The following is a 56,666-nucleotide window of genomic DNA, read 5'->3' as shown; positions in this document are numbered from 1 at the left end:
GGCTGCGCGTGGGCGGACCCCGCTCCGGGCCGGCGCCATCGCAACGAGTACTGCGAGAACGGCGCCAAGCACATCAACGACGACGCCACGACGCGCCGGATCACCGCCGACTTCTTCCGCGAGCACAGCGTGTCCGATCTGGCCGCCCGCTCCGACATGTGGCTCAACCAGCAGGGCCGGCTCACCGAGCCGATGATCAAACGGCCCGGGTCGGACCACTACGAGCCCATTGGCTGGAACGACGCCCTGGGCGTCCTGGCGCAGGAACTGAAGGGGCTGGACTCGCCCGACGAGGCGGTCTTCTACACCTCCGGCCGGGCCAGCAACGAGGCCGCCTTCGTCTTCCAGCTCTTCGCCCGCGCCTACGGCACCAACAACCTGCCCGACTGCAGCAACATGTGCCACGAGTCCAGCGGCTTCGCCCTGAACGAGACACTGGGCGTCGGCAAGGGCACCGTGAGTCTCGAGGATCTCCACCACGCGGACCTGATCTTCCTGGTGGGGCAGAACCCGGGCAGCAATCACCCGCGGCAGCTTTCGGCCCTGGAGGAGGCCAAGCGCAACGGCGGCCGCATCGTGGCGGTGAACCCGTTGCCCGAGGCGGGGCTGCGACGCTTCAAGAACCCGCAGAAGCCGCGTGGGGTCGTGGGACGGGGTACCCAGATCGCCGACCGCTTCCTGCACATCAAGCCGGGCGGGGACCTCGCCCTGTTCCAGGCGCTGAACCGGCTGTTGCTGGAGGCGGAGGACGCGCGTCCCGGCACCGTCCTGGACCACGACTTCATCGACGCCCACACCTCCGGCTTCGAGGAGTTCGCCCGGCACGCCCGCACCGTGGACTGGGACGACGTGCACGCGGCGACGGGACTGACCCGCGAGGAGATCGAGAAGGTCCGCGACGAGGTCTTGCGGAGCGAACGCGTCATCGTGTGCTGGGCGATGGGCATCACCCAGCACAAGCACGGCGTACCCACCATCCGGGAGATCGTCAACTTCCTGATGCTGCGCGGCAATCTGGGGCGCGCCGGCACGGGCGCCTGCCCGGTGCGCGGCCACAGCAATGTCCAGGGCGACCGCACCATGGGCATCTGGGAGCAGATGCCGGACACATTCCTCGACGCCCTTCAGAAGGAGTTCGGCTTCGATCCGCCGCGCCCGCACGGCTTGGACTCGGTGAACTCGATCAAGGCGATGCTGGAGGGCCGCGTCAAGGTCTTCCTCGCCCTGGCCGGGAACTTCGTACGCGCGGCGCCTGACAGCGAGGTCACCGAGAAGGCGATGCGTTCGTGCCGGCTGACCGCCCACATCTCCACCAAGCTCAACCGCTCGCACACCGTCTGCGGCGACACCGCCCTGATCCTGCCGACGCTGGGGCGGACCGAGCGTGATGTCCAGGCCGACGGCGAGCAGTTCGTCACCGTCGAGAACTCCATGAGTCAGGTGCACACCTCCCAGGGACGACTCGAACCGGCCTCGCGCATGCTGCTGAGCGAGGTCGCCATCCTGTGCCGGCTCGCCCGGCTGAGCCTCGGCGGCGAGGGGGACATCCCCTGGGCCAAGTTCGAGGGCGACTACAACGCCATCCGCGACGCCATCTCCCGGATCGTGCCGGGCTTCCACGACTTCAACGCCCGCGTGAGCCGTCCGGGAGGCTTCCAGCTGCCCAACCCGGTCAACGAGGGGGTGTTCAGGACCGAGACCGGCAAGGCCCGGTTCACCTGCAACGAGCGGGTGGTCCCCCGGGCCCCCGAGGGTCACCTGCTGCTGCAGACCCTGCGCTCGCACGACCAGTGGAACACCGTCCCGTACACCAACAACGACCGCTACCGCGGCATCCACGGCAGCCGCCACGTGGTCCTCGTCAACCCGGCCGACCTCTCCCGACTCGGCCTCGCGCAGGGCGATCGCGTGGACCTGGTGAGCGTCTGGGAGGACGGCACCGAGCGCCGGGCCGAGAACTTCGAGGTCGTGTCCTACCCGGCGGCCAAGGGTTCGGCCGCCGCCTACTACCCGGAGACGAACGTCCTGGTGCCGCTCGACAGCGTCGCCGACGTAAGCAACCAGCCCACGTCGAAGGGTATCGTCGTCCGCCTCGAACCCACGGGCGACCGATCCCGGCCGGCAACCGTCTGACCGAAACGGATGACGGACGTCCGCTGCAGCGGACCGTCGGGGAGCCCCGCCTGCCCGACGGTCCTACTGCGGCGCCCGCTGCCTTCCGTTGGTCATTCCGGTGTCGTCGCGGGGATCTGGATGCCGACGAGGCAGGTGTCGTCGTCCGTGTCCGACTTGCTGTAGGTGAGCAGCCGGTCGAGGCGCTGCCCGAGGGCGCCGGCGGGGGTCTCGGCGGTGCGCAGCAGATGGGTCAGGGAGTCCTCCACCGCGGTGTCGCGGCGCTCGACGAGGCCGTCGGTGTACATGAGCAGGGTGTCACCGGGCTGTAGTTGAGTCTGGTCCTCCTGGTAGCGCGCGTCTGCCAGGGCGCCGAGCAACAGGCCCCCGGTCAGGGGCAGGGTGTCCGCCTGATCGCCGCGGACGAGGACCGGGGGGAGGTGGCCGGCTCTGGCCCAGCGCATGATGCGGGTGGCCGGGTCGTACAGCGCGCACACCGCGGTCGCGGTGAGGTGGTCGGTCAGGTGGTGGACGACGTTGTTGAGCCAGGACATCAGCTGGGCGGGGCCGGCGCCGGTCATGGCCAGTCCGCGCAGTGCGTTGCGCAGGACGACCATGCCGGTGGCGGCCTTGATGCCGTGCCCGGCGACGTCGCCCACGCTCAGCAGGACCTGGCCGGTGGGCAGGACGAGGGCGTCGTACCAGTCGCCGCCGACCATGGCTTCGGATTCGGCGGGCCGGTAGCGCACGGCGACCTCGAGGCCGGAGACCTCGAGCGGGCCGTGGGCGGGGGGCATGATGGCGTGCTGCAACTGCAGGGCGAGGCGGTTGCGTTCGGCGGACTCCTGCTCGGTGTGGGCGAGCTGGTCGCGCGTGGCGGCCAGGGCCACTTCCGTCCAGTGCTGGGAGGAGATGTCCTGGTAGGCGCCTCGAAGGGCGGCAAGCCGGCCGTCGGAGGAGGTGACGGGTTCCGCCACGACCCGGATGTGCCGGGTGACGCCGTCGGACCGCTGCAGCCGGAAGGCGACGCTGGCGGAGCGGCCGTGGTGCACGACAGCGCGCAGGAAGCGGCCGATGGCGACGGCGTCGTCCGGGTGGGCGTGGGCGGCCAGCTCGTGCAGGGACAGCGGTCCGGCGGCGGGCGGCCGCCCGTACAGGGCGAACAGCTCACCGTTCCAGGTGATGTCACCGGTGAGCAGGTCTTCCTCGAAGCCGCCGATCCGGCCGAGGCGCTGTGCGTGCTGCAGGATGCTGGCCAAGCGGGCGGTTTCGTCCTCGATGCGCCAGATCATCAGCAGGCTGTCGCCGTGACGGCTGACGCTGATGTCGGCGACCGTGCTCAGGGAGACCTGGTCGATGAGGGTGGGCAGCGTCATGCGCCGGGCCCTGAAGGGTTCCCCGGTGGCGTAGACCCTCTCCAGCTGTCCGAAGAGGTCGCTCGAGCCGACGGCCAGGGGGTAGATCTGCAGGAGCAGTGCGCCGGTGAGGGCGCTGCGCGGCCGGCCGGAGGGGTCCTGGAAGTGGCTGTTGGTGTGGTGGATGCGGAAGTCGGCGAGCCGGCCCTCGGTGTCCAGATGGGGGGTCAGGACCAGGGCTGGATCGTGCAGCCCGTCGGCGAGGTGAATGAGTTCCGTGGCGGCCCCGTCGGGTGCGGAGGCGCCCGGCGGGTGGCTGTCGCCGGCGGGGCGGGTCTCCAGGGTGTGGGCGCACAGGTCGGCCAGCGCCTCGAGCTGGCGGTGGATGGCGGGGGGCTGCTCGGTCAGCGGCTGGGGCCAGCAGATCTCCAGCACTCCGCTGATGCGGCCGCCGGTGCCCGCGCACAGGGCGATGCGCCCGCCGTCCGGGAAGTCGAGGTAGCCGATGGAGGGCGCGTGCCCGCTCATGGAGGCGATGTGCACGAGGCCGCGGTCGGTCAGGGCGCGCCGGGCCACGGTGGCGACGCCGGGGGGCACATGGCGCCAGCGTTCGGCTTCGTCGTCGCTGAACCCGGCGTGGCCGCGCAGGGTGAGCGAGCCGTCCGGGCTCGCGCTCCACACGGCGACGGCTGCGGCGCCCAGCGGGGTCAGGGCGTGCTGCAGCAGGGACTCGGCGACGGCCTGGGTGTCGCCGGCGGCCAGGGCGCCGCTCTCCGCGGCCCGTAGCCGCACCGCCAGGGACGCGCGGTCGTCCTCGCCGGTGCCGTTGCCGCTGAGCTGGAGGAATTCCAGCGCGATCTGGGCCACCTGGTCGCGGGCGGCCTGGTTGATGATGTCGGCGGCCAGTTCGAGGTCGGACACACCGGACTGTTCGGCGAGCTCCGCGAGTTGCCGTGCGGCCTGGACGGGCCCGCAGTGCAGCCGCTCGATCAGGATGCCCTTGGCCAGTTCGATCAGTGCGCGGCCATCCGCGGCGGCCCGGGCGGCCTGCACCTCCTCGTTCAGCCGTGCCACCGTCGCGGCCAGGCGGCCCACCACGACCTGGCCGGCTGCCTGCGCGGCCGGCTCCCCCTCCACGCCCGCCAGCTCCGCCCGCTCCGGCTGGGCCGGGACCAGGACCGCACCCCGCGACGAGGCCGCGGTGCCGGGCACGCGCTCATGTGGGAGTGGCCTCTGCCGTGAGCCGTCGGCGAACGCGGCTTCCGCGGAGCCCTCGGCATACTCGGGTGCGCTCATCGTGCCGACGACTCCTCGTATGACCAGGCCCGTGCCACCGGCCGGCCGACGCGGCGACGGCCGGCGGGCACGGATGCGCGGCGGGAGACGGGAAAGACCAGCATGGTGCTCACTGCTCCTTGAGCCAGCGCCGGATGCACGCCACGAGATCGTTGGCGTCCACGGGCTTGGTGACGTAGTCGCTGGCGCCGGAGGCAAGGCTCTTGTCCCGGTCTCCCGGCATGGCCTTCGCGGTCACCGCGATGACCGGCAGGTCCACGTACTCGGGCATCTGCCGGATCTGGGCGGTCGCGGTATAGCCGTCCATCTCCGGCATCATCACATCCATCAGGATCAGATCGATCTCGGGATGCGCCTTCAGGCACTCGATCCCCTTACGGCCGTCCTCGGCGTGCAGAACACGCATTCCGTGCAGTTCCAGGATCCCGGTGATGGCGTAGAGGTTGCGGGCGTCGTCGTCGACGACCAGCACGGTGCAGCCCTGCAACTGCTCGTCGAGGCTGTCGAGCCTGGGCTGCCGGCTCTCCTCGCCGCGTACCAGCGCCACCACGTCTCCCGGCTGCTCGGCCGACAGATGCAGGGCGATGCGCTCGCGCAGTTCGTCCAGGCTGCCCAGGACTTCCAGTGGACGACCGGCCGCCCGAGCCTGAAGAGCCTGCTCCCCGTCCGCGCCCAGCTGACGGTTGCTGTGCGCGAGCACGGGCACGTGCCGCAGCGCCTCATCACCGTCCATCGCGTCGAGGAAGGCCCCTGCCTGGCCCTCGGCCATGTCCAGCTCCAGCACGACGCAGTGGAAGGGCTCGGCCGCCAGTGCGGCGGCGGCTTCCTGGGCTCCGACCGTCGTGATCACCTCGACGTTGCCATGGCGATCCGACGCTCCAGGGCTTCCCTCAAGTCCGACCGCGCTTTCGGCGACCAGCGACAGCAGACCGCGCTGGCGCTCTTCGATCACCAGCAGCCGACGCGGCTGCGCCTGCCCCGGAGCCTGTTCCGCGGGGGCGGACAGCTCCCGATTCCCTGACAGCGCACCGGTCACCTCCCCGAGGGCCGGCATGCCCTGCTGGTCGGCCGTGGTCTGGTCGAGCAGGTCGGCGCGTGCGGCCGGCAGGTACAGCGTGAAGGTGCTGCCCCGGCCGGGGGTGCTCCGGGCGGTGAGAGCGCCGCCCAGGAGATGGGCGATCTCGCGGCTGATGGACAGCCCGAGCCCGGTGCCCCCGTATTTGCGGCTGGTGGTCCCGTCCGCCTGCTGGAACGCGCCGAAGATCGTCTCCAGGTGCTGGGCGGCGATGCCGATCCCGGTGTCCTTGACCCGGAAGGCCACCACCGGCCCGTCCCGGTGCACACCGGCGGGTACCTCGTCCTCGCCGGCCGGCTCTATGCACAGCTCGATACCCCCGCGCTCGGTGAACTTGATCGCGTTCGAGAGCAGGTTGCGCAGCACCTGACGCAGCCGGGCATCGTCGGTGACCAGGTCCGAGGGCACCCGGGAGGCGGAGGCGACGGCGAAGGACAGGCCCTTCTGCGTGGTCATCGGGCGGAACGTCGCCTCGATGTAGTCCAGCAGCCCGCGCAGCGGGACCTGCTCGAGGTTGATGTCCATCTTCCCGGCCTCGACCTTGGACAGGTCCAGGATGTCGTTGATCAGCTGGAGCAGATCGGAGCCGGCCGAGTGGATGATGCCCGCGTACTCCACCTGCTTCGGCGTCAGGTTGCGCGAGGGGTTCTGGGCGAGCAGCTGGGCCAGGATGAGCAGGCTGTTGAGCGGGGTGCGCAGCTCGTGGCTCATGTTGGCCAGGAACTCCGACTTGTACTTCGACGCCAAGGACAGCTGCTGGGCGCGGTCCTCCAGCTCCTGGCGGGCCTGCTCGATCTGCAGATTCTTGCCTTCGATGTCGCGGTTCTGGGAGGCCAGAAGCTTGGCCTTGTCCTCCAGCTCCGCGTTGGAGCGCTGCAGTTCCTCCTGCTGCACCTGCAGTTCCTCGGAGCGGGCCTGGAGTTCCCCGGTCAGCCGCTGGGATTCCTCGAGCAGTTCATCGGTGCGGGCGTTGGCGAGGATGGTGTTGACGTTCACGCCGAGCGCTTCCGCGAGCCGCTCGAGGAAGTCGCGGTGGATGGAGGTGAAGGGCGTGAAGGACGCCAGTTCGATCACTCCGAGCACCTGGTCCTCCACCGCGATGGGCAGCACGATCAGGCCGCCCGGAGTGGCCTTGCCCAGTCCGCTGGAGATGCCGATGTACTCGCCGGGCACCCCCTCGGCGGTGATGACGCGGCGGCTGCGGGCCGCCTGGCCCACCAGCGACTCACCCAGCGTGAACCGGTCGTGGCCGTCGATGCCGGCGGGCCGGCCGTAGGAGCCCACGAGCCTGAGTTCCGTACCGCCCGGGGTGTCCTCGGCCAGGTAGAACGCGCCGTACTGCGCCGACACCAGCGGGGTGAGGTCCTCCATGACCAGCTCGGCCACCACCGACAGGTCGCGGTGGCCCTGCATCAGGCCGGAGATGTGCGCCAGGCTGGACTTGAGCCAGTCCTGTTCCTGGTTGGCCTGAGTCGTTTCCCTGAGGGACCCGACCATGGCGTTGATGTTGTCCTTGAGTTCGGCGACCTCGCCGGAGGCTTCCACGGTGATCGAGCGGGTCAGGTCGCCCTCGGCGACCGCGCTGGCCACCTCCGCGATCGCCCGCACCTGGCTGGTCAGGTTCCCGGCGAGTTCGTTGACGTTCTCCGTCAGCCGCTTCCACGTGCCCGAGACGCCCTCGACCTCCGCCTGACCGCCGAGGCGGCCCTCGCTGCCCACTTCACGTGCCACACGGGTGACCTCGGCGGCGAACGAGGAGAGCTGATCCACCATCGTGTTGATGGTGGTCTTCAGTTCCAGGATCTCGCCGCGCGCATCGACGTCGATCTTCTTGGACAGGTCGCCGTTGGCGACGGCGGTCGTCACCTGGGCGATGTTGCGGACCTGGCCGGTGAGGTTGTTCGCCATCGAGTTGACGTTGTCGGTCAGGTTCTTCCAGGTCCCCGCGACGTGCGGAACCCTGGCCTGGCCGCCGAGCCGGCCCTCGGTGCCGACCTCACGCGCCACCCGGGTGACCTCGTCGGCGAACGCGGAGAGCGTGTCGACCATGGTGTTGATGACGTCGGCGAGGGCCGCGACCTCGCCCTTGGCCTCGACGGTGATCTTCTGGGACAGGTCGCCCTTGGCCACGGCGGTGGCGACCTGGGCGATGGAGCGGACCTGCCCGGTCAGGTTGGAGGCCATGACGTTGACGTTGTCGGTCAGGTCCTTCCAGGTACCCGAGACGCCACGTACGGTCGCCTGCCCCCCGAGGTTTCCTTCGGTGCCCACTTCGCGGGCCACGCGGGTGACCTCGTCGGCGAACGCCGACAGCTGGTCCACCATCGTGTTGATGGTCTCCTTCAGCTGCAGAATCTCACCCCGGGCATCCACCCGGATCTTCTGCGACAGATCTCCCTGGGCGACCGCGGTGGTGACGTCGGCGATGGAACGGACCTGTGCCGTCAGGTTGTCGGCCATGACGTTGACGGACTCGGTGAGGTCCTTCCACGTACCCGAGACGCCCTTGACGTCCGCCTGGCCGCCGAGGCGCCCCTCGGTGCCGACCTCGCGGGCCACGCGGGTGACCTCGTCGGCGAACGCCGACAGCTGGTCCACCATCGTGTTGATGGTGTCCTTCAGCTGCAGGATCTCGCCCTTGGCCTCGACAGTGATCTTCTGGGACAGGTCGCCCTTGGCCACGGCGGTGGCCACCTGGGCGATGGAGCGGACCTGGTTGGTGAGGTTGCCGGCCATGAAGTTGACCGAGTCGGTCAGATCCCGCCAGGTTCCCGAGACGCCCTTGACGTCCGCCTGGCCGCCGAGTCGGCCCTCGGTGCCGACCTCGCGGGCCACGCGGGTGACCTCGTCGGCGAACGCCGACAGCTGGTCCACCATCGTGTTGATGGTGTCCTTCAGCTGCAGGATCTCGCCCCGGGCATCCACGGTGATCTTCTGCGAGAGGTCGCCCTTGGCGACGGCGGTGGTCACCTGCGCGATGTTGCGGACCTGGTCGGTGAGGTTGCCCGCCATGAAGTTCACCGAGTCGGTCAGATCCCGCCACACGCCACCCACGCCCGGCACCTGGGCCTGCCCGCCCAGCCGGCCCTCGCTGCCCACCTCGCGGGCCACCCGGGTGACCTCGTCGGCGAACGAGGAGAGCTGGTCGACCATCGTGTTGACGGTCTCCTTCAGCTCCAGGATCTCCCCGCGCGCATCGACATCGATCTTCTGCGACAGATCCCCCTGGGCGACCGCGGTGGCCACCTGTGCGATGTCCCGCACCTGGGTCGCGAGGTTGCCCGCCATCGCGTTGACCGAGTCGGTCAGGTCCGCCCAGGTGCCCGAGACGCCCGGAACCTCGGCCTGGCCGCCCAGGGTGCCCTCGGTGCCCACCTCGCGGGCCACCCGGGTGACCTCGGAGGTGAACAGGGACAGCTGATCGACCATGCCGTTGAAGACGGTGGCGATCTCCCCCATGAGACCGTCGGCCTCATCGGGCAGCCGGGTGCCGAAGTCACCGTCGCGCACCGCCGTCAGCCCCGCCAGCAACTGGCGCAGCTCCGGCTCCGCGACCTTCCCACCAGCCCGCGCCGGCCTGGAGCGGGGCACGGGGCGCGACGCCTCAACCGACGCCTCAGGCATGATCCATCCTCATTCCACCTGGCAGCAGGACGCCGGAGCGACCCGTCAGACGACCGGCCCCGCAGTCTCTTCACTGCCGGGCCCCACATCCCCGAGAACCTTTTACATGGGGAAAGTATTTAGTACGGCATCCAGAGCCCGTGCGGCAAGTGGACCCAGACCCAGACAGCGACCGTGCCTCGTACACCTAAGGGGCGAGCCGCTTCTGATCTTGGGCAAACCGGGCATAAGCTCTCCGGGCTTCCTCAGAAGGTGACCAGGCACACAAGTGGACGTCGGCAGCAGTGCTCCTGTCATCCCGGTCGCAGGCGCGGCGCAGGTCCCCGAGCTGCAGGGGGCGGTGAGCAGCGCTGCGGCCCGGGACGCACCAGCCCCCCGTGACGGTGCAGCTCTGCGCAGATCTTCGAGTGCGCGGCATTCGAGACCGTCACCTTTTCCACTCTCTCGCAAGTGATCTTACCCAGGACCATGAGCAGCGATCACTTGAAGCTCGCGGCGGCAGTGTCCGTCCCGTGACGCAGAAGCAGGTCATGTTATCGGCGGAGGGCGTGTGGTTGACTGGCGGGGCCAAAGGGGCTGTGCGGGCGCGTCACTGACGGTTCCGTCCGACCGAATGAGCCCCGCGCGCCGGGGCACGGGTGCGGGGAGCGGCGGGCGACGGTTGCTGATCATTTCTGCCCGCCCAGCTCAGCAGGATCTGATTTCGGAGTTACAGAGCATGGACGAGATGGCATCCCGGCCGCACACCTCGCACGACGTCCATACGCTGCGTACGGCTCTGGAGCGCCTCGAAGCGCAATGGGAGCGGCAGCAGCGCTCCACGCCCCTCGTCTCCTCCTCGCAACTGCGCCTCCTGTACGCGCTCGAAACCGCGGCGGGAAGCAACCTGCGTGAGCTGTGCGCGGCGCTCGGCTCCGCGGCTCCCGCTCTCAGTCGCCTGTGTGCCCGGCTGGAGGCGATGGGCTTGGTCAGGCGGGCCTACAGCGCCAGGAGCCGCAGGGAGATCGAGTTGTATCTGACCGGCCGCGCCACGGCCTATCTCCGGGAGCTGCGGGAGGAAAGAGAGCAGTTCCTGGCGACCGTGCTCGATTCGATGCCAGAGGGCGAACGCGCCGCGCTGGTCGAAGGGATGGATGGCCTGCGCCGCGCACTGGACCCACCTGGACCGGGTTATACGGAGAATCCCGTGATCTGCTCAGCGTGAGCAAAGGCGGCGGGAATGCCCGCCGGGCGGTGTGGTTGAACAGGCAATCCTTTTGCGGCAGTCCCGGCCGGGACTGCCGCTTTTTCAGTCCCGAATGCCGAGCGCCGTGCCCGGTCGGCAGTGAACGCAAGCCGGACCTCTGGCCATACGGGTAGGGATGGTCAACTGCAGGTCATCTTCGGCGAAATCGCTTGTCGATGGATGTGTCGCGGGCACACTGGTGCACAGGGGAGGGGAGAACCCTGAGGCCGGAAAACGGTTCAGGGCTCAGTGCTGCCCGCGCAGCGGGACGGGCGCGCGGCCGAGCAGGGGGAAGCACGTGACGCAACCGTGGTCCGGGCAACGGGACCGGAGGGCTCCGCTCGCCGCGAAGGGCGGGCGGTCGCCGGTGGTGGTGATCGGCGCCGGCCCCTACGGGCTGTCGGTGGCCGCCCATCTGCGTGCCCAGGGGGTGGGGGTGCGGGTGTTCGGGGAGGTGATGGGGAGTTGGCGGCATGCGATGGCCACCGGGATGTTCCTGAAATCGACTCCGGACGCGACCGATCTGTCGGCGCCGGTGGCGGGCGCAAGGCTGGCGGACTACTGCCGTGCCCAGGGCCAGGACGAGCTGACCGAGCTGACGCCGATCCCGTGCACCATCTTCGTGGCCTACGGGCAGTGGTTCGCCGACCGCTACGTCGGTGAGGTGGAGCAGTCGCGGATCACCTCGGTGGAGCGCGGCCCCGCCGGCTTCGTCGTGCATGTGGAGGGCGGGGAAGAGTTGGCCGCTCAGGCGGTGGTGGTGGCCACCGGGCTGTCGGGACTGGCCCACGTACCGGAACAGTTCCGTGCGGTGACACCGGCCGGCCCGCATCCGGACGGTCTGGTGTCGCACACCAGCCAGCACCAGGACCTGGCGCGGTACGCCGGGCAGCGGGTGGCGGTGATCGGCGGTGGCCAGTCGGCACTGGAAAGTGCTGCGCTGCTGCACGAAGCCCGCGCGATTCCCACCGTCCTGGTTCGCGAGAGTCGGGTCCTGTGGGGCGAACTGCCGAGACTGGAAAGGCCGTTGCCCCATCGAGTGGTGTGGCCGTCGGCGGCGCTGGGAACGGGCTGGAGTCTGCTGGCGGTCAGCCGGGCGCCGGGGGCGGTGCGCAGGCTTCCGGCAGCCGCCCGCATGTATCTGTTCCGGCGCGCGCTCGGCCCCTCAGGCGGCTGGTGGCTCCGTGAGCGGGTCGAGGGCATCGTGCCGGTGCGTACCGGCTGCTCGGTCGAGGGGGTGGAGGCCGACCGGAGTGGCGGCGCCCTGCTGCGACTGTCCGGTCCGGGACCGGATGTGCTGAGCGTGGATCATGTGCTGGCCGCCACCGGCTACCGGCTCGATCTGGAACGGCTTCCCTTCCTCGCGGCGTCCTTGCGGCGAGAGGTGCGGCGGGCCGGAGGCAGCGCGGCCCCGTACCTGTCCGCCTCCTTCGAGTCCAGCGTGCCTCGTCTGTACTTCACCGGCTCGCTGACCGCGCCCTGTTTCGGCCCGGTGATGCGGTTCGTGGCCGGCACCGCCTTCGCCGCCACCCGCATCAGCCGGCATCTCAGCCGCGGCGCCCTGCGTCCTTGACCGCGGCGTTCCGGGGCCACGCACCTCAGACGCCGGGCGCTCCGCGCAGCGCCCGGCGCACGGCGTATACGACAGCGCCCGCGGCCACGACGGAGGCGCCCGCGATCACTGAGCCGGCGGGCAGGGCGAACGCGAGCACGAGGCACCCCAGCAGCCCCGCGGCGGGAATGATCCGTGCCGGGCGTCCCTCCTGCGGAGCGAGGGTGAGCGCGGACGCGTTGGCGACGGCGTAGTAGACCAGCACGCCGAACGAGGAGAAGCCGATCGCGCCGCGCACGTCCGTGAACGCGACCAGGACGACGACGACCGTCCCCACCAGCAACTCGGCCCGGTGCGGCACCCCGAACCGCGGATGCACGGCGGACAATCGGCGCGGCAGGTGACCGTCACGGGCCATCGCCAGCGTGGTCCGGGACACCCCCAGGATCAGGGCCAGCAGCGAGCCGAGCGCCGCCACGGCGGCTCCCAGCCGCACCACCGGTACCAGCCAGTCGGCTCCCGCCTCTCGCACGACGTCCGACAGCGGGGCGACGGTCGTCCCCAGCCGGTCGGGACCGAGCACCAGCAGCCCGCTGACCGCCACCAGGGCGTAGACGACGAGCGTGATCGCCAGAGCGACCGGGATCGCGCGCGGGATGGTGCACGCCGGGTCCCGCACCTCGTCGCCCAGCGTGGCGATCCGGGCGTACCCCGCGAACGCGAAGAAGAGCAGACCGCCGGCCTGCAGCACCCCGTTCCACGACGCGTCGGCCCCGACGTCCAGACGGGTCGCGTCCACCGCCCCCGACGCCAACGACGTGGTCACGATCGCTGTGAGCACCACCAGCACGATCGCGACGATGACGCGCGTCAGCCATGCGGATTTCCGCATCCCGGCGTAGTTCACCGCCGTCAGCGTCACCACCGCCGCGATCGCCACCGTATGCGCCTGCCCCGGCCACACGTAAGCGCCGACAGTGAGCGCCATCGCCGCGCACGAGGCCGTCTTGCCGACGACGAAGCACCAGCCGGCCAGGTATCCCCAGAACTCACCGAGGCGCTCGCGTCCGTAGACGTAAGTGCCGCCCGACACCGGATAACGGGCTGCGAGGCGGGCCGACGACGTCGCGTTGCAGTAGGCGACCACTGCCGCGAGCGCCAGGCCGACCAGCAGTGCCGAACCAGCCGCCCGTGCCGCGGGAGCCAGGGCCGCGAACACTCCGGCGCCGATCATCGATCCCAGGCCGACAACCACCGCATCGCGCACACCCAGGCTCCGGACCAGCTCGTCCGGCGCCGCAGTCGGTCGTGGTCTCGCCCTCACGGCCATGCCTCTCCATACGAATATCCGCCCCGACATCGAAGCACGATGGCAAGGGCGGACACAGCACGAGAAGGACACCGCCTCGTGAACAGATGGCTGGGCGTGTCTGTCGCCGGCTGGCAGACGTGCACTCTCGGATGTCGGGCCGCAGGCTGGAGGAATGACCAGCACTCGCGTGATCGTGGGCCCCCCGGACCCTGAGACCGGCCGCAAGGTGCAGATCGGCGATCGGGTCGTCGGGCACGCGTTCGCCGTACGGGACGTGGCCGCCTTCATGCAGGAGGCGGGGCTCCAGGACTGGGACGAGCTGGACGTGGTCCGGTCGGAGCTGATCGAGTGGCGCGGGGGCGGACCAGAACACTGGTAGTCGGGAGGCCACCTGCCGGAGATCGCCCAAGGCGAGCCGCTCTTCTCGGGGGCAGGACCGATGCCGCGGGGACCCCCGCACACCGACAGCCCGCCGCGAACCGCCTACTCGTCCGCAGGCGTGATGCGGCGGCCGGTCGGACTCGTCGGGTGGACGGACATCCGCATGTCGCGCTCCCCGCCGCCCAGGGCGTCGAGCGGCCGTGGCGGGCGAGCCTTCGCATGACGTCGGTGTCCGTCACCAGGCTCGCCGGGCCGACGGCCAGACCGCTCCAGCCTTGGCGTCCGGGCCGGGGAAGACGGGGGTCACTTCGCCCGTGTCCGACCAGCGCACGTCGTAGGTGGGCGTGCCGTCGGCGTGGCGGAGCCCGACTGTCTCGCCCTCGCGCCTGGCGGCGCCGGTCGACGGGCTTTCGATGAGGACGTGGTCGCCGCGTTGCGCTCGCATGGCCGCCGTCCTCTCCTCAGAATGGTGCTGTATCCGACCTGCCACGCGGGAGGAATCGCCGCTTGGCCGAAGGACCCCGGAGGCTGCGGGGCGGGCGGCCCGTCCACGGGAGGCACCATGCAGCATCGGACGATCGATGACCTCATGACCCGTAACGTCGTCCGCGCACGACGTGACACGCCGTTCAAGGAGCTCGTCAGGCTCCTGACGGAGAACGACGTCACCGCCATCCCCGTGGTGGACCAGCTGGAGCATCCCGTCGGGGTGGTGTCCGAAGCCGACCTGCTGCGCAAGAGCTCGGACCAGGCCGACCCGTCCGGTCTGGTCCCGGTGCCGCACCTGGAGGCATGGGAGCGCGCCAAGGCCGAGGGCGCCCGGGCCGAGGAACTGATGTCCGCTCCGGCGGTCTGCGCCCGTCCCGAGTGGTCCGTGGTCGAAGCCGCGCGTCTGATGGAGACGCATGACGTCAAGCGCTGCCCGTGGTGGACGAGGCGGACCGGCTGGTGGGCATCGTCAGCCGCGGCGACCTCCTCCGGGTCTTCCTGCGCCGCGACGAGGCGATCCGTGAGGAGATCACCCGGGACGTACTGCGGGACACGCTGGGCCTCGCCCGCACGGACGTCACCGTCGACGTGCGGGACGGAGCGGTCGTTCTCCGCGGCACCGTGGAGCACCGGGGCCTCGTCCCGGTCGTGGAGCAGTTGTGCCGGGGCGTCGACGGTGTCGTGTCCGTGACCGGCGACATCGCCTTCCGCCAGGACGACACCCGCCCCGCCCCCGCCGGCTGAACACCCCCGCAGGAGAGGTGAGACGCATGGACAGGGAAGTCACCGAGCCGCGGGTCGTGGTCGGCGTCGACGGGTCGCCGTCCTCGTACGCGGCCCTGCGCTGGGCGGTACGGTACGCGGCTCTCCTCGGCGGAGTCGTGGAAGCCGTCGCCGTGTGGGAGCTGCCCGGTCTGTACGGCTGGTCGGCGCCCGCCGTCGATCTGGACCTGGACGTGGAGGAGGCGGAACGGCGGATGCGGCAGGAGCTGACCGAAGTGCTGGGCGTGGAGGACGCCGACTCGGTGCGCCGCCATCTGGTGCACGGCAACGCCGCCGACGTTCTGTTGCGAGCAGCGCAGGGAGCCGAGGCGCTGGTCGTCGGCAGCCGGGGGAGGGGCGGATTCGCCCGTGCCCTGCTCGGGTCCGTCAGCCAGCACGTGTCGCAGCACGCCACCTGTCCCCTCGTGATCGTACGTCCCGACACGCAGTGATCCGGAGCCCGCGGCGCTGCGCCTGCGGGCGACTTCCGGTCGTTCCGGGTCGTGACGACGGACTCGGTCGTTCGTCCCATGAGCGGGCGGATCAAACGATTTCAAGGAATTCGGCAACCGGTCGCCGGGGGCTCGGACGACCCTCCGGGCCCCAGCCGAGCCGCACGATCATCTGCACGTTGGCCATGGCCGACAGAGGATCGCGTGCCACCCACCGAAGTTCCGGCCACTCCAGCGGCTGCGACATCAGAGAAGCCACCAGCCCGAGCTCCGTTGCGACAAGCAGGACACGTTCCAGCGCCTGACCGGCGCGCAGCCAGTCCTCCCGCCCGTCCCGGACCGTACCCAGGAGGGCGAGATGGGGGTCCTCCTCGAAGGTGGCCCACTCACGACCGGGGACCGCGCGTCCGTCGGCGAAGTCGCGGACCGGTGAGGCGGCGCGTCGCCCGCGGGGGCCGAGGGCCTCGGCCGGGATTCCGTCCCTGAACCGCGCCGTGTCGGCCGGCTCCACCCGGGCCCAGCGTTCGGTCTCACCACGTATACCGGGATCGGCCTCCTCCCAGCCCTCGGCGTCCTCCACCAGCCGCAGGAGCGAACGAACGTGCCAGGTGCCGGGGAACAGCAACTGCGCTCCCTCCGCCTCGGCGGCCTCGGCGAGCAGACTCCGCCAGGCCTCCGGGATGTCCTCCTCGAGGAACGGGTGCCGGCTGGAGTGACGTCGGCGAACGGCCGGACCCAGCAGGGCGAGAGCCATGTCGGGCGGGGCGGGCTCCCACAGGCGCACCTCGGCGAGCAGGTCGGCGTCGGCCGGATGCGGCAGTAGCCGCACATCCGGCGCCAGGCCGGCCGCCGCGGCGGTCACACGCAGATTGAGCAGCGCTGCCCCGCACCCCATGTGCAGGCCACGGGCGTCCGGATCGGTCCGTGGCAGAGCGCGGCTCCGGTCGGCGTACAGGAGCAGGATTCCCGCGTCCGACAGGTACCGGAAGGCCCAGGGCTGGGTGTTGTGCAGTGATGGCGCGGCCGAGGCTTCCGACACGAGGGCGGAGACGGTGGCCGTGTCCTGAGAGCGTATCGACATGGGGACATTCCTTCGTGACGGCTTGCGAGCCATTCCCGCCCCCTTCCAGTGTGTGCTCCCGGACCCCGACCCGGCAGGGCCGACCGGACCCGGTGCTGGGCGCGCGGATCCTGCGTGGACGCGGTACGCGGGCGACCATGGTGCTGACGGAGGCATTGCCTTGCCACGAATGATCGGAGGACGCCGTGACTGTTCATTCCGGTGAAGGGCCTCGGATTGTCGTCGGAGTGGACGGCTCGGAGTCGTCCAAGCAGGCCCTGCGCTGGGCTCTGCGGCAGGCGGAGGTGACCGGCAGCGTGCTCGAGGCGGTCACCGCCTGGGAGTATCCGCAGCTCTACGGCTCCCTCGGCTGGATGCCGCCGCTGAGCGAGGAGGAAGTGGACTTCGAGCGGATCGCGCACCAGGTCCTGCTGGACGCCGTCAAGGAGGTGGCGGGGCCGGAGCCGTCCGTGGAGATGCGGACCACCGTCGCCTTCGGACCGCCGACGAGTGTGCTGCTCGAAGCGTCCAAGGGTGCCTCGCTGCTGGTGCTCGGCAGCCGGGGGCACGGCGGTTTCACGGAGGCGTTGCTGGGATCGGTCGGCCAGCACTGCACGCATCACGCCACCTGTCCGGTGGTCATCATCCGGGGAGCGCCCGAGACGGTGTGACGCCGGCGCGGACGACCGGCCCTTCTCCCGTTGGTCCGGATGGCCCCGTGTCGAGGTCCCGGTGGCCACTGGGTGCGGGCGTTCGCGTGCGGCAGAGTCGGAGGTGTCACCCGGAGGAGGTGCCACCGATGATGACCACGCGTCGGTTGTGGCGTTGGCGGAGCAATCCGCTGAAGCGGCGCGAGGACGTCGTGGAGGCGTGGATCGTGCTCCTCGCCTGGGTCGTGGCCGTGGTGGGCGGAGCCGCGGCGGGAGCGCTGACCGCCCAGGCCACCGCCGGGCTGCTGGCACAGCAGCGGGCCCACCGCCACGCCGTCCACGCCCTGCTCCTCACCGACGCGCGGCCTTCCGCCACGGGCCCCTGGTCGGGGCGGGTCCTGGTCGAGACCCCGGTGCGCTGGCGATCGCCGAACGGTGAGCCCAGGACCGACCGTGCATTGGTCAAGAGCGGTCTGCGTGCCGGGGCCCGTGTCGTGGTCTGGCAGGACGACTGGGGCAAACTCGTTTCCGTCAAGCCGGCGAACTCCACCGAGAGCGGGCTCGAGGCGGGCTTCTTCGGTCTGGGCGCGGCCCTGGCGGCCGGTGCGGCGGGGTACGGTGCGGGCGCACTGGGACGTCTGTGGCTGGACCGGCGGCGCATGGCTCGCTGGGATCGCGAGTGGGGTCTGGTGGAGCCCCGGTGGGCCCGCAGGCCCGGCTGAGCCGGGCCCGGGTACGGGTTCAGCCGTCCCAGACCCACTCGGCCACCTCGGGCATGTCGGCCCCGTGCGCCCGGATCCACGCCGCGTGGCGGGTGCGCTCGTCGGCCATCGCCTGGCGTACGGCGGCGGCACGGACCGCGAGTCCCGGTACCCGGTCGATGACGTCCATGACGAGGCGGTAACGGTCGAGGTCGTTCCGGACGACCATGTCGAACGGCGTGGTCGTGGTGCCCGACTCCTTGTAGCCCCGCACATGCAGGTGGGCGTGGCCGGTGCGCCGGTAGGCGAGACGGTGCACGAGCCACGGGTAGCCGTGGTAGGCGAAGATCACCGGCTTGTCCGTCGTGAACAGACCGTCGTACTCGAAGTCCGTCATGCCGTGCGGGTGCTCCTCGTGGGGGAGCAGCCTGGTCATGTCGACCACGTTCACCACCCGCACCCGCAGCTCGGGCAGATGACGGCGCAACAGCTGGGCGGCGGCCAGCACTTCGAGGGTGGGCACGTCACCGGCGCAGGCCAGCACCACGTCCGGCTCGCCCCCGTTCTCGGAGCCGGCCCATTCCCAGATGCCCGCGCCGCGGGCGCAGTGGACGCGCGCCTCGTCCATGCTCAGCCAGTCGAAGCAGGGCTGCTTGCCCGCCACGACGACGTTCACGTAGTCCCGGCTGCGCAGGACGTGATCGGTCACCGACAACAGGGTGTTGGCATCCGGCGGAAGGTAGACGCGGACCACGGCGGGGCTCTTGTTGAGCACATGGTCGACGAAACCGGGGTCCTGGTGGGAGAAGCCGTTGTGGTCCTGGCGCCAGACATGCGATGTCAGCAGGTAGTTGAGCGAAGGGATGGGGGCGCGCCACGGCAGACCGCGGGCGGTCTTGAGCCACTTGATGTGCTGGCTGACCATCGAGTCGACGATGTGCACGAAGGCTTCGTAGCAGGAGAACAGGCCGTGCCGACCGGTGAGCACATAGCCCTCCAGCCAGCCCTGGCAGAGGTGTTCGGAGAGCACCTCCATGACCCGGCCGTGCCGCTCCAGATGCTCGTCGACCGGCAGAATCGCCGCCTGCCACGCCTTGCCGCTGACGTCGTAGACGGCCTTGAGCCGGTTGGACGCGGTCTCGTCGGGGCCCACGAGCCGGAAGTTCCGGTGGGTCCGGGTGTCCTTCATGACCTGCTTCAGCAGGGTGCCGACGACACGGGTGGGCTCGTGCAGGGTGACACCTGGCTTGTCGACGGGTACGGCGATCGCGTCCAGGTCGGGCAGGGGCAGTTCGCGGGTCAGCAGACCGCCGTTCGCGTGCGGAGTGGCGCCCAGGCGCCTTTCGTCCGCCGGTACGCAGGACAGGACCTCCGGCGCGGGACGACCGTCGGCACCGAACAGTTCCTCGGGCCGGTACGAGCGCATCCAGCGCTCCAACTGGGCCAGGTGCCCGGGGTTGTCCCGTACCCCGGCGAGCGGCACCTGATGGGACCGCCAGGTGCCCTCGACCGGGAGACCGTCGACCTCGGCCGGACCGGTCCAGCCCTTGGGAGTGCGCAGCACGATCACCGGCCAGTGCGCGCGCTCGGTGACGCCCTGACTGCGCGCGGACTCCTGGACGAGGGAGATGCGGTCCAGCGCATCGTCCATGGCCGCCGCCATGGCGCGGTGCACCTCGGCCGGATCGTCGCCGCTCACGTGAATGGGCTCGTACCCGTACCCGCGGAGCAGCGCGTCGAGCTCCGGCTCGGGCAGGCGGGACAGCAGGGTCGGGTTGGCGATCTTGTACCCGTTGAGGTGCAGGACGGGCAGGACCGCGCCGTCGTGCACCGGGTCGAGGAACTTGTCGGAATGCCAGGACGTGGCGAGCGGTCCCGTCTCCGCCTCGCCGTCCCCGATGACGCAGGCGACCACGAGCTCCGGGTTGTCGAAGGCGGCGCCGTAGGCGTGGGCCAGGGAGTAGCCGAGCTCGCCGCCCTCGTGGATCGAGCCGGGCGTCTCCGGAGCCACATGGCTGGGTACGCCACCGGGGAAGGAGAACTGCCGGAACAGCCGCGCCATGCCCTCCGCGTCCCGTGGCACGTCGGGGTACGTCTCGCTGTAACTGCCGTCCAGCCAGGAGCCGGCCAGGACGGCCGGCCCTCCGTGCCCCGGCCCCCAGACGCACAGTGCGTCCAGACCGCGGTTCCTGATCACCCGGTTCAGGTGCGTGTACACCAGGTTGAGTCCCGGAGACGTGCCCCAGTGGCCGAGCAGCCGCGGCTTGATGTGCTCCGGCCGCAGCGGCTCGGTGAGCAGGGGGTTGTCCATCAGGTAGATCTGGCCCACGGCCAGGTAGTTGGCGGCGCGCCAGTGCGCGTCCAGACCGCGCAGCTCCGCGTCGGTGAGAGTGGTCGCGGCGGTGTGGTCGTCCTTCGGCATCGCATCTCCGGATTCGTCATCCATGAACGGACAGTGTGCCGGGAAGGTCAGGAAAGTTCCGGTATGACGGCCACCGGGCACGCGGCACGGTGCAGCCGGGGCCGCGGCGGGGTGACGGAGACGCTGCTCGTCTCGACGAAACCTCGCGCCACGACGGCTTCCCGTGGTTCGACGGCCTCGTCGGCGGCCCAGTCCACGGCCCGCAGTGCGGACTCGGAGCCGTCGACTCCGACGACGGCCGGACAGTGGGTACCGGTCGCGACATCGCTGGTTCGGCGCATGTGGTCCACCTCCTCGGGGCGGGAGTTCGTCATCAGTCTGCCGACGCCCCGCTCGCCCGGACAGGGGCCGCAGGTCCCGGTGCCGGTGGCGAACGGCCCTCATGCCACGTCGTTCGGCACTGTGATCGCCCGCGTCCGCCCGGGCGCGATGGTCACCGTGCGACCGGGCAGTTCGATGCGGACCGGGGAGTGCTCCGAGTCCGGCACCGAGATCTCCAGCGTGTCCCCTCGCCGTCGTATGCCGAGTCCCCAGTGCCCGCGGTAGAACACCGTGAAGCCGTACTCGGACAGTGCGGGGAGCGGCGCCGGGTCCAGCCACAGTGCGCCGTCCCGTGTCTCCAGTCCCGTCAGGCCGCGCTGCACCAGGTCGAGCGTCCCGGCCATGGCTCCCAGGTGTATGCCCTCACCGGTGGTACCGCCCTGGATGTCGGCGATGTCCGCCTGCAGTGCCTCATGGACGTACTTCCACGCCTCGGCCCGCCTCGCCCGCACGAGAACCACGCCGTGCACCAGTTCGCTGAGGGTCGAACCGTGGCTGGTGCGCCGCAGGTAGTAGTCCACCGTCCGGCGCCAGGTGTCCTCGTCCATGCCGTATCCGAGACGTCCCAAGAGCGACCGGAGTTCGGCGGGCGAGAACAGGTAGCCGAGCATCAGGACGTCGGCCTGTTTGGATGCTTTGTACCGGTTGACCGAGTCGCCCTCGGCCTCCAGGATGCGGTCGAGCCGCCTGATGGAGTCGTAGCGGGCGCGGTAGCCGTCCCAGTCCAGCTCGGCGAGGCCGTCGTAGCCCTCGAACTGACTGATCACCCCCTGATGGAACGGCACCCGCAGGCGGCGGGAGACCTCCTGCCAGACCGGGAGCTCGTCGGCGTCCATCCGGAGCCGGTGGAACAACTCCCCACGCCGCCACGAGGGCAGCCCGCGGACGAGTTCCAGGGCCCGGGTCAGCACCCAGGCGGCGGTGACGTTCGTATAGGCGTTGTCGTCGAGACCGGGCCGCGCGGCGTCCGGGTAGGCGTCGTGATACTCGTCGGGACCGACCACCCCGCGGATGCGGTAGCGGTCGGTCCGCGGATCGTAGACGGCGAGACCGGCCCAGAAGCGGGCGATCTGGAGCAGCATCTCCGCGCCCCTGGTGTGCAGGTACTCCACGTCGCCCGTGGCCTCGCAGTACTGCCAGATGTTGTAGGCGATCGCGGAACCCACATGGCGCTGGAGCCGCGAGTGGTCCGGGAGCCAACTGCCCGAGACGGGATTGAGATGCCACTCCTGTGACTCCTCCCGCCCGTTGCTGCCGCTCTGCCATGGATACATCGCGCCCGTCATGCCGTCCACGGCCGCCGCCCGGCAGGCCTGGGGGAGCCGCCGGTACCGGTAGTTGAGCAGGGCCCGGGAGACGTCCGGGAAGTGCAGGTTGAGAAAGGGCACGACGAACAGTTCGTCCCAGAAGACATGGCCCCGGTAGGCCTCCCCGTGCCATCCGCGGGCCGGCACGCCGACATCGAGGTCGGCGGTGTGCGGCGACAGGGTCTGAAGGACATGGAACAGGTGCAGGCGCAGGACACGGCCGGCCTCGCCGGGCACCCGGACGTCCGCGCGGCGCCACAGCCGCTCCCAGGCAGCGGCGTGGGAGTCCAGCAGACCCGGGAAGTCGGGCGCGCCGGACGCCCGGTCGATCGCCTCGCCGAGCGGCTCACTGATCGCCGTGTCCCGCGAGGTGAACAGCGCCACGGTCTTGTCCACGGTGACCGGTCTGCCGGGGCCGAGCGGGACGACCGTGCGGTGAACGGCACGGTGCCGCGTCCGGCTGAGCGGCGACCCAGGCCACTGGCCGCCGGTGATCGTCGTCCTCGCCGCCATGGCGACGGTCACGTCCGAAGCGCTGGTACGACAGCCCAGCCACACCGTGCCGGGCTCCTGCACCCCGGTGCTCAGATGCCCCAAGTGGCTCTGCCCCAGCGCCCGGTAGCGATGGACGTTCCCGTTGAACACCTCGCCGTCCAGCGCGCTCTCGATCTCGACCTCGCCGTTCCCTTCCTCCGGCGAGAGGACAGTGCGCAGCGCGGCCAGGTGCGGGTCCTCCATGTGCACCAGGCGGATCTGCTCCACTCCCACCGTCATGGGCCCGTGCCGGAAGCGGAAGGACCGCGTGAGCGTGCCGCGCCGCAGGTCCAGCACATGCCGGTGCCCCTCCGGAGCATGCGTGTCGGGTGAGCACCAGGGCCCCCACTCCCGGCCGGGACCTCGCATGCGGAAACGCAGGGGCAGCCAGTTCGGGAGGTTGACGAGGTCCTCGTTGACCACATGGCGGCCCGCCACCGCCGACTCCAGGCGGTTGTAGCAGCCGGCCACATAGGTGCCGGGGTAATGGACCAACCCGGCCCGGCACTCCGGAAGAGCGCCCCGCGTGGCGAAGTACCCGTTCCCCAGCGTGCAGAGGGCCTCCCGCAACCGCTCGCCCGCCGGATCGTGGCCCGACCACTCCCAGGTCCACTCGGACATCCCGCCCTCCGCCACTACCCCATGGTGCGGGCGGGGGCGAGGTCGAACTCCACATCCACGACGCCGTCCACGGCCCTGGCCAGCCCCGCCGCGACGGGCACGAGCGAGGTGTCCCGGACCTGGCCGACGAATGTCACCACACCGTCGTTCACCTCCACATGGACGGTGGACGCGGGCGGCCGGAAGAGGTGCGAGACCACCTCGTGCCGTACCTCTTCCGCTATGTCCGCGTCGCTGCGGAGGAAGACCTTGAGCAGGTCCGTCCGGCTGACGACACCCGCCAGCAGACCGTCGTCCCCCACGACGGGCAGCCGCCGGACGCCGTTCTGCGCCATGGTGCGTGCCGCTTGGGCGAGAGGTGCCTCGGCATGGACCGTCACGGCGGGAGACGACATCAGCTCCGCCGCGGTGAGCGCCTCGGCCTTGGCCGCGTCACGCCGCCCGAGCAGTGCGGTTCCGCCGGGTCCGGGAGCGTCCCACACCTCCTCCTTCGGCAGCAGGTCCGCCTCCGAGACCACGCCGACCACGCGGCCCTCGCCCTCGATCACCGGCAGGGCACTCACCCGCCGGTCCTGCATGAGCCGGACGATCTCCTTGAACGGGGCGTGCGGGCCGACGGCGGCGACCGTGCAGGTCATCACATCGCCGACTGTGCGCGGGCTGCCGTACATGGTGTCTCCTCGGACCTCGCGGGGCGGGCACGGCTCTTTCCAGGGTGCGCCGGGAGTGGGTGAGCGGCCATGCGAAGACTCGGGCTCGTCGGACGACAGTCCGGGCAGGACTCCGAGCAGGTCCCTGCGACTGATCACGCCCACGAGGACGCCCCCGGCGTCCACGACCGGCAGGCGCTTGACGTGCCGCTCTGCCATGATCCGTGCGGCGTCGGCCACCGGTGCGCCGGAGCGGACGGTGACGGCCGGAGCGCTCATCAGCCGCTCGGCCGTCCGGGCCCCCGCCTTCGCCAGATCGGCACCCCGATGCAGACGGGTGAACGCGGCCGGGTTGTTGTCCCAGAACTCCTCCTTGGGCAGCAGGTCCGCCTCCGACACCACCCCGGCCACCCGGCCGTCTCCCTCCAGGACCGGAACAGCACTGACATGCCACCGCTCCATGCGCTCCACGATGTCCTTGAACAAGGCGTTTCGTCCTACGCCGACCACGGCCCGGGTCATGACGTCGTCCACTCGGTACCGGCTGCTGTCCATGAGTGTCTCCCTTGCGCGGCGAACCGGGCTCAGCCGAGGCGGAAGCCCGTGATCAACTCGGGGCGGATACGCGCCACTTGCTCCGTGTCGTGCCATGGCTCCCACGCCTCCAGACGTGCCCGTACGCGCTCGATCTCGTCGGGGGCGGTCACCAGGCGCGCGTAGCCCACGACCACCACGCTCCAGCCGAGGTGAGTGGCCGCGTCGATGCAGTCGGCCTGATACGCGACGACGACACCACGGCCGTCGGACCCCTCACCGTGCGGCGTGAGGGCGGCGCCCTCGTGGGTCCGGATCACGATGTCGCCGTCGTCCAGCAGGTGACCGACCGGGCGGACGCTGGGCAAGGCCTGCCGGGTGAAGACGAGTCTTCCGAACGTCACGCCGGCCAACAGCCGCAGCGCCTCGGCCGGTCCGAGCTCGACGGGTCGGCGTGGGGGAGCGTGATCGCGGGCCATGTGTCTCTTCCCGGCTGTGAGTGGCTCCTACGGCGACCCGTGGAACTCGGGGAATCGATCCGGTAGGCCGACGGAGCCATTTCGCGGTGCGGGCAATGCACCTGTTGGTGATTCCACTGTCCTCCGCGGCGGACGTGTGTCCGAGTGCCGGTCGGGCCCGGTCAGGGGGCCGGGTGTCCCTCGTCCCCTCACCCGGCGTCGGCCGCGGTGAGCCGGCAGTCCACGCCCACCACGCCCTCCACCCCACGCATCATGCGGGCCGCCACACCGATGGAGGCCGCGTTCCCGACCCGGCCGGTCACCGTGACGACACCCTCGTCGACCACGATGTGCACGGGTTCGACCGGGGCCGGGAAGAGGACGTCGACGACGTCGCGGCGGATCTCGTCGGCGAGATCCCAGTCCGGCCGCAGGAACAGTTTGAGGAGGTCGCCCCGGCTGACGACGCCGTCGAGCAGCCCCTCGGACGTCACCACCGGCAGCCGCTTCACCCGCTTGACGGCCATGATGCGCGCCGCCTCGGCGACGGTGGCGTCGGCGTGGACGGTGACGGCCGGAGTGGTCATCAGTTCCCCGGCCGTCACCGCGCCGGCCTTGGCCAGGTCCGGCATCCGGCGTAGCTGGGTGAGCCGGTCCGGGACGCCGCTGCGGAACTCCTCCTTGGGCAGCAGATCGGCCTCGGAGACCACACCGATCACCCGGCCGTCCCCTTCCAGCACCGGCAGGGCGCTGACCTGCCACTGTTCCATGCGCTCGACGATGTCCTTGAACAGGGTGTGGCGACTCACCGCGACGACCGCACGCGTCATCACGTCGCTCACCCGGTGCGGGGTGCCAGTCATGGTCAACTCCTCGTGCCGAGCTCCTCGGTGCCCGGTCTGACGGACGGCCGGTCCTCTCCATCGGCTCTGATCCCAGCGTGCGCGCCGCCCGGGTCCTCCACCACGGGACACTCGGCCCCGAGCCGGGACCTTCGGCCCGCACACGCCCGGCGTGACGCCCGTGCGGGAGCGGGGCTCCGCCTTCGTCAGAGCGCTCGCAGCGAGGTGAGCGCGGCTTCCGGATCGGCCGCCCGCGGCCGGGGCGACACCTCCCGCGCTCGTGCCACGGGTTCCACCGGGCTCGGACTGGCCATCGTGGACGCCGTCGCGCGGGCCCATGAGGGCCGGGCGGAGGCCGCCGGCACGGCCGGCCGAACCTGCTTCACCCTCGTTCTGCCTCTTCCGGATGACCATCGGGGTACCAGGCGGCCGTGAGCGGCGGAGGCAAAGGCTCATGGACCGGAGGACCTGAGCGAGCGAAGGGCACGCGACTCGCACCGTTGTCTGTGCCGTGACAATCGCCCCCGCCGCCGGGCACGCTCAGGGCCGGTCCGCGTCCAGGGTGACGGGCTGACCGGTGGTCCGCCGACTCCCGGTGTCCCGGCGGGACATCGTCAGGTAACCGACAAAGCCGAGGATCGCCACGGTCCAGGACACCGTGACCGGGCCGACGCCCCAGCCGAGGCCGCCGTGGGCGGGGGACGCGGCCATCCAGTCGGCGATCGACGCGCCGAGGGGGCGGGTCAGTACGTACGCCGTCCAGAACGCGGTCACCGCGCCGAGGAGGCCCATGCGGTGTGCGACGGCCGGGACCGCGATCGCCACTCCGAACAGGGCGATCGATCCCAGGTAGCCCAGACCCGAGGAGGCCGTGAGGTCTCCGGCCGCGGTGCCGAGGGCGAAGGTGGCGAGAACGGCTGCCCAGTAGAAGGTCTCGCGGCGGCGGGTTCGGATGGAGTGGATCGACAGGGTGCGCTCGCGCGCGTGCCACAGGGCGAAGACCGCGCCCAGGGCCATGACGAACAGCGGTGTGGACAGGGTGTAAGGGACGCCGAGAGCGACGTGGAGAACGTCCGCGGTCATCGTGCCGAACACGCTGACCATCACGATCGCGGTCCAGTAGATCCAGGCCACGTACCGGCGCACGGCGAACTGGAGGGCGAGTGAGGCGGTGAAGGCAAGGCCACCGAGGGCCACGGCCGGAACCGGTCCGAGAAGACGGGCCAGGAAGTCGGACGCGGTTTCGCCCATGCCGGTGGTGAGGACCTTGACGACCCAGAAATAGACGGTCACCTCGGGCACCTTGTTCGCGCGCTCGGCCATGCGTGCGCGAGACCGGGAGGAAGGCCGGTGACCGATGACATGCTCTGTGCTCATGATCCGCACCCTCGCACGCCCAACTGTGCAGTTCCCAGGCCCCTTTGCCGTCGCTTTGGCAATTCCGGTGCAGGTATTTCCCCGCGTTGATCCGAATCTGAACACAACCTGAAAGGTGGGGCGGGAATTGCGGTCGGCGCCAGGAACGACTGCTATCAAAGGCAGTTTCACCCGCTCCGCGTCTGCGCCGCACTGCTCGTCATCACGCGTCGGTGCGCCGCAGGCGATACGCGGCACCGGTCAGCGCCAGCGCGGTCCAGGCGAGGAGGACCAGCAGACCGGCGCCGGGTGGCAGCGTGCCGGGGTCGGGGGTGACGGCGAACATCGACGCGCCCGCGTTGCCGGGCAGATAGGGGCTGATGCCGTCACGCCACGTGCTCGGGAGCAGGGTGATCAGGCCCGGGATCAGCATCAGCGCGGCGACCAGGGCCGAGACGGCGCCGGCCACGGACCGCAGGAGGGCACCCAGAGCGGTCCCGATCACGGCGACCAGGCACAGGTACAGCCCCGCGCCCAGCAGACTCCGTACGACGCCCGCGTGCGAGAAGCCCATCGCCGCGGGCGTGCCGGCGACGATCCGGCTGCCGGTCAGGAAGGCCACGAACGCCCCCGCCGTCGCGACGACCAGCGCGACCAGCCCGGTCACGGCCGCCTTGGACCACAGCACCGGGAGCCGGCGCGGTACGGCGGCCAGCGTCGATCGGATCATGCCCGTGGAGTACTCCCCGGCGGTGACCAGCACCCCGAGGACGCCCAGGGCCAACTGGGCGAAGTTCGCGCCGAAGAGGGACAGGCCCACGGCGTTCTGGCGGGCGAAGTCCTGGTTCATCTGCCCGGAGCCGATCTCGGACCGGTAGCGGAACGCGGCGATCAGCCCGAAGGCGACGACGAACAACAGGCTCAGTCCGAGGACGATCCAGGAAGAGCGCAGCGAGAAGAGCTTGGCCCACTCCGAGGCGACGACACGTCGGGCGGTCACCCGGTAGGCGGGACGGCCGTTCGCGGTGGGCGGTGCCTCGGTGGCCTCGGTGAGGGTGCTCACGCCGGCCCCCCGGCGGCCGCGACGACCTCGGCCGGGGTGCCGTGATATTCGACGGCGTCCCTGGTCAGTTCCATGAATGCCTCCTCCAACGAGACCTGGCGCGTGTGCAGTTCGAAGAGGGCGATCCCGTGCTCGGCCGCTCTCAGACCGATGTCGCGCGCCGACAGCCCGGTCACCTGGAGCTCCTCCGCGCCGGCCTGCCCGGTGATCTCCACGCCCGGCCCCGCCAGCACGTCCCGCAGCCGCGCGGGGTCCTGTGCGGCCACCCGCACGGTGGTCCCGCCCGCCTCGCGCACGAGCTCTCGCACGGTCGTGTCGGCCAGCAGCCGGCCACGCCCGACGATGATCAAGTGGTCGGCCACCAGAGCCACTTCGCTCATGAGGTGCGAGGACACGAACACCGTGCGCCCCTCCGCCGCGAGCGAGGTCAGCAGGTTGCGGATCCAGAGCACCCCTTCGGGGTCCAGCCCGTTGACCGGCTCGTCCAGCATCACCGTCCGCGGGTCGCCCAGCAGGGCCGCGGCGATGCCGAGCCGCTGTCCCATCCCGAGCGAGAAGGCACCGGCCCGTTTCCCGGCCACGCTGCCCAGTCCGGTGACGCCGATAACCTCGTCGACGCGCCGGCGGGGGATGCCGTGGGTCAGCGCCAACGCCCTGAGGTGCTGGTACGCCGAGCGGCCCGGGTGGACCGACCTGGCCTCCAGAAGGGTGCCGACCTCCTGGAGCGGCGCTCGGTGCTGCTCGTACCGGCATCCGTTCACCGTGACGGTGCCGCTCGTGGGGGCGTCCAGCCCCACGATCATGCGCATGGTCGTGGACTTTCCCGCACCGTTGGGTCCCAGGAAGCCTGTCACGGTGCCTGGCTTCACGACGAAATCCAGGCCGTCCACGGCGGTTTTCTCGCCGTATCTCTTGGTGAGTCGCCGAGCGTCGATCATTGGTCCGCCGCTTTCCTCGTCTTCTTCCGGGTCGCACAAGAATTGCCGTATCGATCTGCGGATAAACCGGGCCTCATGGAGTGTCGTCGCCCTGTTCAGGTTGCTGTCATGCCGCACGCCTGTTCCTGGACAGAGGCTCACCGTGACGCACGCATGCGCACAACACGGTTCGCCGCCGTCTTCTGGAACAGCCCGTACGCGAGCACCGGCATGAGCAGGTGGGGCTTGTCGGGCAGAGCCACCGTGAGCATGACCGCGCCGGCGCTGCTGTTGTTCATGCCGCACGCGAGGGTAAACGAAGTGGCGGAGGGAGCGTCGAGGCGCAGCAGCCGGGCGATCCCGTGGCCGGCACCGAAGGACAGCAGGCAGACGAGGCCGGCCGCCGCCAGCGCGGCCCCCAGCAGGAGGGGGCGTGGACGGGCGAGGAACGGACCGAGCGCACCGCTGGCGTTGAGATAGGTCAGCGTCAAGGAGCCGACCAGGGCGGCGGGGACGACGACGGTCACCGCCTTGGCCGCCCAGGTGCCGGGCAGCAGCAGTCGGCACAGGAGTCCGGCCGCGCAGGGAAGGACCACCGCGGTGAGAGCGGAACCACCCTGCGGTCCGGAGCGGCTCCCGATGAGCGCGTGTCCGTTAGCGGTGGTCAGGAGGGGGCCCAGAGCGTCCAGGACCAGGGGGACGGTGAGCGGACTGAGCAGAGTCGAACCGAGCACGATCCCCACCATGGTCGGCTGATCGCCTCGGCCGTTGCCCGCCCACACCGTCGCACCGGCGGCGACCGGCATGGCCACGATCACGGCCATCGCCGTGACCAGCCCGGTGCCGCCGTCCGTGTCGGGCGTCTGCCGCAGCAGGAAGGCCACGACCGGGATGGTCAGCAACGGGATGGTCAGGCGCAGGAACAGACCGGCGAGCAGAGCGCGGGGACGTCTCAGCAGTCCGCCCGCGGCCCCGAGAGGGACCTGCAGGCCGGCGGCGAAGAGCACGAGGCCGAGCAGTGCCGGCGTGGGGGACACCGCCAGGGCGCCGGCCGGGAGCAGCGGGTGCGGGTGGCGCAGCCACATTCCGGGGCCGGGCAGGAGCACCGCCGCCGCGTAGGACACGGTGACGGCGGAACCCAGTCGCCGGTGCAGCCACCTCGTGGCCCGGCCCGCCGGGAAGCATGCGTGATCTCGCGTGGACAACGCGTCCTTCTTCCGTCGATCGCGGAGAGGGGCCAGGGCTGCCATGCTGCGCGTACGCCGCGCGGTCCGGGTCCGGTGGCGCGCGACGGTCAGGATTCGTTCAGGTGGCGAGTGGCACCGTGCGGCCTCATGACGTACGAGACATCAGAGCCCGCTCCCTCCGCCGGGACCGGCGGTCCGACCTGGGACGGGCACCGGCCGCGCTGGAACAAGGTCCCCGAGGTCACCGCCTACTTCTGGGTCATCAAGGTGCTGTGCACGACGGTCGGCGAGACGGCGGCCGACCTGTTGGCCGGGAAGGCGGGACTGGGCCTGACCGGTGTGTCCGTCCTGATGAGTGCCCTGCTGGCGGCGGTGCTCGTCGCCCAGTTCCGCACCCGGTCCTATCGCGCGGGTGTGTACTGGCTCGCGGTCGCCCTCATCAGCGTCGTCGGCACGCTGATCAGCGACAACCTCGCGGACAACATGGGAGTGCCGCTGGAGACCAGCACCGCGGTGTTCGCCGTACTCCTCGCGGCCGTCTTCGCGGTCTGGTACAGGCGGGAGCGGACTCTGTCCATCCATCACATCGACACCGTCGGCAGGGAGGCGTTCTACTGGCTTGCCGTCCTGTTCACCTTCGCCCTCGGCACGGCGGCCGGGGACCTGGTCTCCGAACGCCAGAACCTGGGTTACTGGCTGGCCGCGGTGCTGTTCGCCCTGGCCATCGCGGGGATAGCCGTCGCGCGTTTCGCACTTGCCATGAACGCGGTCCTGAGCTTCTGGATCGCCTACATCCTGACCCGCCCCCTCGGCGCGTCCATCGGCGACTACCTCTCCCAGCCCTCCGCCGACGGCGGCCTCGGCCTGGGCACGGTGGTGACGAGTGTTCTGTTCCTGGTCGTGATCCTGGGACTCGTGATCCGTCTGAGCGTCACCCGTAAGGACACGCGGCTCAGCGAGCGGGCAGATCGATCGTGAAGCGTGCTCCACATGTGTAGCCGGAGTCGAAGGAGACCTCGCCGCCGACGGAGCGGGCCAGTCGTCTCGCCAGGGGCAGCCCCAGACCCGCTCCGTCGTGCCCGTCCTCCCGGTCGGCGCGCCGACCGGGAGTGAACAGGTCGCCCACGAAGTGCTCGGGCACGCCGGGGCCGTCGTCGGTGACGTCGACGCGGACGCCGTCGGCGGTCCGGCGCGCCGACACCGTCATGCACGCGCGGGCGTAGCGGACGGCGTTGGCCAGGAGGGGGCTGAGAATCCGCTCCAGCAGAGCGGGGGGCGCGGCCACGTACACGGCGGACTCCTCGGCGTGCAGCGTGCTTCTGACCTCGCCGGTCGGGCCGAGGTCCGCGAGCATGCGTGTCAGTACCGGCAGTACGTCGGTGGTGCCGGGAACGCTCGTGCCGTCCAGCGCCCGCTCGCGGGCGTCCTCGAGGAGCGCGTCGCAGATGCCGCGCATCGTCCGGGCGGCCTCGGCCAGCCGCTGATGGGTGGTCCAGGTCTCCGCCTCGGACCGCGGCCGGGCCCGCCACCAGTCGAGTTCCACGACCATGCGGGTCAGCGGAGTGCGCAGCTCGTGGGACAACTCGCCGGTCAACTGCCGCTCGTGCCGGAGCACGGAACGTATCCGGTCCAGCAGCACGTCCAGCGAGCCGCCCAGCCTGGCCAGTTCGACCGGGTGGTGCGCCGCCCCGAAGCGCTCCTCGGACCCCACCGCACCCCACTGGGCGGCCTGGTCGGTCATGGACTGCACGGGACGCAGCGCCCGGCCGACCGACAGCCGGGTCAGGACGTACGTACACACGAGCATCACGGCGTCCAGGCCGAGGGAGGCCGTCAGCAGGGCGTCGGCCGAACTGCGGTAGGGGCCGAGGCTCAGCGCGGTGACGATCGTGGCGGCGTGGGCCCCCGGCATCGGCAGCGAGCACAGGCGGACCGAACCGGCGACGGTCGTGCACCGCTCCCGCCTCGTACCGGCCATGTCGCCCGCGACGGCGGAGAGACGGCCGGCCGGCGATGGCGTGGCCGACGGCCGCTCCAGCAGCCGGCCGTCCGCGAAGATCCACACGTTGGTGTCGAGCAACTGGTCGTTCACACTCTCCCGTACCCGCGCCCGGGGGCCGCCGGTGTCGACGGTGGTGGCCACCGCCTCGGCCCGGTTGCGCAGTTCCGCGTCCGCCTGGGCCCGCAGGTGCCGGGTGATGGCCAGGTTGAACACGACGGTCAGCAGCGTCATGATCAGCGCCGCGGTGGTCAGCGCCACCAGGGACAGCCGGCCCCGCAGGGTGCGCGGGGTGAGTCGATGTACCAGAGGTGTCATGACAAGCGGTGCCCGACCCCGCGGACAGTGGTGATCGACAGACCGCTTCCCGCCTCCCGCAGCTTGCGACGCAATCGTGAGAGGTACTGGTCCAGCGTGTTGTCACTCACGTAGGCGCCCTCGGGCCAGCCGGCGCGTACGAGGTCGAGCCGGCGCACGATGTTCCCCCCAGCCGCGACGAGTGAGGCCAGCAGCCGGAACTCGGTCGGCGAGAGCGTGACGGGCGCACCGGTTCCGCTCGCCATACCGTGGTTCACGGCATCCAGCACGAGGCCGGCGTGCGACACCGTCGGCGGGACGGCGGACCGCTTCAGCACCGCTCTCAGTCGTGCCGTGAGTTCGGCCAGGTGGAACGGTTTGGACAGGTAGTCGTCTCCTCCGGCGGAGAAGCCCGACAACCGGTCGGTGATGTGGTGCCGGGCGGTCAGGAAGATGACCGGAGCGCGGAACCCGTGGGCGCGCATCGCCTGGCACACGTCCCGCCCGTCCGAGTCGGGCAGACCGATGTCCAGCACCGCGGCCTCGACGCCGGTCTCGGCGAGGCGCAGCGCCGTCGCGCCGTCGGCGGCCGGCACGGGCTCGAAGTCGGCGGACAGGCCACGGCGCAGCGCGTCCCGCAGCGCGTGGTCGTCCTCGACGATCAGGATCTTGGGCCGCATGATCCTTCCCCGGTGCTCGGCCGGGGCTCGCCACCCGCGAGGAACAGGCCGGGCAGCCACCGGGCGGCCACCCACAGGAACACTCCCAGCCAGCCCGCCGCGAACAGCCAGCCTCCGGCGACATCGGTGAACCAGTGCACCCCCAGGTAGGCCCGGCTCAGCCCCACAGCCGCGCCCCAGCAGCCGATGAGCAGCCACAGCACCGCCTTTCCCCGTGGGGCGCGCAACGAGACCGCGACCAGCAGGAGTCCGGCCGTGAGCGCGGCCGTCGTGCTGTGCCCGGAAGGGAACGCCCAGCCGGAGGCTTGCGTCGCCCAGTCCTCGTACGGTGGGCGGGGCCGTCGAGCCAGCTCCATCACGCCGTACCGGAGGGCCTGGCCGGTGCCCAGGCAGACGACGCCGAACAGGGCGGCGCCGAGGCGCTGGCGGGCGGTGCGTCCCGTCACGAGGGCGGCCACCACGACCAGCGCGTACGGGAGCACGCCGGTCCCGGTGGCGGTCACCGCGCGTGCCAGGGCCAGTGCCGTGGCCGGCCGGTGGTCGAGCGACCACTCGAGAAGATCGCGGTCGAGCTCCAGTGGCGCGCCTCTGCCGCCGACGGCCACTGCGGCCAGCACGCCGAAGGCGGCCCAGACTCCGAGCGCGACGCTCCCGGCCAGATCCGCGGCCTCCCGGTGCCTCACGCGACGGCGTCGATACAGGTGGACATGAGACGGGGCCCCTTCCTCCGCGCACCGCGACGTGAGCACACAGACCCGCACGGCGACTACAAAGCTGTAGACGGTCTACAACACAGTAGACGATGCGGAGGGGAGAGTCGTTCCCGAAGGTGCGATGCCGGGCGCCCGTCAGTCGGCGGGTGCTTCGCCTTGGGCGACCTCGACGTCCTGGTGCAGCCGGACGGCTCCGGCCAGCGAAGACGCCCCGGCTGCCGTGCAGACGAGGAGCATGGCGAGCAGAACCGGAGCCACCCGCCGTACGGGCGCGGGGGCGAGCAGGGCCCTGACTCGGGCCGGGACCGGACCACTGGCGGCGCCGGGGGTCAGCGTGCGAGTGGCGGCGGCATCGCGGGCGCTCTTGGCCGCCAGGGCGGCGCGCCCGACGGCTTGAGCCGCTGTGCCGCGGTCGCCGCAGCGCCGGGCCGCGGCTTCGTCGGCGGCACGCTCCGCGGCGAACGAGACGTGGTCGGCGACAGTGGTCAGGGCTGGGTGGCACCAGCCGGCGAACTGGGCGAGGCACAGGAAGAGGTGGTGCCTGGCGGCGAGGTGAGCACGCTCGTGCGCGAGCAGCGCCTCGCGCTCCACGGGCCCCAGGGCGCGCAGCATGCCGGTGGTCACGACGATCCGGTCCGGCCGGGCCGGTCCGCCCGGCAGCGCGAACGCGTCAGGACGGGGGTCGTCCAGGACGCACAGCCCTCCGGCGTCCGGGAGGCCGTGGACGAGGCGACGCACGACGCGCAGGCGCACCACCTCCGACGCCGTCCCGTGCGCCACGCGGACAGCGGCCGTGAACAGTGCGCCGACGGCGAGTGCCGATACCCCGAGGACCAGTGGCCGCGGGCCCGCCGTGAGCGGCCGGATCAGCTCCGCGAGTGCGGCTGCCGGAGGAAAGGCCAGGGCCAGTGGCAGCAGCAGGACGCCCAGGCTCGCCACGACTCCCACGGCCAGGGCGGTCGTGGCGCAGGTGATCGTCCACAGCGCGATCTCGGGCCGGACTCTCTGGGTGGTGCGGCGCGCCAGCGGCGCCAGGGCCCAGGGCAGGAGGAGGGGGATCAGCAGCAAGGTGATCAACGACCGCCTCCCTCCAGCAGGCGCTTCAGCTCCGCCTCGTCGGCGGCGCTGAGTCCCTCGACGAACCGGGCCAGTACCGTACTGCGGTCGTCGTCCTGGTCCAGTTCCCGGTGCATGCGCTGAGCGGTCAGGCCGTGGGAGTCCTCCAGCGCGAAGTAGAGGAAGCCGCGCCGACCCGGACTCCGTCCCACTGCCCCTTTCTCGTGCAGCCGTGCGAGGAGCGTCGCCACCGTGGTGCGGGCCAGCTCCTGGGGTATCGCGGCTCGCACATCGGCGGCCGACTGCGGCTGATCCGCCGCGCACAGAGCCGCCAGCACGCTCGCTTCCAGCTCGCCGGCGGGCCTGCGCTCACCCACTGCGTCGGTCATGGAACCTTCCCTTCCTCCAGGTCGTCTACAGTGAAGTAGACCGACTACAGTCCTGTAGACGCAAATGGGTCGACGCCTCGTTCCCCCGTGAGGCCCCGGTCCGTCCGTGTCCGGTATACCCGACAGCCGCCACCGAAGGGGCCAGCGCCGATGACGCTCGCGCACCACGCAGCACCCCCGCTCCAACTCGCCGTGAACGTCCTCGACGCCCAGTCGCTGCTGGCCACCTTCGGCACGCTCGGCATCGCCGTGGTCCTCTTCGCCGAGACCGGTCTTCTGATCGGGTTCTTCCTGCCCGGTGATTCTCTGCTGTTCACCGCCGGTCTGCTGTGCGCCTCGGGCTCCGCCGGAGGGTCGGTCCACCTCTCCCTGGCCTGGGTCCTCGTCGCGGCCGCAGCCGGCGCACTCACCGGAGCCCAGGCCGGCTATCTGCTCGGCCGCCGGGCCGGCCCGGCCCTGCTCAAGCGTACGAAGTCGCGCAAGGTCAGTGAGGCCGCCGACAGGGCCGCGGAGATCCTCGAACGGTACGGACATGCCAAGGCCGTCGTGCTCGCCCGCTTCCTCCCGGTCGTGCGGACCGTACTGAACCCGCTCGCGGGCGTCCTGGCCGTCCCGGCCCGGACCTTCGCCCTCTGGCAGGTCGTCGGTGGGCTGGTGTGGACCGTCGGCCTGGTGCTGGCGGGATACGGCCTCGGCGCGTCGGTCCCGAACGTCGACCGCTATCTGCTGCCGATCATCGCCGTCATCGTCATCGTGTCGCTCATCCCCGTCGGGCTGGAGCTGCTGCGCTCCCGCCGCTCCCGCGGTGCGAACGGGGGCGCGTGATGGAGACCGCGAGCACCGCTCAGGCGTTCGACGGCTCGGGTATCGACGGCGCGGTCTATGTCGACGTGGTCGACGCCGCGCACCGTGCGCCCTCCTGGCTGGACTGGCTCGTCTCGGGCTACTCGGCCTACGGGCTCGCACTGTTCGCCTTCCTGATGGTGATCGGCTGGTGGCAGGCCCGCCACCGGGACGCGGCGCAGGCCGTGAAGGCGCTGGCCGCGCCCGTGCTCACCGTGCTGGCGTTCGTCGCCAGCACCTTGCTGAAGCAGGCGGTGCGGGAGAACCGGCCCTGCCAGTCCCTGCACGTGATCACGCTGGAGGCGTGTCCCGCCGTCGGCGACTGGTCCTTCCCCAGCAACCACGCCACCCTGGCGGCGGCCGCGGCGGTGGCCCTGTGGTTCGTCAGCGCCCGCCTCGGTGTGATCGCCACGATCGGCGCGTTGGCGATGGCGGCCTCCCGTGTGTGGGTCGGTGCTCACTACCCGCACGACATCGTCGCGGGCCTTGCTGTGGGAGCGCTCGTCGCGGCATTGCTCGCACTGCCCCTCTGCCGGAGCGCCGACGCCCTGGCCGGGCTGCTGATCCGGGGGCGACTGCGTCCGCTCGTCGCCTCCTGACCTCTGCGGGGGCATCTCGCGTCCGAGCTCCGGCTCGCCCGTGCGTCGGGCGAGCCGGAGCTCGGACTTTGCGCCCTTGGAAGGGCCGGCCTCACGCCTCCCGCACAGGCAGGCCCTCGATGGATCGAGGCGCGCCCGGCAGCCCCCGGGCCCGCAGCCCGGAAATGTCGGTCGGTGAGGGCTGTTTCGCTTCGGAGGCCGGAGGGGACTCGCATGGCACGCCGCCGGAGGGCCGAAGTTCCGTCCGGGCGGCATGACCCTTCATTCAAGTGGTCCGTCTCCCGTTCACCTCACCGCACGTGAGGAGCACTCATGCAGACAGACACCAGCTCCACCTCCCGCCTCCGGCACGATCCGCTCGTACGCGGCCTGGGCTGGGCCAGTGCGCTCCTGGGTGTGCCCCAGGTCGCCGCCCCGGAGAGCTTCGCCCGCGCCCTCGGCGTGAATGGCGGCTTCCGGCATCGCGCGGCCACGACGGCCGTCGGTGTGCGCGAGCTGGCGGCGGCGGCCGGCCTGCTGGGAAGGCCGCACCCCGCCTGGCTCTGGACCCGCGTCGGCGGCGACGTCATGGATCTGACGATGCTGACCCGTGCCCTGAAGAACCACGACGGGCGTGGCCTCAGCCGCACCGTCGCCGCGACCGCCGCGGTCACCGCCCTCACAGCCACGGACGTCTACGCGGCCGTGACCCGCACCCGTAGGAGCACCCCCATGGAACTGACCGGGGCCACCACCGTCGTCAAGCCCCCGGACGAGGTCTATGCCCTCTGGAGCGACCTGGAGCGGCTGCCGGAGTTCATGGCGCACCTGGAGGAGGTGCGCGTCACCGGCCCGGGCATCTCTCACTGGCGGGCAACCGCGCCGTTCGGCAGGACGGTCGAATGGGACGCCGAGACCACGGAGGAAATCGCCGGCCGGCTGATCGCCTGGCGGTCGGTGGAGGGCGCCGACATCGACAACTCCGGCGAGGTCCGCTTCGTGCCCGCCCCCGGCGGCCGGGGCACGGAGATCCGGGTGACCCTCCGCTACCACCTGCCCGGCGGAGCGCTGGGCCAGGCCGCGGCGCGCTACTTCGGCGAAGAACCGCACCAGCAGCTGGACGACGACCTGCGCCGCTTCAAGCAGATCGCGGAGGTCGGCGAGGTCGTCCGCTCCGAGGGCGCACCCGGCGGCAAGCGGGCCCGCGGCGAGTTCCCGCAGCACCCGGCCCGACCGCTGACCGAGGACGAACTGAAGGAGGCCCTGGCATGAAGGCGAACTGCTGGACCGGACGCAACTCCGTCGAGGTGCAGGACGTCCCGGACCCCTCGATCCTCAACAGCCGCGACGCCATCGTGAAGATCACCTCGACGGCGATCTGCGGCTCCGACCTCCATCTGCTCGACGGCTATGTCCCCACCATGGAAAAGGGCGACATCATGGGCCACGAGTTCATGGGAGAGATCATCGAGGTCGGCCCCGGCGTCAGCGACAAACTGCGCGTCGGTGACCGGGTCGTCGTGCCGTTCCCCATCGCGTGCGGCGCCTGCGCGGCCTGCCAGGCGAAGCTGTACTCGTGCTGCGAGAACACCAACCCGAACGCGGGTATCTCGGAGAAGTTCTTCGGCCACCCCACCGCCGGGATCTACGGCTACTCCCACCTCACCGGCGGCTTCGCCGGCGGCCAGGCCGAGTACGCCCGCGTGGTGCTCGCCGACGCCAACGTCCTGAAGATCGGGCCGGAACTCACCGACGAACAGGTGCTGTTCCTGTCCGACATCCTGCCGACCGGGTACATGGGCGCCGACATGTGCGACATCCAGGAAGGTGACGTCGTCGCCGTCTGGGGCGCCGGTCCGGTGGGCCAGTTCGCCATGGACAGCGCCCGGGTCCTGGGCGCGGAGAAGGTCATCGCGATCGACAAGGAGCCCTACCGGCTCGACATGGCCGCCGCCCAGGGCTACACCACCATCAACTTCGAGGACACCGACGTACGCTCGGCGCTGCTCGAACTCACCGGCGGCCGGGGCCCCGACAAGTGCATCGACGCGGTCGGCATGGAGGCCACCCACGGTGCCTCCCACATCCACCTCTACGACCGCGCCAAGCAAGCGGTCCGCTCCGAGACGGATCGGCCGCACGCCCTGCGCCAGGCCATCCTGTCCTGCCGCAGCGGCGGCGTGGTGTCGGTCATCGGCGTCTACGGCGGGATGATCGACAAGTTCCCGGCGGGTGCCTGGATGAACAGGTCCCTGACCCTGCGCACCGGGCAGTGCCACGTGCACAGGTACATGAAGCAGCTGCTGGGTCTCATCGAGCAGGGCAAGATCGACCCCACCCGGATCATCACCCACCGGCTGCCCCTGTCCGAGGCACCGACCGGCTACGACCTGTTCAAGCACAAGAAGGACGGCTGCGAGAAGGTCGTCCTCTCGCCATGAGGGCCGCACCGATGAACCGCGGCGCCCTGTCTGACTGACGCCGGCCGGTCCGGCAGGGCGTCGCCCGGGAGCCGGGTGCCGGGCCCGGTCGGCCGATTGCGAGGGCGTAGCCCCTCCCTCCGTCCGGGCCAGCGACGCCGATCGGGGTGACCCCTCAGTCGGTGCCCTCGGTCTCGGGGCCCGACAGGCTGACGACGCCGTCGAGTTCGGCCAGCTCCGCCATGAGCCGGTACACGTCGCCGGCGCCCTCGATGGACAGGTCCACCCGGGTGTTGCCCGTCGCCGGCCCGGCTTCCCCGCCGTCGTCCCGCAGTGTGCGGTCGATCCGGACGTTCACCACGAGGAAGCCCGCGGCGGTGCAGCGTTCGAGGACACGGGGCAGGACCCCGCGTCGGGGCAGGTAGGACAGGCGTAGATCGGTCTCCTCGACGGTGGAGATGGCCGGGATGCGACGGGTGAGCAGGGGATAGCCGCGCACGATGAGGAGGTAGGCCCCGGTCACGGCCAGCGCCAGCAGCCAGAGCCCGCCACCGCACGCCATGCCGACGGCCGCCGTCAGCCAGACCGTGGCGGCCGTGGTCAGCCCCCGCACGATGTCCCGCCGTACGAAGATCAGGCCGCCTCCGATGAAACCGATACCCGAGACGACTTGTGCCGCCACCCGGGAGGGGTCCAGGCTGACGTGCGACAGACCGAGCACGCTGTCGAAGCCGTGCTGAGAGACCTCCATGAACAGGGCCGCCCCCAGCCCCACCAGGGTGTGGGTGCGCAGGCCGGCACTCTTCTGCTGAAACGCCCGCTCCAGACCGATGACCGTCGACAGCACCAGAGCCAGGCCGAGTTCGGCGAGCTGCCGCAGCCCTTGGCCGGTGCTCGGGTTCCACAGCAGCGACGCGCTCCAGTGCACGGTCTCTCCATCACAGTCCGTCCGGCCATCCGACGAGCCCGGCCTCGCAAGGCCGCGCCCCTGCCACCCTGACACGGCAGACGCCCGCCGAGCGGCGCCGCTCCGGAGCGGGCACGTAGCTCACGGTTTCCATGGCCTCGTCGAGCCAGTCGTGGGGGAAGGCGCCGTCGACCAGGACCGCGCCCAGGGCACGTTCCGGGTTGCGGCCAGCCCAGTGGGCCGCGACGACCGCCCCGTAGGACCAGCCCACCACGAGTGCCCGGTCCACCCCCTTGGCCGCGAGAACGGCGCCGGCGTCCCGGACGGCCGCCTCGAAGGAGTGGTCCGCCGCGAACGCCTCGATCTGCCGCGGGCCCGCTCGCCGTAGGTGATGTGCTGCCACGGGACGCGGAGATCAGCACCGTACGGGGCGACATCCGGATCACCGAGGCGCGGCGCGGCACGGCCGAAAGCATCACTCGCGCCGCCGAACAGGCCCGCGAGGTCCTCCACACCGGACCGGGCGCCCCCTCACACGACGCGCCCCGCCCGGGCCGCGACCAGTCATCCCGCCCCGCTCCCATCCTCTCGACCGGCCCGTGGGCGGCGTGTGCCGTGAACACGGTCGGCCGGAACTCCTCGAGCCCGCGCCTGGGCCGACCGCGCGCGAGACGCCCTGCGCTTGCTCGGCGGGCGCGAACTGCGCAAGCCGGCCCTGGCTGGATGATCACGGGCCCCTCAGGCTGACGCGGTCTGGCGGGCCCTCAGTTCTGTCCGCGTCGCCGCGAGCCGGTCCGCGCCGTCGTCGGTGAGACGGACGAGGACCTGGCGCTCGTCGTGCGGGGAGCGCTGCCGCGTGACCACGCCGGCCGTTTCGAGCTGCTTGAGCCTGCGGGTGGTGCCCGCAGGCCGGACTCAGCCGGGCACTCCAGCCCGCCACTGCTCGAAGGCCGTGAAGTGCTCCAGCAGCGTGGCGAGATGGTGCTCGCCCTCGGCGTAGAGGGAACCCACGTGGGAGAGGGGGACGACCGTGGGCAGGGGGTCCTCGCCCGTTTCCTCGTCGGCGTCCAGCGCGTCCGTCTCAGGGGCCGTCAGGCCGTCCCGCGGGTAGGTGAGGCGGGGTGAGCCGGGCCAGTCGTCGCCGGGGCGGGGGCCGTCGGGGGACCAGGCCCAGACGGCGCCGTGGCGGCGGACGGCGATTTCACCCAGGTACCAGGCGGCGGCCATCAGGACGGGGTCGTCCTGGTGGTGGTAGATGTCCTCCCAGGTGCCGTAGCGGGAGAGCAGGAGCCGTTCCAGGCGGTCGAGCGAGGCGGGGGAGTAGTCCCAGTCGCCGCCGGTCTCGGCGGCCAGGGAGTCGAAGGCGGTGCGCGCCGCTTCCAGCCATGCGTTCAGGCGCGGGTTGTGGTGCCAGGCGGGGTCGTCGATGCTGCGCATGGCGATGACTCTACGACCCGTACGACCCGTAAGACCGGATGTAACAATCCTGTGCGCGCCGGGAGTTGACGCAGACATGCAACGCGACGCGATGGCTAGAGTGAGGAAATCGGCGCCACAGTCACGGGGGCCCTGGCGCCGACCGTGAACCCGTATTCGCAGGGCTCCCGTTCGGAGAACCCTCGTGACTCAAGTGATAACGGCGTCGCGCCGCCGCGTGTGGCCGCGTGCCGCGCTCGCGTTAACCGCGGCGGGCGTTCTGACACTGACCGGCCTGCCGGGTCTGCACGGCGACCTCGCGTACGCGGCCAAGGGGAAGCGCTGCGACAGTCTCCCGGGCGTCACCAGTACCCGGCCGGGCACCAACAACCTGCCCTGGGACCGCGGCCTTCAGGTCCGTGCCCCGAGTGAGCGGGACTCCTACACCTACGACGCGCCCCGGCAGAGCTTCGACGGACTCACGCTGCCCGGAGACGCCGAGAACCCCACCGCCGAACAGGCGGCGCAGCGCGCCAAGTTCCTCGCGAAGTTCGACAAGCCCTACACCTCCTACCCGGAGAACAGCGAGGAGCGCGTCTTCGCCCGGTACAAGAGCTACCTGAGCAACGGGAACCCGAAGTACAAGACGTTCGCGGACTGGCTCGAGGGCGGCTACATCATGCCGCACAACAACAACAAGCGCGGCGCGGCCTTCGAGACGAAGGTGATCAACGATCTCGGCCTGGTCGGCGAGGACTGGCTCTGCCAGGAAGAGATCGCCATCAAGGACAAGAACGGCAAGCCCATCATGGTCAGTGATGGCAAGGGCGGCCAGAAGCCGCTGGTGCGCAAGTTCGACGCCGTGAACTACAAGACGGGACAGTTCCTGGAGTTCAAGGCCGGACCCGGCCGTGACACCGGACAGGACCTGGCGAACAGGAGATTCCTGGAGGACCCGCGCTTCCAGAACGGCGAGCTGGCCAGGAACGGCCGCATCTCCTACGTCAACGGCCAGTCCAAGGACTCGGCCACCACCAAGTACCTCGGCCGGATGGCCGAGCAGTACAAGGGGACCGACGGACAGCCCCGCGTACGCGCCTACGAGCACCTTTCCACGGACGTGCCCAAGTACAAGTCCGTCAGCTACAAGCACGTATCCGGCACCACCAGGCCGGACCCCAACTTCGCCGCGAACGGCAACAACCGGCTCGGCGGCGCGGCCTCACGCACCATCGGCCAGTCCCCGGAGACGCCGAAGGAGATGGCCGACCGCATCCGCCGCCTCGGCGGCAGCGGCCCCGCGCGCTTCGGTGTCCGCGGCCCCGGCGGCGTGGACTTCTCCACCCTCGATCTCGCCTACGTCGGCAAGCCCGTCAAGGGCAAGGGGCTGCCGTACGCCTTCTCCGCGGACAAGGTGCAGGACGAGACCCAGGACAAGGGCTGGGGCGGCAAGGCCAAGGCCCAGCTCATCTCCGACTCCTTCTTCACCTGGCTCGCGCTCACGCCGGACAAGTTCTGGGTCAACCTGAACCCCGACCAGCCCGACCAGATCATGGACAAGACCTTCGGCAAGACCGACGCCGGCCGTGTCCTGCTCCAGGCCGACCTCCAGATGAAGCACGACTACGCCAAGGACGTCGACTACCGCAAGGACCCCGGCAAGCAGTACGCCGAGGCCATGCGCGCCGCCAACATCCCCTGCGGCGACACCATCCGGCTGTGGATCACCCCGAAGACGGCCAAGGTCCGCGCCGACGACGGCGGTCTCTACATCCTCGACACCCCGCTGAAGGTCAACGTCGACCACATCGACCGTGAGACCCCCGACCCCAACGGCAACGACTGCAGGCTGACCCAGGCCCAGCGCGACACCGCGAACGGCCTGCTCAAGCAGTACATCATTCCGGGCGTCGAGAAGAAGGTGAACACCTCCGCCGACTACGCCGACCTGCGCCGTGTCTACAGCGCCCGCGTGGCCGCCGAGTACGTCCGCCAGAGCGACGCCGAGCAGGCCGGGGACTACCACACGGTCATCAACAGCGGTGACGTCGCCCGCTGGCCCGTACGTTCGCCCAACCGGTCGTGGACGCCCAAGCAGACCTGGGACGACTACATGAAGTCCTTCACCAAGGGCGACTACTCGCTGCCCTGCGAGGTGGGGGGCCAGCAGAAGATGTGCGTCATGGGTGGCGTCGACTTCGGCAAGGCGCCCAAGCAGAACATCACCCGCGTGGAGTTCAAGGCCCAGCACCCGAACCTGGAGAAGACGACGAAGATCGCCACGGAGGGGCAGACCGAGAGCGCCGACAACCCGGCGCTCGCCCTCCTCGGCGGCGGCAGCGCCTTCGCCGGTGACGGAGGCGGGTCGACGCCGACTCCGACGCATTCGTCCGAGCCGACCCATCGGCCCTCCCCGTCTCCGACGGACCACAGCAGCACGCCTCCGGCGAACCACACCCCGTCGCCGAGCCCCTCCACCCCGGCCGGCGGTCCCACGCCACCGGCCACCCCGCCCTCCGACGGCAACGGTGGCGGCGGTCTCGCCGCCACGGGTACCCAGGTACTCGCTGTCGCCGGGCTCGCCGCCGCGCTCCTCGCGGCCGGACTCGGCCTGCTCTGGGCCAAGCGCCGCAGGACCGGCCGGCAGTAACCGGCACCCGAAAGGAATCCCGGCCCCGCATCCACAGCACCTCGGATGCGGGGCCGAGGGTTTTGCCCCCGAGAGCAGCCGTACAGCATCAGCCGTCGCCGCGGGCCCCTCGCCGCGCGAGCGGAGGGAGCACGGCGCCGATGACCACGGGGTCGTCGGCGAGGTGGCGCGGCGGGAGTTCTACGGCGCCCAGGGCTTGAGCATGTCCTTCATCGAGTCCGTCAGGGCGATTTGCAGCAGCGGGCCGTAGGTGACGCGGCCGACGCCGAGACGGCGGAAGCGGTCGAGGTCGTGCTTGACGGGATGGGCGGTGGAGTTCACGGGAATGGAGACGGCGCTGGTCACAGCGGTCAGCAGGTCGTCGTCGTCCTGGATGCTGACCGGGTAGACGCTGTCGGCGCCTGCCTGTTCCATGGCCCGCAGGCGCTCGATCGCCTCGTCGAGGACGGCGGCGGGGTTCTCCGCGTGCAGGAAGAGGTCGGTGCGGCCGTTGACCCACACCGGAACCCCCGCCTTGTCGGCCGCCGCGCGGAGGCCAGCGATGTAGTCGGCGTGCTCCCGTGTGTCGCGCACGCGCCCGCCGTCCGAGTGGACGGTGTCCTCCAGGTTGAGGCCGACGCCGCCGGCCTCGATGAGTCCGGCGATGAGGTCCGCGGGCTCCTGTCCGTACCCGGCCTCCAGGTCCACTGAGACGGGGATGTCGACCGCCGCGACGATCGGCCTGACGGCGGCGAGCACCTCCTCGAAGGTCTGCCCCTCGTGGTCCTCGGCCCCTCGGGAGTCGGCGAGCGGATGGCTGCCGATCGTCAGCGCGGGGAAACCGGCGTCGGCCGCCGTCCGCGCGGACCAGGCGTCCCAGACGGTCGGCAGTACGAGTGGCTTGTACTCGGCGTGCAGCTTCTTGAGCCGTTGGGCGCGCTCAACGGTGGTGTGTAGGTCCATGTCGTGGACGCTACCCCTTGATCGGGGTCGGCAACGGGCCGACGGGGCGAGGGGCGTTCGATGGGGGGAGGGGGTGGTCCCAGGGCGCGCTGGACGCGGTAAAGTCGAATCCGATTCGAGATCGGAAGTTGGGGGAGTGAGGCAAAGATGGCGAACGCGGTGGGCGCTGTGCGCGAGGAGAGCCGTGACGTGGTGGTCGTCGGTGCCGGAATGGCCGGGCTCATGGCGGCCACGGCTCTCGACGGCAAGGCCGACGTCGTCGTGCTGGAGGCATCTGAGCGGGCGGGTGGACGCGTCGAGACCGTGCGTAAGGGTGATTACTGGATCAACGTCGGGACGCAGTTCACCGAGGGGACCGGGCCGCTGATCGACGCGCTGCATCACCATGGCATCGAGATGGGGTCGCTGGCCGGCAAGAGTGTGGCGCTGGTGCTCAACGGCGGGCTGGTCGACACGTCCAAGCTGTTCTCGCTCATGTTCCGTACGCGGATGAGTTTCCTGGACCGGGTCGGGATGGCCTTGGTGGGTGCTCGCATCGTCTCGGCCGTGACTTTCATGGAGTCGGACAGTGGGATCGCGAAACGGGTACGTGCCAAGCTCGACCGGCGGCTCGCGTCGGATCTTCTGCGCGGTGTGCGCTCCGAGTTGACCCGTGAGGTCGTCCGGTCGTGGTCGGGGCAGTGGATGGGGTGCGAGCCCGGGGAAACCGCGGCGACGCAGCTTGTGGCGTCGATCGGAGTCGCCTTGGCCGATCCCGCGAAGGTGCCCAACTTCGCGCTGCCGCTGGGGGGTAACCAGACCCTGACCGACATCCTCGCCGCCGACCTCGGTGAACGTCTGCGGCTGGGGGCGGGCGTTCGGTCCGTGGAGGCGGCGGGGGACGGGGTGGTCGTCCATTACGTCGACGCGGACGACGGCGTGGCGCGGGTGCGCGCGAAGCGGGCGATTGTCGCGGTGCCCAGCGATGCCGCGACGCGGATCCTTCCGGGACTTCCGCAGACGTACCGCAATGCGTTCGACGACATTCGCTACGGCCGTTACGTCGTCGTCGGCTTCTTCACCGAGGAGGAGGGGCCCCAGCCCTGGGACGACTTCTTCGGCGTGTCCACGCCCCAGCTCTCGTTCCAGGCGATGTTCAACCACGCCGCCGCCCTTCGTAAGGGTGGCATCCGCAAGCCGGGCGGCGCGCTGGCGTGCTTCGCCGGCGGCGCCGCGGCCGACAGCCTCTTCGAGCTGGCCGACGAGGAGATCACCGCCCGGTTCGCACGTGACCTGATCTCGGTCTACCCCCAGCTCCGGGGCAAGCTCGGCGAGGGCATCGTGCGCCGGCACCACCGCGTGGTCCCCTTCTGGGCTCCGGGCCGCCGGGCATCCCTGCCGACGCTGCGGACTCCCTTCGGCCCGATCCACCTGGCCGGGGATTACCAGCTCGACATGCCATCACTGGCTGACGCGGCGACCTCGGGGGAGAGGGCGGCGAAGGCGGTCCTGGCGAGCCTGAAAGGCTGACCGCGGCCCCGGAGGCCGATCCGTGGGGTGACGAAGGGGGCTGCCCTCAGGTTGCCCGGAACAACCCCGGCTCGGTCTCCGTCACCAGGCCCTTGGCTGTCAGGCGGGCCAAGTGGTGTGTTGCTGTGCGGCGTTCAACCGGGTCCACATGTGGTCCCGACACATGTGGCCGGTACACAAGGCGGTGCTCGGCTATCTCGGGGACGGTCCTCGGCTCGGTGAGGAAGGCCAGCAGTGCTGCCTCCCGCCGTTCGACCACCTCCGCGAACTCGGCGAGCCCGCGCCGGAATTCCGGGGCCCCTTCGATCACGCCCTTCTGGTGGGCGGTGCCGTACCAGCGGGCGTCGATGCCCGCGCACCGGCGCATCGACGCCTCGAAATCCGTCAGATCGCTGCGGGCGTCGCCGTAGAACGGGCCGAACGAGGTGAGGTCGATGTCCGCGACGTACAGGAAGCCGTCCGGTTCGATCAGGAGGCCGCTGTGGCCCGGTGTGTGGCCGGGCAGGTGGACCACCGTGACCGTGCGGCCGCCGAGGTCGAAGACGGTGCCGTCGGTGAAGCCGAGGGCGTCCGGGCGTCCCGTCACGTGGAAGTCGTCGCGCAGCATCCGGTCGGCGGCGCGGGCCTCCTCGGGCGGGTAGCCGAACCCGGCGACCATGAGCTCGCGGGACCGGAGCGGGCCGAGGTCGCCGACGTGGATGTGCACCGGCACGTCGTAGCCGCCGAGCCCCGCGATGTGGTCCTCGTGCGCATGGCTCACCAGGACCACATCGGCGGGCGGCGCGCCGTGGACGAGAGACAGCGAGGGGTCGACGACCAGCGTGGCGTCCGTACCCCGTACGAGGAGCGAGTTGGCGTACGGATACGCGCCGCGCCGGGCGCCGACCAGCACCGTGACCGCGTCGTAGGTCTCCTCGGTGTACTCCCCGCCCATGTGCGGCCACCCCACCCTTCAGCTCACGCACCCTGAAATTCGAATCGCAGTCGAAACCGTGGCAGTGCCCGCCGAGCGCCGGCCGAGCGCGTCGATCTCCGGTGCGAGAGTGCTCCGGCAGCAGGGGAGCCGGTTGAGGAGGGGGTTCACCCGGCTGTCCAGCAGGGGGCGGCCGGATATACCCGCTTCGATCTACGCCCCCGCTCGCTGACCGTCAGCCCGCTGTTCCCTCCTGCCGCCCGACCCCCTTGATCAGATCGGCCGCCTTCTCCGCCGCCATGATGACCGGCGCGTTCGTGTTGCCCCGAGTCACCGACGGGAACACCGAGGCGTCCACCACCCGCAGCCCCGGCACCCCGAGCACCCGTAGCTCAGGGTCGACCACCGAGCCGATCGCGCAGGTAGACGTCGGGTGGTAGAGCGTCTGCCCGGCCCGCTGTGCCCACGCGAGCAGGTCCGCGTCGGAGTCGGCGGCGGGTGCGTCGAAGGGGGCCGTGACGAGGCCGGACACCGCCGGCTGGGCCGCTATCTCCAGCGCGATCCTGATCCCGGCGACGATGACCTCCCGATCCTCCGGCGTGGTCAGGTAGTTGTGCACGATCCGGGGCGCCGCGTCCGGGCGCGGGGAACGCAGGGTCACCGAGCCCCGGCTGGTGGGGGCGAGGACGCACGGGCCGAAGGCGAAGCCGTGCTCGGCGGCCGCGCCCAGGCCCTCCTGGTGGAACAGGACCGGGGCCGCGTGGAACTGGACATCCGGGGCGTCGAGTTCGTCCCTGCTGCGGAAGAAGCCGCCCGCCTCACCGATGTTGGAGGTCAGCGGCCCGCGCCCCTCGCTCTGGAGCAGCACCGCGTTCTCCTCGGTCGCCGCCGCGATCAACGACTCGGTGTCCGTGCGGTAGTTGAGCAGCGCCATGTAGTGGTCCTGAAGACCCGCGCCGACCGGCAGATCCCGTACCACCCCGATCCCGAACGCGGACAGCACCGCGCCCGGCCCGATCCCGGAGAGCATCAGCAGCTTCGGCGACTCGTACGCCCCGCCGACAGGATCACCTCCCGCTCCGCGCGCACCACTTCGACCGTGCCGCCGCGCTCCACCTCCACGCCCGCCGCGCGGCCGCCCTCGGTCACCACCCGGTGGGCGCGAGCCGAGGACAGCACCGTCAGGTTCGGCCGCCCCAGCGCCGGATGCAGATAGGCGACTGCGGCGCTGCACCGCATGCCGCCGCGCTGTGTCAACTGGTAGCGCCCCACGCCCAACTGCCGCTCACCGTTGAAGTCGTCGTTCGTCTTGTACCCGGCCTGCACCGCCGCGTCCACGAAGGCCGTGGCGAGCGGATGTCCGGACCGCCCGTCGCTGACTGTCAACGGCCCGCCCGCACCGTGGAACTCGTCCTCACCGCGCTCGTTGTCCTCCGCGCGCCGGAAGTACGGGAGTACGTCGGCGTACGACCATCCCACAGCCCCGTCGGCGGCCCAGCCGTCGTAGTCGGCACGGGCGCCCCGGATGTAGATCATCGCGTTCATGGAGCTGGAACCGCCGAACACCCGCCCCCGTGGCAGATAGGTCCGCCGGGCGTCGATGCCCGGCTCGCTGTCGAGGTCCCAGTCCAGCTCGGTCTTCATCAACTGCGGGAAGGCGGCCGGGACATGGATCTCGGGCGCGGTGTCGGGACCGCCCGCCTCGATCAGCGCCACCCGCACCTCGGGGTCCTCCGACAGCCGCGCGGCCAGCACGCAGCCCGCCGATCCGGCACCGACGACCACGTAGTCGTACGAACTCATTGCATCTCCTTCTGCGGAAAGGGGAGTTGTGCAGAGGACGAACCGAGGACGCGGGCGAGGAAGCCGAGTTGATCTGCCAGCGCGCGTTCCTGCCAGGGTCCGTCGTAGACGTCGAAATGGTCCAGGGGGTACTCGGCCAGCCGTGCCCGCGGACCCGCCCGGCGGGCGGTGCGGCGGGCGGCGCCGGGCGGGGCGATCCGGTCGTGCAGGCCGACCTGGAACAGCACCGGGCAGGCCAGCCGCCCGGCGTGGACGACCGGCCGGTTGGCGCCGACCTTCAGCGCGGCGCGGGCGCAGACCTCGTTGCGCCAGGTCGGACCGGCCATGACGGCGCTGATCCGCTCGATGTCCGGGGTGGTCATCATCGCCGTAGCGCCTGGCGGCCCGACGACGGGCAGATGGTGCGGCCGCCGCCCGGTGAGGGACCGCGCCGCGTCGCGCAGGCCGTGCCCGACCAGCTCCAGCAGCCGGCCCGCCCCGGCGAGCCGGACGACGTGCGCCAGCGTGGCGAGCCCGTCCGTGGCGGGCGTCAGCGCGACCGCCGCAGCGACGCGGCCGTCCTGGGCGGCGACGGCGACGACATGGCCGCCCGCGTACGACGTGCCCCACAGGGCGATCCGGTCCGGGTCGACACCGGGCAGGTGCCGGCGGCGAGGGCGGCGTGGTAGTCCTGCCGCTGCCGTCGTACCGACACGTCCTGCCGGGGCGTGCCGCCGGCGTCGCCGAAGCCCCGGTAGTCGAACAGGAACACGTCCATCCCGGCGTCGGTGAAGCCCTCCGCGCACCCCGTCAGGCCGCTGTCGCGGGTGCCGCCGAAGCCGTGGGCCATGACCACGCACGGGCGCCCGGCGGGGCCGGTCAGGGCGTCGCTCCTGGCCGGGAGGTGCGTGGCGCCGCAGGTGACGCCGTGGCTGGGGAAGGTGACCTGGCGGCTCACCGGCCGCGCCTCGCCCCGGTGAAGTGCAGGGCCGCGTCCGCCACCGGCCCGTCGCGCAGCCGCTCCACGTCCTTCTCGTACGCCATCTCCACCGTCCACGGGCCGCGCGTCCCGGCCCTGGGGAAGGCCCCGATCCCGCGCTCGACGTAACCGGCGGAGAGGTTCATGAACGGGACGCGCTTCATCGCCGGGTCGTGCAGCACGGGCGTCACGGTGTCGTAGCCGTGGGAGTCCATGTGGTCGAGCAGGCGGCAGAAGTGCTCCCAGACCAGGTCCACCTTGAGGGTCCAGGAGAGGTTGGTGTAGCCGAGGGCGAAGACCAGGTTGGGGACGCCGGACAGCATCATCGCCTTGTAGGCGGTGGTGTCGGACAGGTCGACCGGGAGCCCGTCCACCCGGAGCCGCACCTTGCCGAAGGGCGACATGTTGAGCCCGGTCGCGGTGACGATGATGTCGGCGGTCAGTTCCCGGCCCGACTCCAGCAGGATGCCCGCCTCGGTGAACCGTGCGATCCGGTCGGTGACGACCGAGGCCCGGCCGCTCGACAGCGCCTTGAACAGGTCGCCGTCGGGCACCACGCAGAGCCGCTGGTCCCAGGGTGCGTAGCTGGGGGTGAAGTGCGTGTCGACGTCGAAGTGGCGGGGGAGTTCCCGCCGTACCCGGGCGATGAGCAGCCGGCGGGCCGGCTTCGGGGCCCGCCTGCACAGCTTGTACATGCTCCGGGTCAGCCAGATGTTCTTGCGCCGGACGAGCTTGTGCGCCCGCCGCGGGCCGAGCACCTTGCGCAGCACACCGGCGACCACGTCCTCGGACGGCAGCGAGAAGATGTACCCGGGAGACCGCTGGAGCATCGTCACGTGCCCCGCCCGTCCCGCCATCGCCGGGATCAGCGTGACCGCCGTGGCGCCGCTGCCGATCACCAGCACCTGCTTGCCGGTGTAGTCGAGATCCTCGGGCCAGTGCTGCGGGTGGACCACGCGGCCGCGGAAGTCCTCGACCCCGGCGAACTTCGGGGTGAACCCCGCCCCGTGGTCGTAGTAGCCGGTGCCCAGGAGCAGGAAGCGGGCGGTGAACGTCGCATGCTCCCCGGTGTCCGTCCGTTCGGCGGTGACCGTCCAGCGCCGCTCGGCCGTGGAGAACTCCGCGCCGGTCACCCGGTGCCCGAACCGGATGTGCCGGGCGAGCCGCTTGTCGGCGACGGTCTGCTGGAGGTAGTCCAGGATGAGGTGGCCGTCGGCGATGGCCTTGCGGTGGGTCCACGGTTTGAAGCCGTACCCGAAGGTCGACATGTCCGAGTCCGACCGGATGCCGGGGTACCGGAACAGGTCCCAGGTGCCGCCGATCGACTCCCGCGCCTCCAGGATCGTGAACCTCGTGCCCGGACGCCGGGACGCCAGATGGCCGGCCGCACCGATACCGGAGATCCCGGCGCCGACGATCAGCACATCGACGTCGGCGGCCGGCGGCGAGCTGTGGGTCTTCTCGGTCATGCTGTCTCCTCGCCGCGGTACTGAAACTCGAATTGTATTCGAGTTTACGAGTCGTCCATGGGCTGTCAACCTCAACCGCCACAGACTCCGCTGATATGATCCCGAATCGTGTTCGACAAGGATTCGACGACTTCCACCCGGCCCCCCGTCGTCCAGCGGCGCGGTGTGGAGCGCAGGCGTGCCATTCTCGACGCGGCGGAGGCGCTGCTCGCGGAGCAGGGGTACGAGGCGGCCACGCTCAAGGCCATCGGGGAGCGGGCGGGTATTCCGACCGCGTCGATGTACCACTACTTCCCGGACCGGCATCAGGTCGACGCCGAGCTGCTCCAGCACCACGTCCAGCAGCTCGACGCCATTGTGAACGGTGTGCTGGAAGACCCCGGGCCGTCCACGCTCGAAGGCATCGCGGACGCCCTCGTCGACGCCGTACTCGACTACTTTCGCGGCCACCGGAGCTGCACCGAGCTGTGGTTCGCGGGGCGCAACGAGACGCTGGACGCACTGGTCCGCGGCTTCGACGAGGCCCAGGCGGAGCGGCTCTGGCTCCTCCTGTTCGAGCGGAACCTCATCGCGGCCGACACCCCGCGCCATGTCGCGCAGATCGCCTTCGAGGTCGCCAACCGGTTCTTCGACATCGCGTTCCGGCGCTCCCCGGACGGCGACGACGTGACGATCGACGAGGGGCGCCGCATGCTCACCGCGTACTTCCGGACCTACGCCCCCGCAGAGGCGTAGCCCGGCTGTCAGCGCAGCGGGTCGCCCCACGCGACCCGCTCGAACACCACCTTCCGCGCCGTCATGCGGCACCTCCGAGGGGTCCGCGGGTGTCGACGTCAAAACAGTGAGCCACTGCTTGCTCCGTTCTGTTGCGGCGAACAGATCCGATCTCGAATCGTGTTTCAGTTTTATTGGCCGGGTCACCTGCCGTCAAGAGGCCGGAGGCATCGAGCCTTGTCGAGCAATGCTCAACAAGCTAGGGTCGGCGCCCATGACCGTCCCGTCCGCACCGGCCCGTGTCCGGCTGAAGCCGGAAGAGCGCCGGGCGCAGCTCATCGGGATCGGGCTGCGTCTGCTCACCACCCGCCCCATCCACGAGATGTCCATCGACGAGGTGGCCGCCGAGGCGGGCATCTCCCGCGGGCTGCTCTTCCACTACTTCCCGACCAAGCGGGACTACTACGTGGCCGTCGTGCGGGCCGCCGGGGACCGGCTGCTGCTGCACGCCAGGGCCCCGGAAGAAGGCACGGCGGGGGAGCGGGTGCGCGGGATCGTCGACGGCTTCGTGTCCTTCGTGCGGCGGCGCAGGGACAACTACGTGGCCGTGGTGCGGGCCGCCGCCGGCGGTGACGAGCGTGTGCTGGAGGTCTTCGAGGACAACCGCCGCGTCCTGACCGACCGGGTGCTGGACGCGGCGGGGGTCCACGCCCCGGCGCCGCTGCACCGGCTCGCCGTCCGGGGCTGGCTGGCCATGGCGGAGGAGATGGCCATCGGCGCCGGCGATGAGGTCGTCACTACTGCCGACCTGGTCGACCTGCTCGTGAGCGCGCTGGAGCAGGTGACGGAGCGGTTCACTCCGCGAAGCACCTGAGAATCGACAGAAGGGGAGCGGGAGTTCCGCCATGCCACTGATCTGCCTCGTCCGTCACGGCCAAGCCTCCGCGGAGGCGGACGACTACGACGTCCTCTCCGAGCCCGGCCGCGTCCAGGCGGCCGCCGTCGGCCGGGAACTCGCCCGCCGGGGTCTTCGGGACCCGTACGTCGTCTCGGGCACCCTGACCCGTCAGCGCGACACGGCTCAACTCCTCGCGAACGCTGCCGGATTCGAGCGCCCGCTCCATCAGGACGCGCGCTGGAACGAGTACGACCACCTCGACCTGATCGCCCGCTACGCTCCCGAGCCCGGCCGGACCTCCTCGATGCAGGACCTGCTCGACCACGCCCTGCTGGCCTGGATGCGGGACCCCGCCGCGACCGACGCCGACGGAGAGACCTGGGCCGCGTTCGCCGGGCGGGCCACGGCCGGACTGGCCGAGCTGTCCGCCACGCTCGGCCGGGGGCGGGACGCGGTCGTCGTCACCTCGGGCGGCGTCCTCGCCGCACTGTGCGGAACGCTGCTCTCGCTGCCCCATGAGGGAGTCGTGGCGCTGAACCGGGTGGCCGTCAACGCCTCCGTCACCACCCTCGCGGTGGGGGCGTCCGGCACCACCCTGCTGACCTTCAACGAGCACGCCCATTTCACCGGTGACAGGCGGCAGTTGCTCACCTATCGCTGAGGCGCGGAGCACATCCCCTTCGGGCAGCCGCGGAAGCAAAGTCGCCGAGCGGGGACCGGGTAGCCGTGCGGCAAGTACGGGTCGCGGAGGGCGCGGCATGGTCAGGGGGTGCCCTCTGGCCTAGAACGGTCCCCGGCAGGGAACATGTCGACATAGCGTCATGGTCATCCCGCACGGTCCGTTTCTTTCCGGGCCCGGTCCCCGCCAGGAGATCACGAAGTGTCCTACGACAGCTGCGAGTTACCCTCCGATCGCCGCGAACCCAGTTGGTCGGCGGGACATGGTGCGACGGAGCCGCCGGGCCCTCGCTCCGGTCCCCACCGCACCCTGCGCATGCTGCGCCGCGCCTACCGCTGGCAGCGGCGCGTGGCGTCCCTGACCGCGCTCGGCTACTTCGCCGTCTTCCTCACGCTGACCGTCAAAGCCCCCTGGCTGATGACCCGTCCGGGGCCGGGCGGACTGCCCACCGGTCTCGTCCTGGCCCTCGTGCAGATCCCCGTCACCTGGCTGGCCGTCCTGCTCTACGAGGCCACCGCCTACCGGCTCGTCGACCCGCTGGCCCGTCGCGCCCGCCAGTCCTACCCGGCGCCCGTGCACCGGAAAGGAGGCCGGTGACGGAGTTCAGCGGTCCCGCGCAGTCCTGGTCCCTGGCCGCCTTCTGCTCCGTCGTCGCGCTGACCCTGCTGCTCTGCGTCCTCACCGGTCCGGACGCGGACGACCTGGCCGAGTTCTACACCGGCTACAAATCCCTCTCGCCCCTGCGCAACGGGCTCGCCATCGCCGGGGACTACATCTCAGCCGCCACCGTGCTCACCATCGGCGGCATCGTCGCGCTGTGCGGGTACGACGGGGTGGTCCTCGCGCTCAGCGCCGTACTGTCCCTGCTCCTGCTGATGTTCCTGCTGGCCGAGCCGCTCCACAACACCGGCCGTTACACCATGGGCGACGTGCTCGGGCACCGCCATCCCGCCCGGTCCGTCCGTATCGCGGCCTGCGCGGTCACCCTGCTCGCCCTCGTCCCGATGATGATCGTCCAGCTCGCGGGGGTGGGTGAACTCCTCGCCTACGTCATGGGGTTCACCGAGCCCGCCGCGAAGAACGGCTGTGTGGTCGGGGCCGGAATACTCATGATCAGTTACGCGGCGCTGGGCGGCATGCGGGGTACGGCGCTCGTGCAGATCTTCAAGACGGTGATGCTGCTCGCCTCCGGGCTCGTCGTCAGCGGGCTGATCCTGCACACCTTCGGCTGGAGCACCGAGGCGCTGTTCCGGACCGCCGCGCGCGAGAGCGGGGCCGGGCCCGCGTACCTGCGCTGGGGGCTGCAGTACTCCAGCAGCCCGCATCCCGCGCTCGACCTGGCGAGCACCCAGTGCGCGATCGTGCTGGGCGCCGGGTGTCTGCCGCACGTCACCATGCGCATGTACACCGCCGGGACACCGCGCCAGGTGCGGCGGGCCATGTCCTGGGCGGTCTCCTCGGTCACCCTGTTCATCCTGATGCTCGTCCTGATCTGCACCGGGGCCACCGCCCTCCTCGGGCACGCGCGCATCACCGGCGCCGATCCGCACGGCACGACGGCCTATCTGCTGGGCGCCCGGGCCGCGTTCGGCAGCGGTCTCTCGCGCTCGGAGAGCCTGCTCTTCGCCACCGTCACCACCGCCGTGTTCCTGACCCTGCTCGCGTCCGTGGCGAGCATGACGCTGGCCTGCGCGAACGCGCTCGCCCATGACCTGACGGCCTCCCGCCGCGCCCCGCTGGCCCCGGTGCGGGAACTCGCCCTCGCCCGCTCGTGCGCCCTGCTGGTCGGCATCCCTGTCATCCTGGTGGCCGCCCTCGCCCAGCACCGCAGCCTCCAGCCGCTGGCGACCCTCTCCTTCACCCTCGGCGCCTCGGCGATCGCGCCCGCACTCCTCTACACCCTCTTCTGGCGCCGCTACACCCGCGCGGGCCTGCTCGCCACCCTCATCGTCGGCTCCCTCACCGTCCTCGCCCTCACCCCGGGCACCACCCTCGTCTCCGGCACACCGCTCTCCGCCTTCCCCGAGGCCGACTTCGACTGGTTCCCCTACAACACCCCGGCCCTCGCCTCCATCCCGGCGGGCTTCCTGGCCGGCTGGCTCACCTCCGTCCTCGCCGGCAGGTCCACCGCCGACCGGGAACGCGCCCGCTACGAATCCACCGAGCACCGCCTCCTGACGGGGCCACGGGACCGTCCGGCGGGAGGCAGGGATGGCTCTTGACGCGTTCCGGCAACGGGCGGAGCCCACGAAGTGCCGGTCGCCCGCGCGGCCGAGCGCCGGGGGTTCTGACGAGGCCACGGAGGACGAGCACGGGCCCTGAGCGACAGGACATCTCCTAGGTGTATTGATCACGGGCGTTGTTAACAGGGCTGGGTCTTGATCATGGCGAAGACCTCCGGTGTGGTGGAGCTGTCTAGGACTGCACCGCACGGAGGTCTTCGTGTCCCACCGTAATGCCCGGCTGACCGTTCACGGCAGACGGATCCTGGTCGAACGCGTCCTGTCCGGCCGTCCCGTCGCGCATGTGGCGGCCGAGATGGGCATATCGCGGCCCACCGCGCACAAGTGGATCC

Annotated in this window: 50 protein-coding genes and 3 pseudogenes (1 of these 53 running past the window's edge); 21 read left to right on the top strand and 32 right to left on the bottom strand. The window is 71.0% G+C overall.

The annotated features are described in order from the left end of the window. Positions 1-2,133, top strand: the 3' portion of a protein-coding gene (locus E5082_RS09045) for an FdhF/YdeP family oxidoreductase (RefSeq protein ID WP_135790767.1). It extends 180 nt beyond the left edge of the window; 2,133 of the gene's 2,313 nt are visible here — the last part of the coding sequence; its start codon lies off the left edge, out of view; the stop codon is at positions 2,131-2,133. A gap of 92 nt (positions 2,134-2,225) precedes the next feature. Here the strand turns inward: E5082_RS09045 and E5082_RS09040 are convergent, their stop codons facing one another. Beyond that, complete coding sequence (locus E5082_RS09040; RefSeq protein WP_135790766.1) at positions 2,226-4,763, bottom strand: SpoIIE family protein phosphatase; 2,538 nt, start codon at positions 4,761-4,763, stop codon at positions 2,226-2,228. Between the two features lie 109 nt (positions 4,764-4,872). Then, positions 4,873-9,462, bottom strand: coding sequence for a HAMP domain-containing protein (locus E5082_RS09035; protein WP_135790765.1), 4,590 nt, complete (start codon positions 9,460-9,462; stop codon positions 4,873-4,875). A gap of 661 nt (positions 9,463-10,123) precedes the next feature. Between E5082_RS09035 and E5082_RS09030 the strand changes: the two genes are divergently transcribed. Together E5082_RS09030 and E5082_RS09025 are read left to right on the top strand one after the other, a co-directional pair. Then, a complete protein-coding gene (locus E5082_RS09030) occupies positions 10,124-10,666 on the top strand; it encodes a MarR family winged helix-turn-helix transcriptional regulator (RefSeq protein ID WP_244321582.1) in 543 nt (180 codons plus the stop codon). 319 nt (positions 10,667-10,985) lie between these two features. After that, positions 10,986-12,260 (top strand): FAD-dependent oxidoreductase, encoded by a 1,275-nt coding sequence (locus tag E5082_RS09025; RefSeq protein ID WP_229918777.1) that lies wholly within the window; start codon positions 10,986-10,988, stop codon positions 12,258-12,260. 25 nt (positions 12,261-12,285) lie between these two features. On the opposite strand, the gene E5082_RS09020 is transcribed toward E5082_RS09025, so the two are convergent. Further along, complete coding sequence (locus E5082_RS09020) at positions 12,286-13,569, bottom strand: APC family permease (RefSeq protein WP_135790762.1); 1,284 nt, start codon at positions 13,567-13,569, stop codon at positions 12,286-12,288. 154 nt (positions 13,570-13,723) lie between these two features. Here E5082_RS09020 and E5082_RS09015 point away from each other — a divergent pair, with 154 nt between their 5' ends. Further along, positions 13,724-13,930 carry a hypothetical protein gene (locus tag E5082_RS09015; RefSeq protein ID WP_135790761.1) on the top strand — a complete coding sequence of 69 codons (207 nt, stop codon included), beginning with the start codon at positions 13,724-13,726 and terminating at the stop codon, positions 13,928-13,930. 237 nt (positions 13,931-14,167) lie between these two features. Here the strand turns inward: E5082_RS09015 and E5082_RS09010 are convergent, their stop codons facing one another. Beyond that, a complete protein-coding gene (locus tag E5082_RS09010) occupies positions 14,168-14,377 on the bottom strand; it encodes a DUF1918 domain-containing protein (RefSeq protein ID WP_135790760.1) in 210 nt (69 codons plus the stop codon). 117 nt (positions 14,378-14,494) lie between these two features. On the opposite strand from E5082_RS09010, the pseudogene E5082_RS09005 reads away from it, so the two are divergent. Together E5082_RS09005 and E5082_RS09000 are read left to right on the top strand one after the other, a co-directional pair. Continuing rightward, positions 14,495-15,165: pseudogene (locus E5082_RS09005) on the top strand (CBS domain-containing protein). Positions 15,166-15,191: 26 nt separating this feature from the next. Continuing rightward, entirely contained in the window at positions 15,192-15,635 is a 444-nt protein-coding gene (locus tag E5082_RS09000; RefSeq protein WP_135790759.1) for a universal stress protein, read from the top strand. 91 nt (positions 15,636-15,726) lie between these two features. Here the strand turns inward: E5082_RS09000 and E5082_RS08995 are convergent, their stop codons facing one another. Continuing rightward, positions 15,727-16,716 carry an Acg family FMN-binding oxidoreductase gene (locus E5082_RS08995; RefSeq protein ID WP_135790758.1) on the bottom strand — a complete coding sequence of 330 codons (990 nt, stop codon included), beginning with the start codon at positions 16,714-16,716 and terminating at the stop codon, positions 15,727-15,729. A 185-nt stretch (positions 16,717-16,901) separates the two neighbouring features. Between E5082_RS08995 and E5082_RS08990 the strand changes: the two genes are divergently transcribed. Further along, entirely contained in the window at positions 16,902-17,366 is a 465-nt protein-coding gene (locus E5082_RS08990) for a universal stress protein (protein ID WP_135790757.1), read from the top strand. Between the two features lie 128 nt (positions 17,367-17,494). Continuing rightward, positions 17,495-18,067 carry an Rv1733c family protein gene (locus tag E5082_RS08985; RefSeq protein ID WP_135790756.1) on the top strand — a complete coding sequence of 191 codons (573 nt, stop codon included), beginning with the start codon at positions 17,495-17,497 and terminating at the stop codon, positions 18,065-18,067. A gap of 19 nt (positions 18,068-18,086) precedes the next feature. Here the strand turns inward: E5082_RS08985 and E5082_RS08980 are convergent, their stop codons facing one another. The 11 genes and pseudogenes from E5082_RS08980 to E5082_RS08925 form a co-directional block, all read right to left on the bottom strand. Beyond that, positions 18,087-20,492 (bottom strand): phosphoketolase family protein, encoded by a 2,406-nt coding sequence (locus E5082_RS08980; protein WP_373310007.1) that lies wholly within the window; start codon positions 20,490-20,492, stop codon positions 18,087-18,089. A gap of 23 nt (positions 20,493-20,515) precedes the next feature. Further along, complete coding sequence (locus tag E5082_RS33395) at positions 20,516-20,749, bottom strand: adenine nucleotide alpha hydrolase family protein (RefSeq protein ID WP_167514017.1); 234 nt, start codon at positions 20,747-20,749, stop codon at positions 20,516-20,518. Positions 20,750-20,848: 99 nt separating this feature from the next. Further along, positions 20,849-23,251: a glycoside hydrolase family 65 protein gene (locus E5082_RS08970; RefSeq protein WP_135790755.1), complete on the bottom strand. Its 2,403-nt coding sequence runs from the start codon at positions 23,249-23,251 to the stop codon at positions 20,849-20,851. A gap of 14 nt (positions 23,252-23,265) precedes the next feature. Then, positions 23,266-23,922, bottom strand: a complete 657-nt coding sequence (locus tag E5082_RS08965) for a CBS domain-containing protein (RefSeq protein ID WP_135791192.1) — start codon at positions 23,920-23,922, stop codon at positions 23,266-23,268. A gap of 108 nt (positions 23,923-24,030) precedes the next feature. Beyond that, positions 24,031-24,456: pseudogene (locus tag E5082_RS08960) on the bottom strand (CBS domain-containing protein); the annotation flags it as partial. Positions 24,457-24,485: 29 nt separating this feature from the next. Beyond that, on the bottom strand, positions 24,486-24,914 hold the full coding sequence (locus E5082_RS08955) for a pyridoxamine 5'-phosphate oxidase family protein (RefSeq protein ID WP_135790754.1): 429 nt from the start codon (positions 24,912-24,914) through the stop codon (positions 24,486-24,488). Between the two features lie 188 nt (positions 24,915-25,102). After that, positions 25,103-25,756: a CBS domain-containing protein gene (locus E5082_RS08950; RefSeq protein ID WP_135790753.1), complete on the bottom strand. Its 654-nt coding sequence runs from the start codon at positions 25,754-25,756 to the stop codon at positions 25,103-25,105. Positions 25,757-26,275: 519 nt separating this feature from the next. Then, entirely contained in the window at positions 26,276-27,112 is an 837-nt protein-coding gene (locus E5082_RS08940; RefSeq protein WP_229918775.1) for a COG4705 family protein, read from the bottom strand. 202 nt (positions 27,113-27,314) lie between these two features. Next, the gene (locus tag E5082_RS08935) at positions 27,315-28,154 is read right to left on the bottom strand and encodes an ABC transporter permease (RefSeq protein WP_135790751.1); all 840 of its coding nucleotides are present in this window, start codon (positions 28,152-28,154) and stop codon (positions 27,315-27,317) included. Then, the gene (locus E5082_RS08930; protein WP_135791190.1) at positions 28,151-29,092 is read right to left on the bottom strand and encodes an ABC transporter ATP-binding protein; all 942 of its coding nucleotides are present in this window, start codon (positions 29,090-29,092) and stop codon (positions 28,151-28,153) included. The genes E5082_RS08935 and E5082_RS08930 overlap by 4 nt, the downstream gene beginning before the upstream one ends. Before the next feature lie 137 nt (positions 29,093-29,229). Beyond that, positions 29,230-30,276, bottom strand: coding sequence for a bile acid:sodium symporter family protein (locus E5082_RS08925; protein ID WP_229918774.1), 1,047 nt, complete (start codon positions 30,274-30,276; stop codon positions 29,230-29,232). A 129-nt stretch (positions 30,277-30,405) separates the two neighbouring features. Here E5082_RS08925 and E5082_RS08920 point away from each other — a divergent pair, with 129 nt between their 5' ends. Beyond that, positions 30,406-31,236: a COG4705 family protein gene (locus tag E5082_RS08920; RefSeq protein ID WP_135790749.1), complete on the top strand. Its 831-nt coding sequence runs from the start codon at positions 30,406-30,408 to the stop codon at positions 31,234-31,236. On the opposite strand, the gene E5082_RS08915 is transcribed toward E5082_RS08920, so the two are convergent. From E5082_RS08915 to E5082_RS08895, 5 genes are all read right to left on the bottom strand, one after another. Further along, positions 31,211-32,575, bottom strand: coding sequence for a sensor histidine kinase (locus tag E5082_RS08915; protein ID WP_135790748.1), 1,365 nt, complete (start codon positions 32,573-32,575; stop codon positions 31,211-31,213). The two genes, E5082_RS08920 and E5082_RS08915, sit on opposite strands and share 26 nt — an antisense overlap. Next, entirely contained in the window at positions 32,572-33,234 is a 663-nt protein-coding gene (locus E5082_RS08910; RefSeq protein WP_135790747.1) for a response regulator transcription factor, read from the bottom strand. Before E5082_RS08910 ends, E5082_RS08915 begins: the two co-directional genes overlap by 4 nt. Continuing rightward, positions 33,216-33,917 carry a phosphatase PAP2 family protein gene (locus E5082_RS08905; protein ID WP_135790746.1) on the bottom strand — a complete coding sequence of 234 codons (702 nt, stop codon included), beginning with the start codon at positions 33,915-33,917 and terminating at the stop codon, positions 33,216-33,218. The genes E5082_RS08910 and E5082_RS08905 overlap by 19 nt, the downstream gene beginning before the upstream one ends. Before the next feature lie 165 nt (positions 33,918-34,082). Then, positions 34,083-35,024, bottom strand: coding sequence for a M48 family metalloprotease (locus E5082_RS08900; protein WP_135790745.1), 942 nt, complete (start codon positions 35,022-35,024; stop codon positions 34,083-34,085). Next, a complete protein-coding gene (locus tag E5082_RS08895; protein WP_135790744.1) occupies positions 35,021-35,392 on the bottom strand; it encodes a BlaI/MecI/CopY family transcriptional regulator in 372 nt (123 codons plus the stop codon). The genes E5082_RS08900 and E5082_RS08895 overlap by 4 nt, the downstream gene beginning before the upstream one ends. 150 nt (positions 35,393-35,542) lie before the next feature. Here E5082_RS08895 and E5082_RS08890 point away from each other — a divergent pair, with 150 nt between their 5' ends. The 4 genes from E5082_RS08890 (at position 35,543) to E5082_RS08875 (ending at position 39,254) form a co-directional block, all read left to right on the top strand. Beyond that, a complete protein-coding gene (locus tag E5082_RS08890) occupies positions 35,543-36,217 on the top strand; it encodes a DedA family protein (protein WP_135790743.1) in 675 nt (224 codons plus the stop codon). Further along, the gene (locus E5082_RS08885) at positions 36,217-36,834 is read left to right on the top strand and encodes a phosphatase PAP2 family protein (protein ID WP_135790742.1); all 618 of its coding nucleotides are present in this window, start codon (positions 36,217-36,219) and stop codon (positions 36,832-36,834) included. The genes E5082_RS08890 and E5082_RS08885 overlap by 1 nt, the downstream gene beginning before the upstream one ends. Before the next feature lie 312 nt (positions 36,835-37,146). Next, entirely contained in the window at positions 37,147-38,085 is a 939-nt protein-coding gene (locus E5082_RS08880; RefSeq protein WP_135790741.1) for an SRPBCC family protein, read from the top strand. Continuing rightward, the gene (locus E5082_RS08875) at positions 38,082-39,254 is read left to right on the top strand and encodes a zinc-dependent alcohol dehydrogenase (protein WP_135790740.1); all 1,173 of its coding nucleotides are present in this window, start codon (positions 38,082-38,084) and stop codon (positions 39,252-39,254) included. Before E5082_RS08880 ends, E5082_RS08875 begins: the two co-directional genes overlap by 4 nt. A 154-nt stretch (positions 39,255-39,408) precedes the next feature. Here the strand turns inward: E5082_RS08875 and E5082_RS08870 are convergent, their stop codons facing one another. The 4 genes and pseudogenes from E5082_RS08870 to E5082_RS08855 form a co-directional block, all read right to left on the bottom strand. Further along, a complete protein-coding gene (locus E5082_RS08870; RefSeq protein ID WP_135790739.1) occupies positions 39,409-40,161 on the bottom strand; it encodes an MgtC/SapB family protein in 753 nt (250 codons plus the stop codon). A gap of 10 nt (positions 40,162-40,171) precedes the next feature. Then, a complete protein-coding gene (locus E5082_RS08865; RefSeq protein ID WP_229918773.1) occupies positions 40,172-40,543 on the bottom strand; it encodes an alpha/beta fold hydrolase in 372 nt (123 codons plus the stop codon). Positions 40,544-40,890: 347 nt separating this feature from the next. After that, positions 40,891-41,043 (bottom strand): annotated as a pseudogene (locus E5082_RS08860) (transcriptional regulator, SarA/Rot family); the annotation flags it as partial. Between the two features lie 12 nt (positions 41,044-41,055). Further along, positions 41,056-41,577, bottom strand: coding sequence for a hypothetical protein (locus E5082_RS08855; protein ID WP_135790738.1), 522 nt, complete (start codon positions 41,575-41,577; stop codon positions 41,056-41,058). A gap of 184 nt (positions 41,578-41,761) precedes the next feature. On the opposite strand from E5082_RS08855, the gene E5082_RS08850 reads away from it, so the two are divergent. After that, entirely contained in the window at positions 41,762-44,206 is a 2,445-nt protein-coding gene (locus tag E5082_RS08850; RefSeq protein WP_135790737.1) for a hypothetical protein, read from the top strand. A gap of 180 nt (positions 44,207-44,386) precedes the next feature. Here the strand turns inward: E5082_RS08850 and E5082_RS08845 are convergent, their stop codons facing one another. Next, on the bottom strand, positions 44,387-45,148 hold the full coding sequence (locus tag E5082_RS08845; RefSeq protein ID WP_135790736.1) for an isocitrate lyase/PEP mutase family protein: 762 nt from the start codon (positions 45,146-45,148) through the stop codon (positions 44,387-44,389). A 147-nt stretch (positions 45,149-45,295) separates the two neighbouring features. Between E5082_RS08845 and E5082_RS08840 the strand changes: the two genes are divergently transcribed. Further along, positions 45,296-46,657 carry a flavin monoamine oxidase family protein gene (locus E5082_RS08840; RefSeq protein WP_135790735.1) on the top strand — a complete coding sequence of 454 codons (1,362 nt, stop codon included), beginning with the start codon at positions 45,296-45,298 and terminating at the stop codon, positions 46,655-46,657. Between the two features lie 46 nt (positions 46,658-46,703). Here E5082_RS08840 and E5082_RS08835 read toward each other — a convergent pair whose 3' ends face one another. From E5082_RS08835 to E5082_RS08820, 6 genes are all read right to left on the bottom strand, one after another. Continuing rightward, the gene (locus E5082_RS08835) at positions 46,704-47,591 is read right to left on the bottom strand and encodes an MBL fold metallo-hydrolase (RefSeq protein WP_135790734.1); all 888 of its coding nucleotides are present in this window, start codon (positions 47,589-47,591) and stop codon (positions 46,704-46,706) included. Positions 47,592-47,805: 214 nt separating this feature from the next. Next, positions 47,806-48,600 carry a GMC family oxidoreductase gene (locus tag E5082_RS33545; protein WP_341869147.1) on the bottom strand — a complete coding sequence of 265 codons (795 nt, stop codon included), beginning with the start codon at positions 48,598-48,600 and terminating at the stop codon, positions 47,806-47,808. Beyond that, the gene (locus E5082_RS33540) at positions 48,600-49,373 is read right to left on the bottom strand and encodes a GMC family oxidoreductase (protein WP_341869146.1); all 774 of its coding nucleotides are present in this window, start codon (positions 49,371-49,373) and stop codon (positions 48,600-48,602) included. The genes E5082_RS33545 and E5082_RS33540 overlap by 1 nt, the downstream gene beginning before the upstream one ends. Beyond that, a complete protein-coding gene (locus E5082_RS32640) occupies positions 49,370-49,738 on the bottom strand; it encodes a hypothetical protein (RefSeq protein ID WP_208766227.1) in 369 nt (122 codons plus the stop codon). The genes E5082_RS33540 and E5082_RS32640 overlap by 4 nt, the downstream gene beginning before the upstream one ends. A gap of 164 nt (positions 49,739-49,902) precedes the next feature. Then, a complete protein-coding gene (locus E5082_RS32635; protein ID WP_208766226.1) occupies positions 49,903-50,310 on the bottom strand; it encodes an alpha/beta hydrolase in 408 nt (135 codons plus the stop codon). Then, entirely contained in the window at positions 50,307-51,800 is a 1,494-nt protein-coding gene (locus tag E5082_RS08820; protein ID WP_135790733.1) for a flavin-containing monooxygenase, read from the bottom strand. Before E5082_RS08820 ends, E5082_RS32635 begins: the two co-directional genes overlap by 4 nt. Before the next feature lie 108 nt (positions 51,801-51,908). Here E5082_RS08820 and E5082_RS08815 point away from each other — a divergent pair, with 108 nt between their 5' ends. The 6 genes from E5082_RS08815 to E5082_RS08790 form a co-directional block, all read left to right on the top strand. Then, a complete protein-coding gene (locus E5082_RS08815; protein WP_229918772.1) occupies positions 51,909-52,535 on the top strand; it encodes a TetR/AcrR family transcriptional regulator in 627 nt (208 codons plus the stop codon). A gap of 253 nt (positions 52,536-52,788) precedes the next feature. Then, complete coding sequence (locus tag E5082_RS08810) at positions 52,789-53,388, top strand: TetR/AcrR family transcriptional regulator (protein WP_135790732.1); 600 nt, start codon at positions 52,789-52,791, stop codon at positions 53,386-53,388. A gap of 31 nt (positions 53,389-53,419) precedes the next feature. Continuing rightward, on the top strand, positions 53,420-54,073 hold the full coding sequence (locus tag E5082_RS08805) for a histidine phosphatase family protein (protein ID WP_135790731.1): 654 nt from the start codon (positions 53,420-53,422) through the stop codon (positions 54,071-54,073). Between the two features lie 333 nt (positions 54,074-54,406). After that, a complete protein-coding gene (locus tag E5082_RS08800; protein WP_078873218.1) occupies positions 54,407-54,688 on the top strand; it encodes a DUF485 domain-containing protein in 282 nt (93 codons plus the stop codon). Further along, on the top strand, positions 54,685-56,313 hold the full coding sequence (locus E5082_RS08795) for a sodium/solute symporter (RefSeq protein ID WP_135790730.1): 1,629 nt from the start codon (positions 54,685-54,687) through the stop codon (positions 56,311-56,313). The genes E5082_RS08800 and E5082_RS08795 overlap by 4 nt, the downstream gene beginning before the upstream one ends. A 220-nt stretch (positions 56,314-56,533) precedes the next feature. Next, on the top strand, positions 56,534-56,666 hold a 133-nt coding region (locus E5082_RS08790), incomplete at its 3' end, for a helix-turn-helix domain-containing protein (RefSeq protein WP_244321587.1).

The organism is Streptomyces griseoluteus (assembly GCF_004784465.1).
GTDB classification, from domain to species: domain Bacteria; phylum Actinomycetota; class Actinomycetes; order Streptomycetales; family Streptomycetaceae; genus Streptomyces; species Streptomyces griseoluteus.
This window is presented reverse-complemented; position numbering and strand designations above follow the sequence as displayed.

Excerpts from the sequence above, each read along its gene's own strand:
- E5082_RS08930 (WP_135791190.1), bottom strand. The coding sequence starts at position 29,092 with ATGATCGACGCTCGGCGACTCACCAAGAGATACGGCGAGAAAACCGCC.
- E5082_RS08800 (WP_078873218.1), top strand. The coding sequence starts at position 54,407 with ATGCTGCGCCGCGCCTACCGCTGGCAGCGGCGCGTGGCGTCCCTGACC.
- E5082_RS08805 (WP_135790731.1), top strand. The coding sequence starts at position 53,420 with ATGCCACTGATCTGCCTCGTCCGTCACGGCCAAGCCTCCGCGGAGGCG.
- E5082_RS09040 (WP_135790766.1), bottom strand. The coding sequence starts at position 4,763 with ATGAGCGCACCCGAGTATGCCGAGGGCTCCGCGGAAGCCGCGTTCGCC.
- E5082_RS08835 (WP_135790734.1), bottom strand. The coding sequence starts at position 47,591 with ATGGGCGGGGAGTACACCGAGGAGACCTACGACGCGGTCACGGTGCTG.
- E5082_RS08810 (WP_135790732.1), top strand. The coding sequence starts at position 52,789 with ATGACCGTCCCGTCCGCACCGGCCCGTGTCCGGCTGAAGCCGGAAGAG.
- E5082_RS33540 (WP_341869146.1), bottom strand. The coding sequence starts at position 49,373 with ATGAGTTCGTACGACTACGTGGTCGTCGGTGCCGGATCGGCGGGCTGC.
- E5082_RS08910 (WP_135790747.1), bottom strand. The coding sequence starts at position 33,234 with ATGCGGCCCAAGATCCTGATCGTCGAGGACGACCACGCGCTGCGGGAC.
- E5082_RS08885 (WP_135790742.1), top strand. The coding sequence starts at position 36,217 with ATGGAGACCGCGAGCACCGCTCAGGCGTTCGACGGCTCGGGTATCGAC.
- E5082_RS08965 (WP_135791192.1), bottom strand. The coding sequence starts at position 23,922 with ATGTACGGCAGCCCGCGCACAGTCGGCGATGTGATGACCTGCACGGTC.
- E5082_RS08875 (WP_135790740.1), top strand. The coding sequence starts at position 38,082 with ATGAAGGCGAACTGCTGGACCGGACGCAACTCCGTCGAGGTGCAGGAC.
- E5082_RS08980 (WP_373310007.1), bottom strand. The coding sequence starts at position 20,492 with ATGGATGACGAATCCGGAGATGCGATGCCGAAGGACGACCACACCGCC.
- E5082_RS08845 (WP_135790736.1), bottom strand. The coding sequence starts at position 45,148 with ATGGACCTACACACCACCGTTGAGCGCGCCCAACGGCTCAAGAAGCTG.
- E5082_RS08895 (WP_135790744.1), bottom strand. The coding sequence starts at position 35,392 with ATGACCGACGCAGTGGGTGAGCGCAGGCCCGCCGGCGAGCTGGAAGCG.
- E5082_RS08820 (WP_135790733.1), bottom strand. The coding sequence starts at position 51,800 with ATGACCGAGAAGACCCACAGCTCGCCGCCGGCCGCCGACGTCGATGTG.
- E5082_RS08840 (WP_135790735.1), top strand. The coding sequence starts at position 45,296 with ATGGCGAACGCGGTGGGCGCTGTGCGCGAGGAGAGCCGTGACGTGGTG.
- E5082_RS33545 (WP_341869147.1), bottom strand. The coding sequence starts at position 48,600 with ATGCTCTCCGGGATCGGGCCGGGCGCGGTGCTGTCCGCGTTCGGGATC.
- E5082_RS08890 (WP_135790743.1), top strand. The coding sequence starts at position 35,543 with ATGACGCTCGCGCACCACGCAGCACCCCCGCTCCAACTCGCCGTGAAC.
- E5082_RS09015 (WP_135790761.1), top strand. The coding sequence starts at position 13,724 with ATGACCAGCACTCGCGTGATCGTGGGCCCCCCGGACCCTGAGACCGGC.
- E5082_RS08985 (WP_135790756.1), top strand. The coding sequence starts at position 17,495 with ATGATGACCACGCGTCGGTTGTGGCGTTGGCGGAGCAATCCGCTGAAG.
- E5082_RS08955 (WP_135790754.1), bottom strand. The coding sequence starts at position 24,914 with ATGGCCCGCGATCACGCTCCCCCACGCCGACCCGTCGAGCTCGGACCG.
- E5082_RS08855 (WP_135790738.1), bottom strand. The coding sequence starts at position 41,577 with ATGCGCAGCATCGACGACCCCGCCTGGCACCACAACCCGCGCCTGAAC.
- E5082_RS08950 (WP_135790753.1), bottom strand. The coding sequence starts at position 25,756 with ATGACTGGCACCCCGCACCGGGTGAGCGACGTGATGACGCGTGCGGTC.
- E5082_RS33395 (WP_167514017.1), bottom strand. The coding sequence starts at position 20,749 with ATGCGCCGAACCAGCGATGTCGCGACCGGTACCCACTGTCCGGCCGTC.
- E5082_RS08880 (WP_135790741.1), top strand. The coding sequence starts at position 37,147 with ATGCAGACAGACACCAGCTCCACCTCCCGCCTCCGGCACGATCCGCTC.
- E5082_RS08995 (WP_135790758.1), bottom strand. The coding sequence starts at position 16,716 with ATGTCGATACGCTCTCAGGACACGGCCACCGTCTCCGCCCTCGTGTCG.
- E5082_RS08940 (WP_229918775.1), bottom strand. The coding sequence starts at position 27,112 with ATGAGCACAGAGCATGTCATCGGTCACCGGCCTTCCTCCCGGTCTCGC.
- E5082_RS09010 (WP_135790760.1), bottom strand. The coding sequence starts at position 14,377 with ATGCGAGCGCAACGCGGCGACCACGTCCTCATCGAAAGCCCGTCGACC.
- E5082_RS09035 (WP_135790765.1), bottom strand. The coding sequence starts at position 9,462 with ATGCCTGAGGCGTCGGTTGAGGCGTCGCGCCCCGTGCCCCGCTCCAGG.
- E5082_RS08970 (WP_135790755.1), bottom strand. The coding sequence starts at position 23,251 with ATGTCCGAGTGGACCTGGGAGTGGTCGGGCCACGATCCGGCGGGCGAG.
- E5082_RS09020 (WP_135790762.1), bottom strand. The coding sequence starts at position 13,569 with ATGGCCGTGAGGGCGAGACCACGACCGACTGCGGCGCCGGACGAGCTG.
- E5082_RS09000 (WP_135790759.1), top strand. The coding sequence starts at position 15,192 with ATGGACAGGGAAGTCACCGAGCCGCGGGTCGTGGTCGGCGTCGACGGG.
- E5082_RS32640 (WP_208766227.1), bottom strand. The coding sequence starts at position 49,738 with ATGATGACCACCCCGGACATCGAGCGGATCAGCGCCGTCATGGCCGGT.
- E5082_RS08920 (WP_135790749.1), top strand. The coding sequence starts at position 30,406 with ATGACGTACGAGACATCAGAGCCCGCTCCCTCCGCCGGGACCGGCGGT.
- E5082_RS08915 (WP_135790748.1), bottom strand. The coding sequence starts at position 32,575 with ATGACACCTCTGGTACATCGACTCACCCCGCGCACCCTGCGGGGCCGG.